Raw genomic sequence first — 57,671 nt, forward strand, 5'->3', positions numbered from 1 at the left:
AGGCGCCCAGCACCGGTGAGCCCTGGAACGCGCCCGCCGGAGGCAGCAAGTGAACGCGTCCCTGCCCGACGTCCCCGAAGTCCGCGTCGTCGGGCTTCCGCTGCTGACCTCGGGCTTCGATCTGGTCGAGCGGCTCGACCTCGCCATGCACCTGAAGGTGCACGGACCGCTCGAGCCCGTGGCGGGCGAGCAGCTGGCCGGACTCGCGGAGGCGATCGGGCTGCGCGGCCGCGGCGGCGCGGGCTTCCCGTTCGCCACCAAGCTGCGGGCCGTCGCCGAGTCCGCGATCCGCCGCGGCGTACGTCCCGTGGTCGTCGTCAACGGCAGCGAGGACGAGCCCGCCTGCCGCAAGGACACCGTCCTGATCAACCGCGCGCCGCACCTCATCCTGGACGGCGCCCTGCTCGCGGCCGAGGCCCTCGGCGCACGCACCCTGATCGTCGGTGTGACCCGTGACTCCACGGAGGCGTCGATGCGCGCCGCGCTCGGCGAGCGGGGCCTGAGCGACCGGCGCGGCTCGCGCCTTCGCGCGCGCGTGCAGCGCAACCCCGTGCGCATGGTGACCGGCGAGTCCTCCGCGCTCGTACGCTCCGCGGACGGCGGTCCCGCGCTGCCTCCGGGGCGCAAGGTCCGTACCGCGGACTCCGGGGTGGGCGGCGCGCCCACGCTCCTGTCGAACGCGGAGACCTTCGCGCAGCTCGCCGTCGCCGCCCGGACCGGCGCGGACCGCTACCGCCGCACCGGACTGCGCGACGAGCCCGGCACCGTCCTGCTGACCGTCTCCGGGGCCGTCGCACGCCCCATGGTGGTGGAGGTCCCAACGGGCGTCCCGCTGCGGTACGTTCTGCAGCTCGCGGGCGCTCCCCCGCTGCCGCAGGGCGTCCTGACGGGCGGCTACCACGGCAAGTGGCTGGACCCGGTCACCGCGCACGACGCCGTCGTCTCCCGTGCCGCCCTGGAGGCCTGCGGGGGCGCGCTGGGCGCGGGCGCCGTGCTGCCGATCGGCCCCGGCACCTGCCCGCTCGGCGAGTCCCTGCGCGTGGCCCACTGGCTGGCGGCCGAGAGCGCGGGCCAGTGCGGCCCCTGCTACCTGGGCCTGCCCGCCGCCGCGCGCGGGCTCGCGGACGTCCTGGACGGCGGCGGACCGACCGCCCTGGAGGCGCTGCGCGAGGTGACGCGGGCGGTGAAGCGGCGCGGCGCCTGCAAGCATCCCGACGGCTCGGCGGCCTTCCTGGAGTCCACGATCGCGGCCTTCACCGACGACCTGGCGGCACACGTCCTGGGGGACGGCTGCGGGCGCCCGGTGGAGGGCGTGCTGCCCCTCCAGGACGACGCGCCGCAGGGCGAGGCGCCCAGCGGCCGCAAGCTCGCCGTCGACTGGACGCTGTGCCAGGGCCACGGCCTGTGCGCCGACATCGTCCCGGAGCTGATCCAGCTGGGCCCCGACGGCTTCCCGTCGGTCGCGGAGGCGGCGGTGCCGCGCTACGCGGAAGCCCGCGCCCAGCGCGCCGTGCGACGCTGCCCCGCACTCGCCCTGCGCGTCGAGGAGGATCCGGCGGCGCCCGGCGCACCCCGGACCCTGCCGATGCTGTCGCGCGGGCGCGGACGTCGCGCCCTGGGCAGCGGACGGCCGTAGGACACGAGGAGGACACACGAGAGCGGGCCACCCGATCCGGGTGGCCCGCTCTTCATTCACTGTGGAGCTAAGGAGAATTGAACTCCTGACCTCTTGCATGCCATGCAAGCGCTCTACCAACTGAGCTATAGCCCCTTGCTGTGTTCCGCCCGGTTTCCCCGGCGGCTCCGCCAACATTACACGGTGGACCCCCCGCACCACCAAATCGTTTCCGTTCCGGACGCACAGCGGCGCTACCGTCCCGCGTCGTGACCGTGATCGTGTCCGTCGCCGCCCGCCGCCGCGTACCGCTCGCCGCCGGGGCCTGCCTGTTCTCCTTCGTGGCCTTCTGGGCAGCCCAGCGCGCTGCCGGCGTCTCGATGATCGACCTGATGGTCTACCGCGCGGAGGGCGCGACCGCGCGTGCGGGCGGCGACCTGTACGCGCTGCGCGCGACCGAGGCGCACCTCCCCATGACGTACCCGCCCTTCGCCGCGCTGCTCTTCACGCCGCTGACCGTGCCGGACGTCGCGGACCTACGGATGCTCGCGACGGCCGGGAACCTGCTCCTGCTGGTCGTCTTCGTCCGGCTGTGCCTGCGGCTGATCGACGGCCGGGGGCACGCGCCCGGAAGGGAGCGGCCCGGACACGCGCGCGTGGAGACCGCTCTGTGGGTGTCGGCGCTCGCCGTCTGGTCGGAGCCGGTGTGGACGACGCTGCGCTACGGGCAGATCAATCTCCTCCTCGCGGTCCTGGTGCTGTGGGACCTGACCCGGCGCCCGGACCACCGGTGGGCGGGAGTGGGCATCGGGGTGGCCGCGGCCATCAAGCTCACGCCCGCGCTGTTCGCGGTGTTCCTGCTGCTCGTCGGTGTCGTGGAGGCGGTACGGCGGGGCGGGTGGCCGCCCGCCCTGCGGCACGCGTGCGTGGCCACCGGGGCGTTCCTGACGACGACGGTGGCCGGTGCCGTCGTACTGCCGGACGACTCCCGGCGCTTCTGGACCCGCGTGGTCTTCGAGACGAGCCGGGCCGGACACACGGAGCAGACGGCGAACCAGTCGCTGCGCGGGGTGCTCGCCCGGCTGCTGCACACCGGGGAGCCCGGACCGTGGTGGACGGCGGGCGCCGTGCTGGTGTGCGCGGGCGGCCTCGGGGTCGCGGTGACCGCAGCCGCGCGCGGGGAGCGGGCCTGGGGCGCGGCCGCCTGCGCGGCGACGGCGCTGCTCGTCAGCCCCGTGTCGTGGTCACACCACTGGGTGTGGTGGGTGCCGATGGCGCTGCTCCTGTGGACGCGGGCCGCGCGCCGGGGCGGGCCGGTGCGCGGGGCCGCCGCGAGCGGGCTCGTCGTGGTGTTCTGCTCGTACGCCCTGTGGTGGGTTCCGCACCGTCCGGGGCGGCCCGAACTCGGCCAGAGCGTCGGTCAGATGGGTCTGTCGGCGGTGTACCCGCTGGCGGCCTTCGGCTTCCTCGCGGTGGCGGCGGCCGCTGTGCGGCGCGGGCCCCGCGGGCGCGCGGAGTGCCCGGGGAGGCCCCTCCGGGGCCGCGCTCAGGCGGTGGCGAAGGAGTAGAAGCGTTTGAGCGTGCAGTGCTCGTCGAGCAGACGGCCGTAGATCGGCTCGCCTTCGAGTTCCCGGTACGTCTCGATGGGGTCGCCTTTTATGATCAGCGCCCGCGCGCACTCCTCGCACCAGTACTGGTAGTCCGGGTTCACCGGCTCCATGTCGCGGACGATCGGCGTACCGCTGCCGCACCAGTCGCACTTACGCCTGTGTGCACCCATCGATCAGCTCCAGCTGTGGCCGCAGGCCGTGCACACGTAACTGACTCCGCCATTGTCACCGAGGACTTGGGCGACGTGGGACGAGCCGCAGGAAGGGCAGTTGAGGAGCGTGGCGTCACCGGACCGTATCTTCGCCACTTCGGGGAGGCCGCCGGCCTCCTCGAGGATGCTCGCAGGCATCACGCTCTCCCTCCCGTCGAGTCACCGTCGGCGCACTGGTGCAGTCCCCTTCCGGCCCCCCGAATTCTGCCACGACCACGGCGAGCCGGTCAGCGACGCATACGTACCAGTCCGGACACGGCCCCGAGGGCGGCCGCAGCGGCGAGCGCGTAGGAGCACACCAGGAGCGCGTCCGACGACGCATACGCTCCCGGAGCCCCCGGTGACTCAAGCCGGCCGAGGAAGAGGGCGCCGAAGACCGCGACACCCGTCACCTGGCCGAGCTGGGTGACGGTCGCGAGGAGGCCGCTGGCGTCCGCCGCGTCCTCGGGCCTGACCGTCGCCAACGCGCGCGTGAGGACCGGGCTGAAGCCGAGCGACATCCCGATGCCCACGGCGACGAACGCCACGTACAGCCAGCCGCCGACGTCGCGGCCGTCGCGCAGCAGCAGGCCCACGGCGAGGCTCGCCACCGCGGTGAGGGCGAATCCGCAGGGGACGAGCGCCGGTTGAACGGCCCGGGGCCACTTCCGCCAGGTCAGGCCGACCGCCCCGAAGAGCATGGCGGTCGGGGCGAACGTCAGCCCCGCGCGCAGCGCGCTGTAGTGGAGCCCACCCTGCAGGTGCAGCGTGAGCACGAACAGGAAGCCCGCGTTGACCGCCATGATGACGGCGAGGCGGAGGACGGCGACGCCCATGCCCGGGGTGCGCAGCAGCCTCGGCGAGATCAGCGGCGCCCCGCCGCGCTCGGCCAGGCGGGACTCGTAGCCGCAGAACAGGGCGAAGAACACCGCGCAGGCGGCCAGGGACAGCCAGGTCCACAGCGGCCAGCCCTTCTGTTCGCCGAGGACCAGGGGCACGGTGAAGAGCGAGACGGTGGCGCCGAGCAGGACGAGGCCCGGCAGGTCGAGGCCGCGGGCGCGCCCGGCAGTCGGCTTGCTGTCGGCGGGCAGGACGCGGGCGGCGAGCGCCAGCAGGACCACGCCGACGGGCACGTTCACGAGGAACACCGGGCGCCAGCCGGTGCCGAACAGATCGGCGCTGACCAGGACGCCGCCGACCACTTGCCCGGCCGCGGCCCCCGTGGCGAGCACCGCCGAGTAGGCGCCGAGGGCCCGCACCCGGGCCTCACCGGTGAAGGTGCGCTGGATGAGGCTCAGGACCTGCGGAATGAGCAGCGCGGAGCCCGCGCCCTGGACCAGGCGGAACGCGATCAGCTGGCCGGTGCTCTGGCTCAGGCCGCAGGCCAGCGACGCGGCGGTGAACAGGGCGAGCCCGGCCATGTAGACGCGCCGGTGCCCGAGCCGCTCGCCGAGCCGGGCACCGGTGATCAGCAGGACGGCGTACGTGATGGTGTAGCCCGCGATCACGAGTTGCAGCCCGGCGCCGGACGCGTGCAGGTCGGTACGGATCGTGGGCGCCGCGACGTTGACGATGAACACGTCGAGCAGCGCCATGAACTGGGCCGCGAGCACGGCCGCGAGCACGCGTCCCGGGCGATTGTCAGTGCCGGGGGCTTTACTGGATGCGGGAGTTGAGACCGGGCTCGGTGCCGATGGGCTTGTGGTCGTCATGCACATGAGAGTGCCGACGGCTCGGTACAGGTAGTGAGAGCCCGCGGATGCTGGTACTGACAGCACCTGGCACGGGGCGGCCCGGACGTTGACGATGGGGGACGTGACGATGGGGGACGTGACGACGATGGACACGACGAGCAGGGCGCCGGGCCCGTCGAACCCGCAGGCGCTCCCCGGCGTCCACGGTGCAGGGCGTCCGACCGGTGCCGCACGGGGGTCGGCCACTGGTCGGGCGCCCCGCACGGCCGACGCCGGGGCCGCCTCCGCGGCCGCCCGCACACCCGGCTCCGCGCCCGCCCGCACACCCGCGGCCTCCGCGACCCGGCGGCGCCCCGAGCTGGCCGCCTTCCTGCGCAGCCGCAGGGCCCGTGTGACCCCGGCCGACGTGGGCATGCCGCCGGGCCCGCGCCGCCGCACTCCGGGGCTCCGGCGCGAGGAGGTCGCCCAGCTCTCCGGCGTCGGCGTGACCTGGTACACGTGGCTGGAGCAGGGCCGCCCCATCAACGCCTCCGCGCAGGTCCTGGACGCCGTCGCCCGCACCCTGCGCCTGGACCGGGCGGAGCGCGAGCACCTGTACCACCTGGCCGAGGTGCCGTACGCCGTCCGGCACGAGGCGGTGGCCGAGACGGTCGGCCCCGAGATCCAGGGCATCATCGACGCCCTGGACCCGCACCCGGCCGTGGTCTACAACACGCGGTACGACATCCTCGCCACCAACCCCGCCTACCGGGACCTGTTCATGGTCCCCGAGATGGAGACCATAGGCGTGCCGAACGTCCTGTGGACCCTCTTCGTGGTCCCCCGGTGCGACTGCCCGCTGGTCTTCCGGGACGCGGAGCTGCCGGTGATGGTGGCTACGCTGCGCGGCGCGTACGGGCGGCACGTGGGCGAGCCCGCGTGGGAGGAGTTCGTCCGCGGACTGTCCCTGGCCAGCCCGGAGTTCGCGGAGCTCTGGGCGAGCGGGAACGTCATACCCCCCGGGCCGCGGGTGAAGACGTTCCGCCACGCGGCGGTCGGCGAGCTGCGGATGACGTCGGTCTCGCTGTCCATCAACGGCATGCCGGAGTGCCGGATCGTGGCCTACACCCCGGACGACGAGGAGACCCGCAGGGGAACGGCCCGGCTCCGGGAGCTGCGGCACGCGGAGACCGGCCGCTGAGCGACAGAACGCGGGCGCGGGAACGCCGGGCGCAAGAAACGCGGGACACCGAGAAACACGGGGCACCGAGAAACGCGGGACAAGAAGACCAGCGGACAACAGAAAGTCCCGCCCCCTGACGGGGACGGGACCGGGACTGTGGAGCTAAGGAGAATCGAACTCCTGACCTCTTGCATGCCATGCAAGCGCTCTACCAACTGAGCTATAGCCCCTTGCGTTCTTCCCGCTCTGCGGGGCGAACAAGAAGAACTTTAGCCTGCCACCTGCCCAAACGCGAAATCCGCGTCGGGACCGGCCACGAGGGGCGTGACCTGCGGGCTAGTCGTCGTCGCCGAGCACCGGCTCGGGCAGCGTGCCCGCGTTGTGCTCGAGGAGGCGCCAGCCGCGGGCGCCCCTGCCGAGGACGGACCAGCAGCAGTTGGAGAGCCCGCCCAGGCTTTCCCAGTGGTGCGACTCCAGGCCGAGGAGGCGGCCGATGGTCGTACGGATCGTGCCGCCGTGGCTGGCCACGACGAGCGTGCCGTCCTCCGGCAGCTTCTCCGCGTGCCGCAGCACGATGGGAGCGGCCCGGTCGGCGACCTCGGTCTCCAGCTCACCGCCGCCGCGCCGCACCGGCTCGCCGCGCTTCCAGGCGGCGTACTGCTCGCCGAAGCGGTCGATGATCTCCTCGTGGGTGAGGCCCTGCCACTCCCCCGCGTACGTCTCGCGCAGGCCCTCGTCGTGCGTGACGTCGAGGCCCGTGACGGCGGCGAGCTCGGCGGCTGTCGCGGCGGCACGCTTGAGGTCGGAGGCGATGATCGCGTCCGGCTTCAGCGAGGCGAGCAGCCGGGCGGCGCGGCGCGCCTGGGCGACGCCGGCCTCGGTCAGCTCGATGTCCGTGGAGCCCTGGAAGCGGCGCTCCAGGTTCCAGGACGTCTGGCCGTGCCGCCACAGGATGATGCGGCAGCCGCGGGCAGTCACCGCAGCTCACCACCGAGGTGGCGCATCTCCTCGGCCTCCTCGGCGGCCTGCTGGAGCTTGGCGTGCTCCGCGGCCTTGCCGCGCGTGGCCTTGGCGTCGGCGGGCAGCTCGATCTCGGGGCAGTCCTTCCACAGCCGCTCGAGGGCGTAGAACACGCGCTCCTCGCTGTGCTGGACGTGGACGACGATGTCGACGTAGTCGAGGAGGATCCAGCGGGCGTCGCGGTCGCCCTCGCGGCGCACCGGCTTGGCGCCGAGCTCCTTGTTCAGGCGCTCCTCGATCTCGTCGACGATCGACTTGACCTGGCGGTCGTTCGGCGCCGAGGCGAGCAGGAAGGCGTCCGTGATCGACAGCACGTCGCTGACGTCGTACGCGATGATGTCGTGCGCGAGCTTGTCGGCGGCCGCCTGGGCGGCGACGGTGATGAGCTCGGTGGAGCGGTCCGTGGCGGTCACTAGAGAGCTTTCCTTCAGATGGGCAATACCCGTCAAGGGTCTCACGGACTGCGGACGGCTCCCCAGACGATTATTCGATCACCGGGGAGCCGGACGGAACGGACGCCACCGCTCAGTCCCTCAAGGCGGCCCTGCCGACGGCCCCGGCGACCGGCGGGCCCGGCGGCTCGTGGCCCCGGCTGCTCGCAGGCCCGGCGGCTCGGCGGGCCCGGCGGCGTCAGCGGCTCTTGTAGTCCTGGCCGAGCACCACGGACACCTCCGCGTTCGACGCCGGGTCGCCCTTGCGGACGGCGCTCGCGGGCAGGCCCAGGGTCTTGGCGACCTCAGCCGCCTCCTTCTTCTTGTCCGCGTCACCGTAGGTGACCTGCGAGGACGTGGCGGGCGCGGAGCCGGTACCGCCGTCGACGAAGGTGTAGCCGCCGTTGACGAGGGCGATGCGGGCGTTCTCGGTGGCGGTCTTGGCGCCGGTGGCGTTGCGCACGCCGACGCGGACCGCCGCGCCCTGCTCCGGGCTCTTCACGACGCCGCCGAGGACGTCCTTGACCACACCGGCGGACGCCTTGTCCGTCAGCGTGCCGTCCTGCCGCACCGGAAGGAGCGCGGTCGCGTAGTCGCCGCCCTTGGCGCGGTCGGCGAGCTTGGCGAGGAAGGTGCCGAGGTCCTTCTCCTTCAGCGACGGGTCGAGGATCTGCGCGAGCGACTGCACGGTGACCGTGGCGGCCTGCGGGTCGGACGACAGCTTGCGCAGCACGCCCTGCATGACCTGGCCGAACCGCGTCAGCTGCGCGTTCTCGCCCTCGCCTGCCGCGCGGTAGGTGGCGTAGGCGACGGCCATCGGCCCGCTCAGGGTCTGCCGCTCGCCCTTCTTGACGAGCGGCGCCTGGCCCTTGCGCTTGGCCTTGGGGTCGGGCACGTCGGCGTTGGTGTCGATGTCGATGTTGCCGACGAGCTCGACGAGGTTGTTGAGGTAGGGGGTGTCGAGGCGCCAGGTGCCCTCGACCTTGGTGCCGAGCAGCGTGTCCAGCTCCTCGCGCGTACCGGTCGAGCCGTCGTCGTCGACGGACTTGCCGAGCGTGGTCGTGGTGCCGTCGTCGCCGGTCAGGGCGAGGGAGTTGGGCAGCAGGACGGCGGAGCCGCGCTTGGTGGTGGTGTTGTTCACCAGGAGCACGGTGGAGGTGCCGCCGCCCTTGGTGTTGTGCAGGTGCACGACGACGACGTCGCGCTTCTGCGGCCCGGCGGCGGCCGCGTCGCCGGACTTCTCCTCCGACTGGCCGGGCAGGTCGCCCGCGGCCCACAGATAGCCGACGCCGCCGACGAGGGCGAGCGCGAGGACGACGACCAGCGCGACGACCCGTGAGCGGCCCCGCCGCTTGGCCTCCTCGCGGCGCTCGGTACGGCTCTCCGTGAACTTCAGCCAGTCGATGACGTCTTCGGAGTCCTCGTCGGGCTCCTCGATGAACGAGAACTGCTCGGTGAGGTACTCGCGGGGCTCGTCGGTGTCCTGGACCCCGGCGCCGCCCTGCCCGCCGCGCCCGTCCGCAGCCGCCTCCGGCGCGGAGTAGGCCTGCTGCTGCCCCTGAGCCTGCTGCGGTACCTGGGCCTGCTGCTGCTCCTGTTGCTGCTGCTGCGGAATCCAGCCGGTCTGCTCCGCCGTGCCGTACGCGGTTCCGCCGTCGTGGGGAGTACCGCCGTCGTGGGGAGTACCGCCGCCGTGGGAAGTACCGGTGTCGTACGAAGTTCCGGTGGCGTACGCGTCGTACGCCTGCGGGTACCCGGACGCGGCGGGCTGCTGCCCCGGCCCCTGGGCGTACGGATCGTACCCGTACGCCTGCTGGGGCTGGGGCTGCTGCTGGGGCTGCGCGGCGTACGTGTCGTACGCGGGGGCCGCCGCCTGGCGGGGCACCAGTTGGTAGACCGGCCGCCCGTACTCGTCGTACCCGACGATCTCGTACTGAGCCGCCGCGTCACCCTCGTACTCGCCGCCGTACGGGTCGTACTGTCGGTCGTTCACCGGTGCCCCTCTCGGCTCAGTCGCCGCGGTACAGCTCGCGCTTGTCGATATAACGCACCACGCCGTCCGGCACCAGGTACCAGACGGGCTCCCCCTTGGCGACCCGGCAGCGGCAGTCCGTGGAGGAGATCGCGAGGGCCGGGACCTCCACGAGGGAGACGCCGCCCTCGGGCAGGCCGGGGTCGGCCAGGGTGTGGCCGGGGCGGGTGACGCCGATGAAGTGGGCCAGCGAGAACAGCTCTTCGGTGTCCCGCCAGGTGAGGATCTGACCGAGCGCGTCGGCGCCCGTGATGAAGAACAGGTCCGTGTCGGGGTTGAGGCGGCGCAGATCGCGCAGGGTGTCCGTGGTGTACGTGGGGCCGCCGCGGTCGATGTCGATGCGGCTGACCGAGAACTGCGGGTTCTCTGCGGTCGCGATGACCGTCATCAGATAGCGGTCCTCGGCGGGCGAGACCAGCTTGTGGCTCTTCTGCCACGGCTGCCCGGTCGGTACGAACACGACCTCGTCGAGGTGGAACTGGGCGGCGACCTCACTGGCCGCCACCAGGTGTCCGTGGTGGATCGGATCGAACGTTCCACCCATGACGCCCAGACGGCGCTTGGCGGCGCTCGCCGGGCCTGTGCCAGGTCCGCCCTGCGGGCCGGTCGGCATGTCCTGCTCTCCCATGCGTGCAGACACTACCGGCCCCGCCGGGCGACCCGGATTCCGGCCGCGGGGCCCCGGAGGGCGGGGCTCAGCGGTCGCGGTTGAAGCGCGTGGTGATCCACAGCAGCAGGAGCAGGACGACGAAGGCGCCGCCGCCGGTCACGTAGGGGCTCAGGCTCGCGTGCTCATCGACGTGCTCACCTTCGGAGGAGGCGAGGGTGACGAACTGGGCGGCGGTGGCGTGGAGGCTCATCGTCAGCAGGACCTATCCGGTGTGGGATCGGGGTAAAGACTTGGGCACATCGTATGCGGGGTGTGCCGGTGCGGCGACGGCGCCCTGCCGGGGCTCCCCGGGCCCGTCACTTCCGGTATCCCCGCAGCAACAGCCAGCCCACGAGGACGCAGCCGACGACCATCACGATCAGTACGACGCGGAGCAGGTTGCCCGGGCCCTGCTTGTCGGCCGCGTGGGCGGCCAGGGTGAGGGCGTCGGCGGAAGAGATGTACTCCATGGCGGATGGCTCCTTCTGTGCGCTGCCCCGTCACGGTATCTCCGCCTAGGCTGGGCCCCGTCTCGGGGGCACGATTGCGGACGCGACGGACGGACACCGACATGGGGGATGCGGCATGACCAACGGCAACCACGACGGCCAGGACAGCCACAACGGCCACGACGGCACAGGCAGCGGCAACGGCAACGGCAACGGCAACGGCAACGGGAGCGACGGCACGGGCACCGGCCAGGAGAGCGTGCCGAGCAGGCAGCGCAGGCGCTTCCCCGGCATCTCGTCCCGGGCGTACGAGCACCCGGCGGACCGCTCCGCCCTGGTGGCCCTGCGCAAGCTCAGCGGGTTCGACACGGTCCTCAAGACGCTCAGCGGACTGCTCCCCGAGCGCAGCCTCAGGCTGCTGTTCCTCTCGGACTCCGTGCGCGTGTCCGACGCCCAGTTCGCGCACCTCAACGTCATGCTGCGGGACGCCTGTTACATCCTGGACCTGGAGAAGGTCCCGCCGATGTACGTCACGCAGGACCCGAAGCCCAACGCGATGTGCATCGGCCTCGACGAGCCGATCATCGTGGTCACCACCGGCCTGGTCGAGCTGCTCGACGAGGAGGAGATGCGCGCGGTCGTCGGCCACGAGGTGGGCCACGCCCTGTCCGGCCACGCGGTCTACCGCACGATCCTGCTGTTCCTGACGAACCTCGCCCTGAAGGTGGCGTGGATCCCGCTCGGCAATGTGGCGATCATGGCGATCGTGACCGCGCTGCGGGAGTGGTTCCGCAAGTCGGAGCTGTCCGCGGACCGCGCGGGCCTGCTGGTCGGGCAGGACCTCCAGGCGTCCATGCGCGGCCTGATGAAGATCGCGGGCGGCAACCACCTGCACGAGATGAACGTGGACGCCTTCCTGGAGCAGGCCGAGGAGTACGAGGCGGGCGGCGACCTGCGCGACTCCGTCCTGAAGATCCTGAACGTGCTGCCGCGCTCCCACCCCTTCACCACCGTGCGCGCCGCCGAGCTGAAGAAGTGGGCCGCGACCCGCGACTACCAGCGCCTCATGGACGGCCACTACCCGCGCCGCCAGGAGGACAAGGACACCTCCGTCTCCGACTCGTTCCGGCAGTCGGCGTCGTCGTACGCGGACACCGTGCGCAACAGCAAGGACCCGCTGATGAAGCTGGTCACGGACATCGCGGGCGGCGCGGGCGACCTCGGCGGGAAGCTGCGCGGCCGGTTCACGGGCCAGGGCGGCGGCTCCTCCGAGCGCCCCGGCGGCGACGGGCCCGCGGAAGGACCCGGCGAGAAGTAGCCCCGGGCCGGTCGGCCACGGCCCTGGTCCGGTCGGCCACGGCCCCGGCTGGTCGGCCACGCCCCCGGCCGGCCGGGCACGCCCCGCCGGCCGCCCGCCCGCTACGTCCCGGCCCCGGCCGCCCCCGCCAGGGCCCCGCACAGCGCCGTCGCCCGGCCCGTCGCGTACGGGTCGGTGCCCGCGGGGCCGCCGGGGCCCGCCGCCTGGCCCGCGAGCAGCGGCCGCAGCAGCCGCGTGCTGTCGGCGGCGCAGCTCAGCGGCCCGGCCTGGACGTAGCTCACGAGCAGCTCGGCCTGGTGCATGCGCAGGTCGTCGCGGTCGAAGCGGAAGTGCAGTTCGCGGCGGACGGTGAACAGCGAGGCGCGCGCGTGGCCGGCCGCGCCCGCGGGCCGCAGCGCGTAGACGAAGGTGTGGTCGGAGGCCACTTCGAGGGTCTCCTTGTCGGTCTCGTCGGCGCGCAGCGTGCCGTGCACCCGCACCCCCGGGTCGGCGAGCGCCGTGCGCGCCGGGTCGAACCGCACCAGCCAGCCGGTGGGCGCGTGCCGCCCGTCGGCGGCGGGGCGGCTGAAGCTGCGGTCGAACTGGTCGAGCTGGGCGGGGTCGAGCAGCACCCGCGGGGAGCGCACGGTGCGGCCGGTGAGCACGTCCGGGTCGAGCGAGGACTCGACGAGGTAGTCCTTGGCGGTGGCGAGCGCGGCGACGACCTGGTCCTCGGTGAAGTGCGCGGTGCGGCGGGCGGCGGGCAGCGCGATGCCGCTGGCGCCGACGCCGAACTGCGCGGCCGGGCTCTTCGCGAACAGGTCCGCGGCCTTCCCGGCGCCGGGCACGCGGCCCTGCGGGGCGAGCGGGATGACGGTCATGCGCAGCGGCTCGGGGCGGCGGGCCACGGGGGTCTCGTAGGGGTGGCGCACGCCCATGTAGATGGCGGTGCCGAAGGCGACGGTGATCAGGACGACGAGGATCACCACCTGCCGGGAGAGCCTGCGGTGCGGGCTGGGCCTGCGGCGGACGGCGCGCGCGTGGTCGCCCATGCGCTCGCGCGCGGAGAACTCCTGTAATCGCGCAGCGCGTACGAACGACTCGTCGAAGACGACGGATCGGTACTCGTCCTCACCTCCGGGAGCGCCCTCGGGTGTCCCCGCAGGTGGTTCTCCTGGCCCGCCCATACCTTCAGGGTAGGTCTCCGGGACGCGCGATAAACGCCCTGGTACACGACAAGTTCTGACAACTCCTCACCTGCCGCGGCAGCACGTTCGCCGAGCTCGCGCGGGGGTTCGCGGGAGGGTGTCAGGGCGTGCGCGGCTCGGCCGGTACGGCGGGCTGGCCGAACTCCGCCGACGCGGAGGGGCCGCCGGTCTCGCCCGCGCCCCTGGTCTGTTCGACCTCGGTGGTCGCGGGCGGGGGTATGCGGTCCTGGCGGCCGGACGACGCCCCCCGGTACACCGCGGCGAAGGCGAAGGCCACCATGCCTATGCCCATCAGGAGGGCGAGCATCCAGGCGACGGGGCGGTGCCAGCGGACCTTGCCGCCGCGCCGGCCGTAGCGCCCGCGGCCGTCCTCCATGAACTCCGCGTCGTCGAGGTCGTCGAAGTCGTGGTCGGGGCCGAAGACTCCGTCGTCCGGGCCGTATCCGTCGTAGGCGTAGTCGTCGAAGTCGTCGTCCGCCGCGTCCCGGGCGTCGGAGCCGGAGCGGCGGGCGCGGCCGCGGCGGGCCTCGGCCTCGGCGCGGGCCTGGGCGGCGGCCAGGAGGCGCTCCACGGCGGTGGGTTCGTGGATTTCCGCGGCCCGCACGAAGTCCTCGTCGAAGACCACGGAGGCGAACTCGTCGTCCGCACCCCCGTGGTCGCGGTCGTCGTCGGGCTCCCCGCCGCCTGCGAACGGCGTGCCCCCCACGTCCTCCGGCACGCGTCCAGCGTAGACCTGGAGTGGTGGATTTGGGCAGACGGAAAGGGAATTCAGCGGTTGTGACCCCGAACGCCCCCGACCGTCGGGCGGGGGCGGTGAGGCCTCAGCGCACGTGTCCGTCGCCGGTCACGATGTACTTCGTCGAGGTCAGTTCCGGCAGGCCCATCGGCCCGCGCGCGTGCAGCTTCTGCGTGGAGATGCCGATCTCGGCGCCGAAGCCGAACTGGCCGCCGTCGGTGAACCGCGTGGAGGCGTTCACGGCGACCGTCGTGGAGTCCACGAGCTGGGTGAACCGGCGGGCGGCCTGCTGCGAGGTGGTGACGATGGCCTCGGTGTGCCCGGAGGTCCACAGCCGGATGTGCTCGACGGCCTGCTCCAGGCAGTCGACGACGGCGGCCGCGATGTCGTACGAGAGGTACTCGGTCTCCCAGTCCTCGGCGGTCGCCGGGACGACGGTGGCCTTCGAGGCGGGGGCGTACACCTGGACGCGCTCGTCGGCGTGCACGGTGACGCCCGCCTCGGCGAGGGCGTCCAGGGCGCGCGGCACGAAGGCGTCGGCGATGTCGGCGTGCACCAGGAGGGTCTCGGCGGCGTTGCAGACGCTGACGCGGTGCGCCTTGGAGTTGATGAGGATCTCGACGGCCATGTCGAGGTCGGCGTCCTTGTCGACGTACACGTGGCAGTTGCCGGTGCCGGTCTCGATGACGGGGACGGTGGACTCCTCGACGACCGTCTTGATCAGCGAGGCGCCGCCGCGCGGGATCAGGACGTCGACGAGCCCGCGGGCGCGCATCAGCTCGCGCACGGAGTCGCGGCTCTCGCCGGGCACGAGCTGGACGGCGTCGGCCGGGAGCCCGGCGCCGCCGACGGCGTCGCGCAGGACGCGCACCAGCGCCGTGTTGGAGGCGTACGCGGACGACGAACCGCGCAGCAGCACCGCGTTGCCGGACTTCAGGCACAGGGCCGCGGCGTCCACGGTGACGTTCGGCCGGGCCTCGTAGATGATGCCGACGACGCCGAGGGGGACGCGGACCTGGCGCAGGTCGATGCCGTTGGGCAGCGTGGAGCCGCGCACGACCTCGCCGACGGGGTCGGGCAGGGCGACGACGTCCCGCACGTCGGCGGCGATGGCGCGCACGCGCTCGGGCGTGAGCGTGAGCCGGTCGACGATCGCCTCGCTGGTCCCGGCGGCGCGGGCGCGCTCGACGTCCTCGGCGTTGGCCGCGACGATCTCCGCCGTGCGCACCTCCAGGGCGTCGGCGACGGCGAGCAGCGCGTCGTCCTTCGCGGCCCGCGGCAGCGGCGCGAGCCGCGCGGCGGCGGCGCGGGCACGGTAGGCGGCCTGGGCGACCGGGGTCATGTTGTCGTACGGAGAGAGCGGCGCGGTCATGGGGGCAGGGTAACCGCGTGCCCCGGGCAGTCCAGCCGGTTTCCCAGTCCGCGAGACATGGCCGGTAATGACCAGTGGTGCGTAACCCCGCCGGTGGAGGCGCCTTCGGGGTGGGCCGCACCGCGCTGTCGGGCGTCCGCGGGCGCTCGTGGCCGGGTCGCGCGGTTCCCCGCGCCCCTGAGGGGCGCTCCCCCGCTCAGAAGGGGTGGACGCCGACCGGGGTCGCAGGCAGCGGCCCGTACCCCTCCGCGATGCGCTGGTGATACGTGTCGCGGTCGATCACTTCGAGGCCGACGATCTCCCAGGGCGGCAGCTGCGCGGTCTGCCGGTGCTCGCCCCACAGGCGCAGCGCGACCGCCGCGGCGTCGTGCAGGTCGCGGGCCTCTTCCCAGTAGCGGATCTCCGCGTGGTCCTGGGCGTACCGGCTGGTCAGCAGAAAGGGGTGGTCGTGGGCGAGCTGTTCGAGGCCGCGCCTGACCTCCTGCAGCGGGGTCCTGGTGCCGGAGACGCTGAGTGTCACGTGCCACAGGCGCGGGGCCTCGGCGCGCTCGCCGCCCGTCTCCCGGGGGCTCTCGTCCGGCTGCCGCGCGCCTGTCTCCCGGTCGTGGTCACCGCCCGTGTCCCCGGTGTACGCCGCCCCCGCGGCGACGCTCGTCAGGGCGCGCTCAGCCGACCCGCGGGACGCCGCCCCTGGGCGCACTCGTCTCACGACGGCCTCCTTCAACCAGTCCTCTTGCGGATGCGCAACGGTCGTTACGCAACGGTCGTGCGGAACTGCCTTGCCACAAAGTTGAGCAGGACAAGCGGTCTCTCGGGGCGATTTTCCGGAGTTTCCCCTCGGGCGAGCCGGTCCGTGAACGGCGTTCGCGCCTGTTTTCGGCCGGATTTCCGCTGGTGTCGATGGGGTGGGCGGGGATACCGGGGCGGGCCGCACAGGGGTTCGCGGGAGCGCGCGTTCAGGGGCGCGGGCGGGGCGCGGCCCGGCGGCCGGGGCGCCTCAGGGGTGCAGGACCACCAGGCCGTCGCGGTGGACCACTTCGCGCTCGTACGCGGGACCGAGCTCCCGGGCGAGCTCGCGGGTGGAGCGGCCGAGGAGCCGGGGCAGCTCCTTGGCGTCGAAGTTGACCAGGCCGCGGGCGACGGCCCGCCCCGCGGGGTCCCGCAGCTCGACCGGGTCGCCCGCGACGAAGTCGCCCTCGACGGCCGCGATGCCCGCGGGCAGGAGCGACTTGCGGCCCTCCACGACCGCGCGGACGGCCCCGTCGTCGAGCGTGAGGGAACCCCGGGGCGCGGAGGCGTGCTGGAGCCACAGCAGCCGGTCCGCCGAGCGGCGCCCGGTGGCGTGGAAGTACGTGCCCGTGTCCCGGCCCGCGAGGGCGTCCGACGCGTGGCTCGCGGAGGTCAGGACGACGGGGATGCCCGCGGCCGCGGCGATCCGGGCGGCCTCGACCTTGGTGACCATGCCGCCGGTGCCGACGCCCGCCCTGCCCGCGCTGCCGATCTTGACGTGCGCGATGTCGGCGGGGCCGCGCACCTCGCCGATGCGCGCGGTGCCCGCGGCCGCGGGGTCGCCGTCGTACAGGCCGTCGACGTCCGAGAGCAGCACGAGCAGGTCGGCGCGGACGAGGTGGGCGACGAGGGCGGCGAGCCGGTCGTTGTCGCCGAAGCGGATCTCGTCGGTCGCGACGGTGTCGTTCTCGTTGACGACCGGCAGGGCGCCCATGGCGAGGAGCTCGTCGAGGGTCCGCGAGGCGTTGCGGTGGTGGGCGCGGCGGCTGGTGTCGTCGGTGGTGAGCAGGATCTGTCCGACGCGGAGGCCGTAGCGCGCGAAGGAGGCCGTGTAGCGGGCCATGAGCAGGCCCTGGCCGACGCTGGCCGCGGCCTGCTGGCGGGCCAGGTCCTTGGGGCGGCGGCGCAGGCCGAGCGGCGCGAGCCCGGCGGCGATGGCACCGGAGGACACCAGCACGATCTCGCGCTCGCCCCCGCCCGCCCGCCTCCCGCCACCACCCTCAACCGAGGCCCTTCGGGCCGCCCCCGGATTTCGGTGCTTGGCCAGCACGTCGACGAGCGCGTCAACGCGATCCGCGTCGAGGCCCCCCGAAGCGGTGGTCAGCGAGGACGACCCCACCTTGACGACGACCCGCTGCGCCTCTGCCACGCCCTGCCTAGTCACGCGCTTCCCCAAATGATCCCGATGCTGCTGGCCCTGCGAATCTACGCGAAGACCGGGGCCCGGCGCCCCGGCGTTTCGGCCGGTGGACCGCACGGGGGCGGCCAGGGGCCCACAGGGACGTCAAGCAGCCACACCGCGGGATTCCGGCCTCCGCATCCTGTGACCTTTGCCCCTATATGCGGTGATGAGCGTCACGGAAGATTGCTACGGAGGCACCCGGCGTCATACGGTCAGGGGTCTTCCTCTTATCCGGATGAGTGACGAGCCTCGTCTGAAGCGGGCCCCGTCCCCACGTCCGGACTCCAGTACCGCCCCCGCCCTGTCCGACCGCCCCCCGCCAGGAGCTCAAGCCCGTGCCCTCCGCCGGACTCGCCAACCGCCGCATCGTGCAGCTCACCGCGCTGCTGACGATGTTCGCACTCTTCGCGGCACAGCTCGCCACCGCGCTGATTCCGTACGTCCCGGTGTTCATCGCCGCCTCCGCGGCGAACCTCGCGCTCGACATCTACCTGCAGTACAAGCAGCCGGGGCTGCTCTCCCTGCTCGGCAAGGTCCGCTTCGACGTCATCGTCCGGCAGCTGCTGCGCGACATGCTGATCCTCGTCGGCCTGCTGCGCATCGACGGCATCGATCCGCTCGCCGAGCAGTCGCCGCTGACCGTCTCGCTGCTCGTCTTCTTCGCCCTGCACTTCACCTGCACGGCGACCGCCGTCATGGTCCGCCGCAGCCGCCAGCTGCCGGTGCTCACGCGGAACATCGACACGTCCGCGCTGCACCTCACCGCCGCGCCGCCGCGCCTGCTGGCCCGCCAGCACGCGCGCCGCCTGCTCCTGTTCTCGGTGCCGACGACCCTGGGCCTGCTGCTCACGGCGGCCACCACCGACGCGTACTGGGGCGGCATCGGCCTCGGCATCTCCCTGGCGCTCCTGGGCGGCAGCGTCGTCTACCTCATGACCTGGCTGCTCCCCAAGAAGCGCGCCAAGAACACCGAAGCGGTCATGGAGTGGCTCGACCAGTGGCTGGCCGACTACCGGCCGACCGTCGGCATGTACTTCTCCGGCGGCACCACCTCCGCGTACCAGGCCAACATGTGGCTCTCCACGCTCTCGCAGCTCGACGGCAACCCGCTGATCGTGCTCCGTGAGCGCTTCATGGTCCAGAAGATCGACTCCACGGACGTGCCGATCATCTGCTTCCCGAAGGTCGCCACGATGTTCTCCCTGGAGCAGTCGACGCTGAAGATGCTCCTGCACCCGGCGAACGCCGCGAAGACCTCGCAGGTGCTGCGCATCCCGTCGATCAAGCACGCCTTCATCAACCACGGCGAGAGCGACAAGCTGTCCTCCTGCAACCCGTACGCCAAGGCGTACGACGAGGTGTGGGTCGCGGGACCCGCCGCGCGCGAGCGCTACCAGCTCGCCGACATCGGCGTGGCCGACCAGGACGTCGTCGAGGTCGGCCGTCCGCAGCTGTCCCCGATCCGCCCGTACGCGGGCGCGCCCACCGGTGCGTACACGACCGTCCTGTACGCGCCCACCTGGGAGGGCTGGGACGGCAACCCCGGCAACACCTCGGTCATCCTCGCGGGCGAGAACATCGTCCGGAACCTGCTCGCCGACCCCGGTGTGCGCCTGATCTACAAGCCGCACCCGATGACCGGCTCCCAGATCCCGGCCGCGGGCGCCGCCAACGAGCGCATCAAGGCCATGATCCGCGAGGCCAACGTCCAGCGCTCCGGCGCCCGGCCCGGCCCCGAGGCCGAGGCCGAGCTGGCCCGGCGCACCGAGGAGCTGAACCTCCTCACGGCGAAGAAGTTCCGCAAGGGCGCGGACGAGCAGGAGCGCATGATGCTCCAGGGCAAGCCCGACGGCGACATCCGCGCCGCGATCATCGAGGCGACGCTCGCCTGGGAGACCGCCTACTGGGCGGCCCTGCCGGAGTGGGAGCACCAGATCATCACCGAGTCGCGACCGGCGATCTTCTCCTGCTTCAACCAGGCCGACGTGCTCATCAGCGACGTCTCCTCGGTCGTGTCCGACTGGCTGAGCAGCGAGAAGCCGTACGCGGTGGCCAACACCTCGGGTCTGAGCGAGGCGGACTTCCGCGCCGGCTTCCCGACGGTGCGGGCCGCGGCCATCCTGTCGCCCGAGGCGGAGGGCGTGCCCGAGCTCCTGGCCGCCGTGCGCGACCCCGGCCGCGACGTGTACGCCGAGGCGCGCGCCGAGCTCAAGGAGCACCTCCTCGGTCCTTCCGACCCGCCCTCCCTGGTCCGCTTCAACGCGGCGGCGATGGCGCTGTGCGCCAAGTCCGACGCGCGGCGCGTGCGCGCCGCCGCGCGGGTCGCCGCGGAGATTCCCGCGCAGCGGGAGGAGGCCGCGGAAGAGGCAGCCGCCGAGGCGGCCGAGGCCGCCGCGGAGGAGCTGGAGTCCGCGTAGCACGCCGATACGCCGAAGGGGCCCGGAGCGAGTGATTCGCTCCGGGCCCCTTCGGCGTGCGGGCCGCGGCGGCACGGCGGCCGCGTACGGCTAGAACGGGTTGAAGTCCTTGAACTCCTGCTCCGACTCGTCGCGCTCCGCGTCGCGGTCGCGGCGGCGCTGCGCGGCGGGGCGCGGCGCCTCGAAGCGGTGGTCCTCGCCGCGGCGGCCGAGCATCTCCGCGCCGGCGGACATCGACGGCTCCCAGTCGAAGACGACGGCGGCGTCCTCGGGGCCGATGGCGACGCCGTCGCCCGCGCGGGCACCCGCCTTCATCAGCTGGTCCTCGACGCCGAGGCGGTTGAGCCGGTCGGCGAGGTAGCCGACGGCCTCGTCGTTGTTGAAGTCGGTCTGGCGGACCCAGCGCTCCGGCTTCTCACCGCGGACGCGGTACAGGGGCGCCCCCTCGTCGTCCTCGCGCGTCACGGTGAAGCCCGCGTCGTCGACGGCCTTGGGCCGGATGACGATGCGCGTGGCCTCCTCCTGGGGCTTGGCGGCCCGCGCCCCCGCGACGAACTCGGCGAGCGCGAACGACAGCTCCTTGAGGCCCTTGTGGGCCACGGCGGAGACCTCGAAGACGCGGTAGCCGCGCGCCTCCAGGTCGGGCCGGACCATGTCGGCGAGGTCCTGGCCGTCGGGGATGTCGACCTTGTTGAGGACGACGAGCCGGGGCCGGTTCTCCAGGCCCGCGCCGTACTGCCGCAGCTCGGCCTCGATCACGTCGAGGTCCGAGACCGGGTCGCGGTCGGACTCCAGGGTCGCGGTGTCCAGGACGTGCACGAGCACGCTGCAGCGCTCGACGTGGCGCAGGAACTCCAGGCCGAGGCCCTTGCCCTGGCTGGCGCCCGGGATGAGGCCGGGCACGTCGGCGATGGTGTAGACGGTGGAGCCCGCGGTGACGACGCCGAGGTTCGGCACGAGCGTCGTGAAGGGGTAGTCGGCGATCTTCGGCTTGGCGGCGGACAGGACCGAGATCAGCGAGGACTTGCCCGCGCTCGGGTAGCCGACGAGCGCCACGTCCGCGACGGTCTTGAGCTCCAGGACCACGTCACCCGCGTCGCCGGGCACGCCGAGCAGCGCGAAGCCGGGGGCCTTGCGCCGGGCGGAGGCGAGCGCCGCGTTGCCGAGGCCGCCGCGGCCGCCCTGTGCGGCGACGTAGGAGGTGCCGTGGCCGACGAGGTCCGCGAGGACGTTGCCCTGCTTGTCCAGGACGACCGTGCCGTCCGGCACCGGCAGGACCAGGTCCTGGCCGTCCTTGCCGGAGCGGTTGCCGCCCTCGCCGGGCTTGCCGTTGGTGGCCTTGCGGTGCGGGCTGTGGTGGTAGTCGAGCAGGGTGGTGACCGACTGGTCGACGACCAGGATCACATCGCCGCCACGGCCGCCGTTGCCGCCGTCCGGGCCGCCGAGCGGCTTGAACTTCTCACGGTGGACGGAGGCACAGCCGTGGCCCCCGTTACCCGCGGCGACGTGCAGCTCGACGCGGTCCACGAAGGTGGTCATGGTTCAGTGCCTCCTGGAAGGGTCCCCCCGGCCGCGGGGCCGGGGGAGTACGAAATGGTCTAGCTGTGCTGTGTCTATTCAAAACACGCGAAAGGCGGACCCGCTTCCCGACAGGGAAGTGAGGTCCGCCTCGCGAAAGTTCCGGTCAGAGTGCCGTTCAGGCGACCGGGACGATGTTCACGACCTTGCGGCCGCGGTGGGTACCGAACTCCACCGCGCCGGCGTCCAGGGCGAACAGGGTGTCGTCCTTGCCGCGGCCGACGCCCGAGCCCGGGTGGAAGTGGGTGCCGCGCTGGCGGACCAGGATCTCACCGGCGTTGACGACCTGACCGCCGAAGCGCTTCACGCCGAGCCGCTGAGCATTGGAGTCGCGACCGTTCCGGGTGGACGATGCGCCCTTCTTGTGTGCCATCTTGTCTCAGTCCCTTACTTCGCAGCCGTGGGGATGCCGGTGACCTTGATCGCCGTGTACTGCTGACGGTGACCCTGGCGACGGCGGTAGCCGGTCTTGTTCTTGTAGCGCAGAATGTCGATCTTCTGGCCCTTGTGGTGGTCCACGACCTCGGCCGTGACCTTGATGCCGGCCAGGACCCACGGGTCGCTGGTCACGGACTCGCCGTCGACAACGAGCAGGGTCGAGAGCTCGACCGTGTCGCCAACCTTGGCGGTGGAAATCTTGTCAACCTCAACGATGTCGCCGACAGCAACCTTGTGCTGGCGACCACCGCTGCGCACGATGGCGTACACGCGGATCTCTCTCTCGCTCGGAACGGAATCCCCGCAGTCCAGCCGTCCGGCGCGACAGCGCGGTCGGCCTCTCCCGAAGATCCGTAGGAATTCCGGGAGGGAAGAAGGTTTACGAGGATGGGCGCACGTATGGACACGCCGACGGTCAAGATTACGGGGCCCACCCGTACGGGTCAAACCGGGCTCCGCCCCCTGTGACCCGCGTCCTAGTGCGTGGGCTTCTCACCGTCCGGCGGCAGCGGCTTCACTCCGCGGCACAGGTCCGTCTTGTCCTTGGTGCCGGGCCACGCCACCTTCTTCACGCGGTTGAAGTGCTTGAGGTACGTGTTGTGCACGGCGTCGTCGTCGACCTTGACGATCAGCTCGTCGTTCTCGCGCAGCGCGGGCGCGGTGTAGTTCTGCGAGCCGGTGAAGGACACCTTCTTGACCTTGCCGTCGTACTTGCCGTCGATCAGCACGTACTTGCTGTGGATGATGTACGGCGTGACGAGCTTCTGGCCGGGCCTGAGCGGGTCCCGGTCGTCGTTGAAGCAGCGCAGTGCCGGGCCGCCGGGCTTGTGCAGCCCCTCCCAGGTGCCGGGCCTGCCGTTCTGGCTCTTGGCGCTGTCCGTCTCGGCGTACACGAGGTCGACGGAGCAGCCGGCCTTCTGCAGGGCGACCAGCTTGTCGGCGATCTGCTTGCGCGTGATCTTGAAGATGGAGGCGCGGACCTTGGTGCTGCGCTTGACGCCGCGTGCGTCCTTGTAGGTGCACGAGACGTTGTTCAGGACCGAGTACATGGTGTCGGTCTCGTTGACCGTGCCGACGCGCGGGAAGAAGTACGCCTTGTAGCGGCCGCTGCTGGCCGTGCGGTAGTCCCAGGCCTCCCAGTTCCTGCCGACCATGTCGGTGAAGTACTCGGAGAACGCGTCGTACATGGCCGGGTTGTCCGGCAGCAGCAGCGCGTCGTTGAAGAACTTGGTGTGCGCCGACGGGGTCGAGTTCGACGTGGTCTGGACGACGACGTCCCGGGCCCCCTTGACCTCGGAGAACAGCCAGAACTTGTTGTGCATGATCGATTTGCCGTACTTCGGGTCGCCGAGACACGACTTGTTCGGCGGGCACAGCGTCACGAAGGAGGACTTGGTCCGGTTGGCGCCGAGCTCGTTGACGAGCGTGGCGTACGCGGTGTTGTCCGGACGGTCCGTCTTGCTGGTCGAGTCGAGCAGGATCTGTACGTTGACCCCGCGCTTGTGGGCGCCGACGAGCGCCTCGACTATGGGCGCCTCCCAGACGTGGTAGACGGCGACCTTGATGGTCGAGCCCTCCACGGCCGCGTCGGTCAGCTCGATGAGCCGGGTCTGGATCGCGTGCTGCTGGTCGACGGTGCCCAGCGGGTCGTTGAAGACGGGGCCCTCGGGCCAGGCGGGCGTCCCGGCGGGCGCGGCAGTGGCGGTGGCCGCGCCCGGCAGCGTGGCGGCCGACAGGACCGTGGCGAGCGCGGCGGCCTGGCGCCCTCCCCTGGCGGGCCGTACCGCCCGGTGGCGCCCCGTGCCCCTCAGGCGTATCCCGTGTGGACGTGCTCCCGCCATGTCCATCCCTCCCCTTGCTCAACGGACCCGGTGAGTCTTACAGGTATCCCGCCCCGGCACCAAGTACGGGCCGGAACCGGACATCCCCAACGGATAGGTGATGGTGGAGCGCGGGAACGCCGGAGCCCCCGCCCGGCGCGTACGCCGGACGGGGGCTCCGATCCGCTGACCTCCGCGGTCGCCGGACCCTCTCGGGTCAGCTCGCGTCGGCCGCGACAGCGGACGACGACTGCTCGGCCGCCGCGGCCTTCTTGGCGGTGGTCTTCTTCGCCGCCTTCTTGGCCGTCGTCTTCTTCGCGGTCGTCTTCTTGGCCGCGGTCTTCTTGGCCGCCGCCGTCTTGGCCACCGTCTTCTTGGCCGCCGTCTTCTTCGTGGCGGCCTTCTTGGCAGTGGCCTTCTTGACCGTCTTGCGGGCCGTCTTCTTGGCGGCCTTGGCCTCGGCCTCGGGGGCCTCCTCCGCAGACGCCTCGGCGGCGGTCGCGGACGGGGCCTCGGCGGCCTGCTCCGGCTCGGCGGCCTCGGCGACGGGGGCGGCCTGCTCGGCCTTGTCCGTCCGCTCCGCCGTGTCGGCCTGCTCCGCGGGCTTGTCCGCCGCGGGCAGGACCACCACGGCCGCGTCCTCCGACGCGGTCGGCGCGGTCGCCTTGCGGACGGCGCGGCGGCGCGGCCGGGCCGGGGCCTCGGCGACGGGCTCCGCGACGGCCGGTGCGACCGGCTCCGCGACGGGCTCGGCGGCAGCGGCCACCGGCTCCGGCTCGGCCGGGGCCGTCGGCTCCTGCTTGGCGGCCTCCGTGACGATCACCTCGGCGTCGCCCGCGGCCTTGGGCGAACCGGCCGGAGCCGACGCCTTACGGGTCGCGCGGCGGCGCGTACGCCCCTTGGGAGCGGCGTCGTCCTCGACGGCGGGCGCCGGGGCCTCGGCCACCGGGGCGGCCTCGACGGGCTCCGCCGTGTCGGCCTCGACCGTCACGGCCTCGACCGTCACGGGCTCGCTCCGCACGGGCTCGGCCTGCGCGGCCTCGGCCTTCGCGGACCGCGCCTTCGCCGTGCCGGACTTGGCCTTCTTGGCCTTCCTGCCGGACTCCGGCCGCTCGGCCTCGGGCGACTGCTCGGGCTGCTCCGCCGCGGCGGGAGCCTCGGCGGCCTGCTCCGCCTTGGGCGCGCCCGCCGGAGCCGACGCGCGGCGCGTGGCCCGGCGCCGCGAACGGCCCCGGGACGCCGCGGCCGCCTCGGCCTCCGCGGCGCTGCTGTACAGCTCCTCGTCCGCCGCGAAGTCCGGCTCGGGCAGGGCCACCGGCGCGGCGGTCTCCGCCTCGACCTCGGCGGCCGTCTCCGTCGCGGTGTCCTCGGCCTCGACGGCGGCGGGGGCCTCGTGCGTGTGCTCGGCACCGCCGCGGCCGCGCTTCTTGCGCTTGCCGCCGCCACCGGCCGACGTCGCCTGGTCCATGTGCACGATCACACCGCGGCCGTTGCAGTGGACGCAGGTCTCGGAGAAGGACTCCAGCAGGCCCTGGCCCACGCGCTTGCGGGTCATCTGGACGAGGCCCAGCGAGGTCACCTCGGCGACCTGGTGCTTCGTACGGTCCCGGCCCAGGCACTCCAGCATCCGCCTCAGGACGAGGTCGCGGTTGGACTCCAGGACCATGTCGATGAAGTCGACGACGACGATGCCGCCCAGGTCGCGCAGGCGCAGCTGGCGCACGATCTCCTCGGCCGCCTCCAGGTTGTTCCTGGTGACGGTCTCTTCGAGGTTGCCGCCCTGACCGGTGAACTTGCCGGTGTTGACGTCGATCACGACCATGGCTTCGGTCTTGTCGATCACCAGCGAACCGCCGCTCGGCAGCCAGACCTTGCGGTCGAGCGCCTTCGCGAGCTGCTCGTCGATCCGGTACGTCGCGAAGACGTCGACCTCGGAGGTCCAGCGCTGGAGCCGGTCCGCCAGGTCGGGCGCGACGTGCGAGACGTAGCCGTGGATGGTCTGCCAGGCGTCGTCACCGCTGATGATGACCTTGGAGAAGTCCTCGTTGAAGATGTCGCGGACCACGCGGACGGTCATGTCCGGCTCGCCGTACAGCAGGCTCGGCGAGCTGGTCGTGGTCATCTTCGACTTCTTGAGGATGTCCTCCCACTGCGCCTGGAGCCGCTCGACGTCGCGGCGCAGCTCGTCCTCGCTCGCGCCCTCGGCGGCGGTGCGCACGATCACGCCCGCGTCCTCGGGGACGATCTTCTTGAGGATGGTCTTCAGACGCGCCCGCTCGGTGTCGGGCAGCTTGCGGCTGATGCCGGTCATCGAGCCCTCGGGCACATAGACCAGGTAGCGGCCGGGCAGCGAGACCTGGCTGGTCAGGCGGGCGCCCTTGTGGCCGATCGGGTCCTTGGTGACCTGCACGAGCACGGACTGGCCGGACTTCAGGGCGGACTCGATGCGGCGCGGCCCGTTGGCCATGCCGAGCGCCTCGAAGTTGACCTCACCGGCGTACAGGACGGCGTTGCGGCCCTTGCCGATGTCGATGAAGGCGGCCTCCATCGACGGCAGGACGTTCTGCACCTTGCCCAGGTAGACGTTGCCGACGTAACTCGTCGACTGCTCCTTGTTGACGTAGTGCTCGACGAGCACGTTGTCCTCGAGGACGCCGATCTGGGTGCGGTCGCCGTTCTGGCGGACGATCATCTCGCGGTTGACCGCCTCGCGGCGGGCCAGGAACTCGGCCTCGGTGATGATCGGCACCCGGCGGCGGCCCTGCTCGCGGCCCTCGCGGCGGCGCTGCTTCTTCGCCTCCAGACGGGTCGAGCCCTTGATGGACTGCACCTCGTCGCTCGGGGTGCCGTCGTCCGCGGACTTCTTGCGCGGCTCGCGGACCTTCACGACCGTGCGCTCGGGGTCGCCCTCGCCCGGCTCGCTCTCGGCGGCGTCACCGGCGCGGCGACGGCGGCGGCGACGGCGACGGCTGCTGCTGGAGCCCGCCGGTCCCTCGGCGGCCTCGTCGGCCTCCTCGGCGTCCTCCGCGGCCTGCTCGGCGGTGTCCTCGGCGTCCTGCTCCGCCTGCTCGGCGGCGATGTCCTCGTCCGAGCCGTCGATGCCGTCGGCGTCGGCGGACTCACCGCGACGGCGGCGACGGCCACCACGACGGCGACGGCGGCCCTGGCGCTCGCCGGCCTCCTCGCCCTCGGCGGCGTCACCGGTCTCGGCCTCGGCGTCGGCGTCCTGCGGCTCCTCGGCCTCGGCGGGCTCCACGGCCTCGACGGGCTGCGGGGCCTCGGCGGGCTGCTCGTCGGCGGCGCGGCGGCGACGGCGACGGCGCGGGCCCGTCTCCTCCTCGGCGGCGGGCGCGGCGGGGGCCACGGGGGCGGGCGCGGGCGCGGTCTCCGCCTCGGCCGCCTCGGCGGCGGCAGCGGCGGCGGCCCGCTCCGGGGTCTGGAACATCGGTTCGGTGAACACCGGCGCCTGGAACATGGCGACGGCGGGGCGCGCGGGGCGCCGTCCGCCCTCGTCCTCGCCCCGGGTACGCGACTCGGCGGGCGGCGCGGTGAACCCGGCGGCGGCCTTGCGGGTGGCGCGGCGACGGCTCCGGGCGCGCGGCGCGGCGTCGGCCTCGTCGGCGGCCTGCGGCGCCTGCGGGGCCTCTGCGGTCTTCGGGGCCTGCGCGGCCTCCGCCTCGGCGGCGGGCGCGGCGGCGGCGCGCGTGGCACGGCGACGGGCGCGGCGGGGCGCCTCGGACTCGGCGGCGGCGGGGGCCTCGGCGGCCTCGGCGGCGGGGGTCTCCGGCACGTCGGGGGTCTCCTCGGCCTGCGGCTCGGCGGGCTCGGCGGCGGGGGCGGAGACGGCGCGCGTGGCACGGCGGCGCGAACGGCGCGGCGCGGCGTCGGCCTCCTCCGCGGCCTGCGGGGCCTGCGGCGCCTCGGCGGCGGGCTCCTCCGCGGCAGCGGGCTGCTCGGTCTGCGCGGCCTCGGCCTGCGGCTCGGCGGTGGGCGCGGTCACGCCACGGGTGGCACGGCGGCGCGAACGCCGCGGCGCGGCCTCGGCCTCGACGGCGACCGGCTCGGCGGCGGTCTCAGCGGCCACCGGCTCGGCGGCAGCGGGGGCCTCTGCGGCCTCCTGCGGGGCCTCCTCGGCGGCCTTGGGCGCACCGGCCGGAGCGGACGCCTTACGCGTCGCACGCCGACGCGTACGCGCCGCAGGAGCCGCCTCAACGGTCTCAGCGGCCTCGGCGACCGACGGCTCGGCGGCCTCGGCCTCCTGCGGGGCCTCCTCGGCGGCCTTGGGCGCACCGGCCGGGGCAGACGCCTTACGCGTCGCACGCCGACGCGTACGCGCCGCAGGAGCCGCCTCAACGGTCTCAGCGGCCTCGGCGACCGACGGCTCGGCGGCCTCGGCCTGCTCGGCGGCGAGGGCCTCGGCGGCCGTCCCGTCCGTCTCCTCGGCGTCCGGGTCCACGGTGGCGGGGGCGGCCGGTATGGCCGGCGCGGCGTCCGTGGCGGTGCCGGCGGGCGGTCCCGCGGGGCGCGACGCGGCGCGGCGCCGACGGCGCGGCGGCAGCGTGTCGCTGGGGGTGCTGCTGTTCTGCGAGCCCTCAGTGGGGTCGTTCGGCTCAAGCATGCGGGCGGTTCTCCCGTCACGCTCCCGGGCGCCGCGCCGTAAGCCGGACGTACCCGCGGCCCTCGCGTGTCGCGCGGGGCCGCCATCCGAGGGCGTGGGCGCCGCACGGGAGCTGTCTATGTCTTGTCTCGCCGGTTCCGTACGCTCCTGGCGGACGGCCTGGCGAAAGTCTTCTGGTCAGTGCGCCGCCCGGCCCAGGTGGCTCCCGAGTACCAAGGGCGGCGCTGCGGTGTGCTCGGCGAGCGCCCCTACGCGGGACCTTCCGGCACCGGCGCCTTCGCGGCGGCAGCTTCGGCGGCCCCCGCATCGGAGTGCCGATCGGCCGGGGCGGCCGTGACTGCCTCGCGGTCGGGCGCGAGCGGGTCGGTCACCGTGCCGGTCTCTTCATCGAAAAGCCCCTGCGCCAGCCTGGTCACCGCTGCGGGGACCGGCGGCGCCAGGTCGGCCACAGCTCGGAGACCGGACAGGACGTCGTCGGGTCGGACGGCAGGTGTCACGTGCCGTACAACCAGCCGCAGTATCGCACAGGGCTTGTCGGTCGGCCTATCAGCGACGGAGGCGAGCGCCTCCGGGGTGAGGGCGCCCAGGCTCACGACGGCGGCGCGGGCGTCGAACGTGCGCATCCCGTTCTTCGTACGCCGCTGGACCTCGACGGTCTCGGCGGCGCGGAAGGCGGCGGCGGCCCGCTCGGCGTCGGCGGTCTCCACGCCGTCGAGGCGCAGCTCCCAGACGGAGGCGGTGAGGCGGTCGGCGAGCCCGGAGGTACGGGCCTCCACGGCGTCCGTGATGTCGAGCCCGGCGGGCAGCGACTCGTTGAGCAGCTCCCGCAGCTCCTGCGGGTCGCGGGGCTCGGTGAGCGCGATCTCCAGGTACTCGGCCTCGCTGCCCGTGCCGGTGGGTGCGGCATTGGCGTACGACACCTTCGGGTGCGGGGTGAAGCCCGCCGAGTACGCCATGGGCACCTCGGCGCGGCGCAGCGCCCGCTCGAAGGCGCGCTGGAAGTCACGGTGGCTGGTGAACCGGAGGCGGCCGCGCTTGGTGTAACGCAGACGGATGCGCTGCGCCACGGGCGCGGGCGGCGGGCCTTCGGGCTGTCGCTTGCCCAGTGGTCTAGTCCTTCGTGAGTGGGGTCTTACCACTGCCTAGGGTACGTCCCCGGACAGTGTCCGGTTCCCGCCGGGCCTCGGCGGCGCCGGTGACGGGCACCTTCTCGCGGGACGTGCCGAACAGCATCCTGCGGAAGTCCGCCCGGGCCTCCCGCGCGCTCTCGCGCACGGAGCCGAGCGCCGCGCGGGCGACGTGGCCCACGGCCCGGGCCGCCCGGCCCGCCGGGCGCCACAGCGCGTCGCGCAGGACGTGCCCGACCGGCGTGAAGAGGTGCCGGTACACCCAGCGCACCGGCTCCACGCACAGCAGCTTGAACAGGTGGCGGAGGAAGCCCCACACGGCCCGCGAGACGTGCCCGGCGATCCGCCATGCGTGTCCGAACGCGTCCCCGATCTCCCCGGCGACGAAGGCGACGGCCCGGCCGACCGGAGCGAGCACCCACCGCCACAGGGCGACGGCGGGCACCACGAAGATCCACCGCAAGAGAGTGCCGACGACGACCCCGATGCCCCGCAGCACCCACCAGAACCCGAGGCCGATGCCCCGCACCACCCACCAGACGCCCCGCGCGAGCCATGCGAGACCGTGTCCGACCGGCGTCAGGAAGCGCGCGTACAGCCAGCGCGCGGGCACCACCACGAGCATCCGCCCCAGCCACACGAGCCCGTGCCCGACCGGGGTGAGCACCCGCCGGTACGCCCACACGGCGGGGACGACGACCAGGAGGCGGAGCAGCCAGAGGAGCCCGAGCCCGACCGGCTTGACCACATAGCGCCACAGGGCCGCCCAGGGCCAGACGAAGAGGACCTTGCCGACGAAGGCGAGGACGGCGGCGATCCCCCGCCAGACCCACCCGAGCGCCCGCCCGACCGGCCGCAGCGCCCGGTCGTACACGAACCGCGCGCACACCACCAGGGCGTCCCACACGATCCGCACCGGCACCACGAGCACCAGGACCACGATCCGCACCGGCAGCCGCAGCGCCACCACGAGACACCCCTCGGCCCGCTGGGCGGGCTCGGGGGCGCCCTTCGCCAGCGACACGGGCACGGTGGCCACCGGCTCGCCGGCCACCTCCGGCACCCGCTCGGGCCACGGCTTCCACTGCGGCTGCGGCTCCGGCTCCGACGGGAGCCGCTTCTCAAGGTCCATGCCTAGTGAGACGCCGTCACCGACGCCCCGTTCCCCCCGTTTCCGAACTGCGACGAGCGCGACCCGCTACTTGACGACCGTGAGCGGCAGCAGCTTCTTGCCGGTCGGGCCGATCTGGATCTGCGTGTCCATCTGCGGGCACACCCCGCAGTCGAAGCACGGGGTCCAGCGGCAGTCCTCGACCTCGGTCTCGTCGAGGGCGTCCTGCCAGTCCTCCCAGAGCCAGTCCTTGTCGAGGCCGGAGTCCAGGTGGTCCCAGGGCAGGACCTCCTCGTAGGTGCGCTCGCGGGTGGTGTACCAGTCGACGTCCACGCCGAACTGGGGCAGGGCCTTGTCGGCGCAGTCCATCCAGCGGTCGTAGGAGAAGTGCTCTCGCCAGCCGTCGAAGCGGCCGCCGTCCTCGTAGACGGCGCGGATGACGGCGCCGATGCGGCGGTCGCCGCGGGAGAGGAGGCCCTCGACGATGCCGGGCTTGCCGTCGTGGTAGCGGAAGCCGATGGAGCGGCCGTACTTCTTGTCGCCGCGGATCTTGTCGCGCAGCTTGGCGAGGCGCTCGTCCGTCTGCTCGGCGCTGAGCTGCGGCGCCCACTGGAACGGGGTGTGGGGCTTCGGCACGAAGCCGCCGATGGACACCGTGCAGCGGATGTCGTTCGAGCCGGAGACCTCGCGGCCCTTCTGGATGACGTTCATCGCCATGTCGGCGATCTGCAGGACGTCGTCGTCGGTCTCGGTGGGCAGGCCGCACATGAAGTACAGCTTCACCTGGCGCCAGCCGTTGCCGTACGCGGTGGCGACGGTCCGGATGAGGTCCTCTTCCGAGACCATCTTGTTGATGACCTTGCGCATGCGCTCGCTGCCGCCCTCGGGGGCGAACGTGAGGCCGGAGCGGCGGCCGTTGCGCGTCAGCTCGTTGGCCAGGTCGACGTTGAAGGCGTCCACGCGGGTGGAGGGGAGGGACAGGCCGATCTTGTCCTCGGTGTAGCGGTCCGCGAGGCCCTTGGCGATGTCGCCGATCTCGGAGTGGTCGGCGGACGAGAGGGAGAGCAGGCCCACCTCCTCGAAGCCCGTGGCCTTCAGACCTCGGTCGACCATCTCGCCGATGCCCGTGATCGAGCGCTCGCGCACCGGGCGCGTGATCATGCCCGCCTGGCAGAAGCGGCAGCCGCGCGTGCAGCCGCGGAAGATCTCCACGGACATGCGCTCGTGGACGGTCTCGGCGAGCGGGACCAGCGGCTGCTTCGGGTACGGCCACTCGTCGAGGTCCATGACGGTGTGCTTGGACACGCGCCACGGCACGCCGGACTTGTTCGGCACGACGCGGCCGATGCGGCCGTCCGGGAGGTACTCGACGTCGTAGAAGGCCGGGATGTAGACGCTGCCGGTCTTCGCGAGGCGGAAGAGGACCTCCTCGCGGCCGCCGGGGCGGCCCTCCGCCTTCCAGGCGCGGATGATCTCCGTCATGTCGAGTACGGCCTGCTCGCCGTCGCCGATGATCGCCGCGTCGATGAAGTCCGCGATCGGCTCGGGGTTGAAGGCCGCGTGGCCGCCCGCGAGGACGATCGGGTCGTCGAGGGTCCGGTCCTTGGACTCCAGCGGGATGCCCGCGAGGTCCAGGGCCGTCAGCATGTTCGTGTAGCCGAGCTCCGTGGAGAAGCTCAGGCCGAACACGTCGAAGGCCTTGACGGGGCGGTGGCTGTCCACCGTGAACTGCGGGACCTTGTGCTCCCGCATCAGCTCCTCAAGGTCCGGCCACACGCTGTACGTGCGCTCGGCGAGGACGCCCTCGCGCTCGTTCAGGACCTCGTAGAGGATCATGACGCCCTGGTTGGGCAGGCCGACCTCGTACGCGTCCGGGTACATGAGCGCCCAGCGGACGTCGCAGGCGTCCCACTCCTTGACCGTGGAGTTGAGCTCGCCGCCTACGTACTGGATCGGCTTCTGCACATGCGGGAGCAGGGCTTCGAGCTGCGGGAAAACCGACTCGACAGACATCGCTGGACCTTCGTGAGCTGACAGGGGTGACCCTCAAGCCTAACGTGGCCGGGGCCGCGCCCCGTACCTCGATCGGCCCACCCCGCCGCGGGCTCAGCCGCCGAGCGCGCCCCGCACCTTCGGTGCCGCCGCCCTGGCCCACACCCCGGGCAGCTCCCGCTCCCGGTCCGCCGCGGCCGCCTCCTCGCGGCCGTACAGCAGGCCCCAGGTGTACGCGGACTCGCCCGCCGCGTGCGCCTGGATCGCCAGGTTCCGCAGGGCCTCGCGGGCGACGACGCTGTCCTGGTGCTCACCGAGGACGCTCTGCACGGCCTTCATCCGCTTGGCGAAGCGCTTCGCGGGCTTGCCCAGGGCGGGTTTCGCGGCCTCGCCCGCGTACCGGGCGCGCTTGGCGGCCTTGCGGGCCTCGTGCATCGCCAGGTCGCGCTCCTCGCCGGGGGCCAGGGCGAGGGCCTGGTCCACGCGGGCCGCGAGCCGGTCGAAGTCCTTGAGCACCGCCTTGGGCAGGGCGTTCCCGGCGGGGGCCGCGGCGGCCTCGCGCAGCGGCGGGTCGGCGAGCAGCGCGTCGACGGCGTCGAGGAGGGCCAGATAGCGCGCCGAGTCGAGGACGGCGACCGTCTTGCGGCGCGATCCGGTGCGGCCCGCGATCGACCAGATCCGCAGGCGGGCGCGGACGGGGCCGAGGCGCAGCGTGCGGGGGACGTCCGCGAGGGCGGCCGTCAGGCGCTCGGTGAGGACCTCGCGGTCGCGGTCCACGCCCAGTTCGCCGGCCAGCCACTTCAGCTCCTCGCCGAGCGGATCGGTGACGTTCCGGTCCAGGATCTTGCGGTACGTCTTGAAGGCGCTGCGGAGGCGGCGGGTCGCCACGCGCATCTGGTGGACGGAGTCGGGCAGGTCCTGGCGGACGGCGGGGTCCATCGCCACGAGGGCCTCGCGCTGTGCGTGGAGGTACGCCAGGACGTGGGTGCCGGCCGAGTCGTCCGTGCCGGGCGCCGGGGGCCGCGCCGGACGCTCGCTCCCGGTGGGGTCCGCCGTCTCCGCCAGCGCCCTCGCCAGCTTCGACGTGGACTTCGCGCGGCTCACCCCGGCCTTGTTCAGCCTCTTCTCGACCTTGTCCAGGAGGGTCGGGGCCGTCCCTTCCGCCAGTTCGACCTCGAGCTCCGTCCAGGCGGCCGTGGCGGAGCCGTCGTGCAGGCGCTGTGCCCGTACGTCGTCGACGCTGACTTCCGCGAGGAGGGTGCCCGAGGCGTCGACGAGGTGGCGTACGGCGCGCGCCGAGCGGAGGCGCATGAGCGGCACCAGGGGGGTGTCGCGCACCCGGGCGCGGACGAGCCCCGTGAGCGCGGGCGGCACGTCGTCCGACAGGGGGGCCTGGACCTCGTCGCGCACGCCGTCCGCGAGGGAGACGGGGAGCTTCAGGTGCCAGCCCGCGTCGGAGCCTCCGGTGCGGCGGCGCAGGGTGATGGCGGCGGCGGCCAGGCGTTGGTCGGGGGTGTCGTAGTAGACCGCGTCGAGGTCGGCGACGCCTTTGTCGATGACGTCGGCCACTCCGGCGACGCCGCGTAGGTCGGGGAGGCCTTGTCCGGCCCCGGCGTCGTACTTCCGCTCGATCTCGCGCTTCGTCTCCGCCATGAGCCGAATCTAGACGCGATCCGGGGCGCCCGGCAGTCCCTGGGCGCCCCGGCGACGGGATCAGGCCGACAGCGGCCGCTGCACCTTGATCGACTGGAGGAGGCCGACGGCCACCCAGACGGCGAACATGGAGGTTCCGCCGTAGGAGACGAAGGGCAGCGGCAGGCCCGCCACGGGCATGATGCCGAGGGTCATGCCGATGTTCTCGAAGGCCTGGAAGGCGAACCAGGCGATGATCCCGGCGGCGACGATCGTGCCGTACAGCTCGGTCGTCTCGCGGGCGATGCGGCAGGCGCGCCACAGGACGACACCGAGGAGGAGCAGGATCGCGCCCGCGCCGACGAAGCCCAGTTCCTCGCCCGCGACGGTGAAGACGAAGTCGGTCTGCTGCTCGGGCACGAACTGGCCGGTGGTCTGGGAGCCGTGGGTGAGCCCGGTGCCGGTGAGGCCGCCGGAGCCGATGGCGATGCGGGCCTGGTTGGTGTTGTAGCCGACGCCCGCCGGGTCGAGCGCGGGGTTGGCGAAGGCGGCGAAGCGGGCGATCTGGTAGTCGTCGAGGACGCCGAGCTGCCATATGGCGACGCCGCCGAGCGCGCCCGCGCCGAGCAGTCCGAAGACCCACCGGTTGGAGGCGCCGGAGGCGAGCAGGACGCCGAGGACGATCATCACTATCACCATGACCGAGCCGAGGTCGGGCATCAGCATGATGATCATGATCGGTACGGCGGCGAGGCCGAGGGCCTGGACGACGGTGCGGTGGTCGGGGTGCTCCCGGTCGCCCGCGTCGACGCGGGCCGCGAGCATCATCGCCATGCCCAGGATGATGGTGATCTTGCAGAACTCGGAGGGCTGGAGCGACTGGCCGCCGATGACGATCCACGCGTGGGCGCCGTTGACGGTCGCGCCGAGCGGGGTCAGGACGAGCAGGATCAGGAAGACCGAGATGCCGTAGAGGATCGGCACGGCGGTGCGCAGCATGGTGTGGCCGAGCCAGATCGTGCCCGCCATCAGCGCGAGGCCGATGCCGATGTTGATCACGTGCTTGGTCACGAAGGCGTACGGGTCGTCGCCGACCAGCTCGGTGCGGTTGCGGGTCGCCGAGTAGACGAGCGCCGAGCCGATCACGGAGAGGGCGAGGGCGGCGAGCAGTATCCACCAGTCCAGCCTGCGCAGCAGCGAGTCGCGGGCGAACAGGCGGGCCATGGTGGAGCGCTCGGGGCCGTAGCCCGAGACGGAGAAACCGCTGGTGCCGGCCATCAGTCGCGCCTCCAGCCCGCGGGCGCGCCCGCGAGTTCCTGCTGGTCCTGGTCCTGTTGCTGCTGGTCCTGTTGCTGCTGGTCCTGGTCTTGGTCCTGTTGCTGATCCTGGTCCTGCTGCTGGTCGGTCAGCTCCTGCGGCGGCTTGGGCTTGCCGGGCTTGTACGGCTTGATCTTCGGGGCGTCGATGGAGCCGTCGGCCTCGATCTTCGGCAGGGACTTCTGCGGCTGGGGCAGCAGGGCCTTCTTGAGGTCCTGGTTGCCGCTGTCGTCCAGGCCGTACAGCGCGTTGTAGATCTGGCGCACGGCGGGCCCGGACGCGCCGGAGCCCGTACCGCCCTGGGAGATCGTCATCACGATCGAGTAGTCCTTGGTGTACGTCGCGAACCACGACGTCGTCTGCTTGCCGTAGACCTCGGCGGTGCCCGTCTTGGCGTGCATCGGGATCTTGTCCTGCGGCCAGCCGCCGAACCGCCAGGCGGCGGTTCCCTTGGTGGCGACGTCGGCGAGGGCACCGTCTATGTCCTTGCGCAGGGCCGCGTCCATGGGCAGCTTGCCGTGCGCCTTGGGCTTGATCTCCTCGACGTGCTTGCCGTCGGGGCTGATGATCGCCTTGCCGACGGTGGGGTTGTAGAGGGTGCCGCCGTTGGCGATGGCGGAATAGATCGTGGCCATCTGGATGGGCGTGACGAGGGTGTCGCCCTGGCCGATGGAGTAGTTGACGGAGTCACCGGCGCGCATCTTCATGCCTTCGAGGCAGTTCTCGTAGGCGATGCGCTCGGCGTAGTCGCCGCTCTTCTTGCCCTGCTTGCACCAGGCGTCCTTGTTGGCCTTCCAGTAGTCCTTCTTCCACTGGCGGTCGGGGACGCGGCCGCTGACCTCGTTCGGCAGGTCGACGCCGGTCTCCTTGCCGAGGCCGAACTGGTGGGCGGTCCGGTAGAACCAGTCCTTGGGGTCCTTCGCGGGCTTGTTGCCGCCGTCCTTGCGCCACTCGTCGTGCGACAGCTTGTAGTAGACGGTGTCGCAGGAGACCTCCAGGGCCTGGCCGAGCGTGATGCTGCCGTGGCCCTGGGACTCGAAGTTCTTGAAGACCTGACCGCCGATGGAGTACGAGCTGGGGCAGGGGTAGCGGCCGTTGAACTCGTAGCCCGCGTTGACCGCGGCGGTCGTCGGGATGACCTTGAAGATCGAGCCGGGGGCGGCCTGGCCCTGGATGGCGCGGTTCAGGAGCGGGTAGTTGGACTTCTTGCCGGTGAGCTCGGCGTAGTCCTTGCCGGAGATGCCGCCGACCCAGGCGTTCGGGTCGTACGTCGGGTTGGAGGCCATGGCGACGACGCGCCCGGTCTTATTCTCCATGACGACGACGGCGCCCGCGTCGGCCTTGTAGTTCTCGCCCGTGTTCTTGTCGAACTCGTCGCGGGCCTTCTTCATGGCGTTGTTCAGCCAGTACTCGGACACCGCCTGGACGCGGGCGTCGATGCTGGTCACGACGTTGGAGCCGGGCTCGGCCTTGTCGGACTTGGCCTTCCCTATGACCCGGCCGAGGTTGTCGACCTCGTAGCGGGTGACGCCCGCCTTGCCGCGCAGCTGCTTGTCGTACGTCCGCTCCAGGCCGGAGCGGCCCACCTGGTCGGAGCGCAGGAACGGCGAGTCGGTGTCCTTGGCCTTGTTGATCTCGTCGTCGGTGACCGGCGAGAGGTAGCCGAGGACCTGCGCGGTGTTGGACTTGCCGGGGGCGGCGTAGCGGCGCACGGCGGTGGGCTCGGCGGTGATGCCGGGGAAGTCCTCGGAGCGCTCGCGGATCTGCAGGGCCTGCTTGGGCGTGGCCTCGTCGGTGATGGGGATGGGCTGGTACGGCGAGCCGTTCCAGCAGGGCTGCGGGGTCTTGGAGTCGCAGAGCCTGACCTTGTCGGAGACGTCCTTGGCGCTCATGCCGAGGACGTCGGCGAGCTTGGCGAGGACGCCCTTGCCGTCGTCCTTCATCTTCATCAGCTCGGTGCGGGACGCGGAGACCACGAGGCGGGTCTGGTTGTCGGCGATGGGCACGCCGCGGGCGTCGAGGATCTCACCGCGCACGGCGGGCTGGACGACCTGCTGGACGTGGTTGCCGGACGCCTCCTCGGCGTACTCGGCGCCGTTGCGGACCTGGAGGTACCACAGGCGGCCGCCGAGGGTGAGGAGCAGCGAGACGACGAGGATCTGGATGACGACGAGGCGGATCTGGACGCGTGGCGTGCGGCCCGTCTCAGGAATGTTGGTCATGGGCGCGGCCCATTCTTCGCAAGGGCGGTGGCGGGCGACGGATGGGCGTGGGTCACTGCTGCGCTCCTCCCCCGGTTCCGTACGCCGACGGGTGCGCGGCCTCGCCGTAGGTCGACTGCGGTGCGCTCACAGGCGCTTGACCCCCTTGATGCGTCCGGCGCGGGCGGCGCGGACCTTGGCCGCCTTGGTGCGCAGGCCGCCGCCGCGCTGGCTGCCGATGCTCAGGCCGGTGCCGGAGGACAGGAAGCCCGAGGAGACGTCGGCGGCCTTGGCGCCCGAGGCGGTCTCGCCCAGCGGGTCGTTCTCGGCGCGGCGGGCGAGCGCGATGATCAGCGGAATGGTGAACGGCGCGAGCAGCAGGTCGTACAGGGCGGCCGTGAACAGGAGTCCGCCGAGGCCGACGTGGCGGGCCGCGTCGTCGCCGACGAGGGCGCCCACGCCCGCGTACAGGAGCGTCGAGCCGACGGCGGCGCCGACCACGACGAAGAGCGGGCCGCTGGCGGAGCGCAGCCGTCCGGTCTCGGGCTTGGCGAGGCCCGCGAGGTAGCCGATGACGCACAGCACGAGGGCGTAGCGCCCCGCGGCGTGGTCGGCGGGCGGTGCCAGGTCGGTGAGCAGGCCCGCGCCGAAGCCGATCAGGGCGCCGCCGACGTGGCCGTACACGAAGGCGAGGCCGAGGACGGTGAGCAGGACCAGATCGGGTACCGCGCCCGGGAGTTGGAGCCGGGCGAGCACGCTGACCTGGACGACGAGGGCGACCACGACGAGGGCGCCGGAGAGCAGGATCCGGTTGAAGCGCATGGTGTCAGTGCTCCTACTGCTCGTTCTGCGCGGTGCCGTCGGCCCCGTCGGCGGGAGCCTGCCCGGACGGCGTCGCGGTGACCGTGACGGTGGGGGCGGGCTTGGGCTTGGCGGGCTTGTCGGGCAGCACGGTGTCGCGGGGGTCCTTGCGGGGGGCCTCGACGACGACGCCGACGACGTCCAGCTTGGTGAAGCCGACGTACGGCCGGACGTATACGTTGCGGGTCAGGTCGCCGCCGGAGGGGTCGACGCGGACGACCTCGCCGACGGGGACGCCCGGCACGAACGGCTTGTCGGCCTGGGAGCCGAAGGTGACCAGACGGTCGCCCTTCTTGATCTTCGCCTTGCCGTTGAGCATCTGGACGCGCAGCGGGCGGTCGCCCTGGCCGGAGGCGAAGCCGAGCTCGTCGGTCTTCTCCATGCGGGTGCCGACGGTGAAGTCGGGGTCGTTGGCGAGCAGGACCGTCGCGGTGGACGGGCCGACGGTGGTGACGCGGCCGACCAGGCCGTCGCCGTTGAGGACCGTCATGTCGCGCTTGAGGCCGTCGTTCGCGCCCGCGTCGATGGTGACCGTCCAGGAGAAGCCCTGGGCCGCTCCTATGCCGATGACCTCCGCACCCTTGATGCCGTACTGGCCCGCGCCCGCGGTCTTGAGCAGGGAGTCGAGCTGTTTGACCCGGCTGCGGTTGCGGTCGTCGCTGCCGAGCTTGGCCTTGAGCGCGGCGTTCTCCCGCTCCAGCTGGGCGATGCGGTCGTGGCGGCCGCCGGAGTCGCGGACCGCGCCGATGGCGTTGCCGATCGGGTCCACTGCGCCCGCCATGCCGTCCTCGACCGGCCCGAAGACCGTGGCGGCGGCCTGTCGGGCACCGTCGACCGGTGAATCCTCGCCACCGCGGATGTCCACCGTGATCAGTGCGAACGCGATGGCGATCAGCAGCACCAGGAGCAGCCGGCTCTCTCGTGTGTCCCTCACGTGCGGCGGCCGTGCCTTCCTCAAGTAGGAATCTGCGGAATGTGAGCCCGCGGGGTCCCCGGAGCCCCGAAGTCCGCGGAATTCTTATGCCTTGCCTATATATCAACGATCCGCCGCACGAGGCGGCAGGCACTCGTACGGCGGACCTTTTCACGTCAGGTCGTGTGCGGGTCGTGACGTCCGGTCAGCGGACGCGGCCGCCCGGCCACTGTAGTGACCGGGCGCCTGGTGTCACACGGCGGGACGCCGCCTTCCCGGCGCGTCCCGCAGGGGTCAGCGACGCGGCTGGGCGTCGAGCACCTGCTGCAGCGCCTCGAACTCCTCGACGCACTTGCCGGAGCCGAGCGCCACGCTGTCCAGCGGGTCCTCGGCGATGTGGATCGGCATGCCCGTCTCGCGGCGCAGCCGCTCGTCGAGGCCGCGCAGGAGCGCGCCGCCGCCGGTCAGGACGATGCCGCGGTCCATGACGTCGCCGGAGAGCTCGGGCGGGCACTTGTCGAGCGTGGTCTTGACCGCGTCGACGATGGCGTTGACGGGCTCCTCGATCGCCTTGCGGACCTCGGCCGCGGAGATCACCACGGTCTTGGGCAGGCCGGAGACCAGGTCGCGGCCGCGGATCTCGGTGTGCTCGTCGGCGTCCATGTCGTACGCGGAGCCGATGGTGATCTTGATCTGTTCGGCCGTGCGCTCACCGAGGAGGAGGGAGTACTCCTTCTTGATGTGCTGGATGATCGCGTTGTCCAGCTCGTCGCCCGCGACGCGGATGGACTGTGCCGTGACGATTCCGCCGAGGGAGATGACGGCGACCTCGGTGGTGCCGCCGCCGATGTCCACCACCATGTTGCCGGTGGCCTCGTGGACCGGGAGGCCGGAGCCGATGGCCGCGGCCATGGGCTCCTCGATGATGTGCACCTGACGGGCACCCGCCTGCGAGGAGGCCTCGATGACGGCGCGGCGCTCGACCCCGGTGATACCGGAGGGCACACAGACGACGACGCGCGGGCGGGCCAGATAGCGACGCTTGTGGATCTTCAGAATGAAGTAGCGGAGCATCCGCTCGGTGATCTCGAAGTCGGCGATGACGCCGTCCTTCAGCGGACGCACCGCGACGATGTTGCCGGGCGTGCGCCCGATCATCTTCTTCGCTTCTGCGCCGACCGCGAGGATGCCGCCGGTGTTGGTGTTGATCGCGACGACGGACGGCTCGTTGAGTACGATCCCCCGACCCCTGACGTACACCAGCGTGTTGGCGGTCCCGAGGTCGACAGCCATGTCACGGCCGATGAACGACATGTTGTTCCCCATGAGGATGCGTCTGGCCTTCCCTAGTGGAGCGTGTGATGGCTTGTTAGGTAGGCGAGGTGGGTGCTGTGTGGCGTGGAGGCTTCCATCGTAGTCTCGCCCGCACGCGCACGGCGCGAGGGTCTCCGCCATTGTCAGCAGATGATGTGGCGCCCCGCTCTTGGAGACGTGCCATCCGAGGCACGGGTTCCCCCAATCGGGGCGCATATGCCAAAAGACGGCCGAATTTCTTCGGCCGTCCCTGGTCGGTGGAGCGATCGCACTGACTACATGTCAGAACCCGGAGCCTCAGACGAGAGCCGGAAAGAAGATCTTGAGCTCGCGCTCGGCGGACTCCTCGGAGTCGGAGGCGTGCACGAGGTTCTCCCGGACGATGCTGCCGAAGTCGCCGCGGATGGAGCCGGGGGCGGCGGCGATCGGGTCGGTCGGGCCCGCGAGCTGGCGCATTCCCTCGATCACGCGCTCACCCTCGATGACGAGGGCGACCACCGGGCCGGAGGCCATGAACGCGACCAGCGGCTCGTAGAACGGCTTGCCCTTGTGCTCGCCGTAGTGCGCCTCCAGCGTGTCCTGGTCCAGGGTGCGCAGCTCCAGCGCGGAGATGGCCCAGCCCGCCTTGCGCTCGATACGGCCGATGATCTCCCCGATCAGTCCCCGGCGGACGGTGTCGGGCTTGAGAAGAACGAGCGTGCGCTGGCTCATGGTGTGCGGCTCCAAGAGGTGTTTTCACGATCACATGGGATGGATTCCGCACGATACCGGGGGCACTACGGAGGGTGGCCATCGGGTGAGCGCGATATCGGGCCACTCCGGCAGTTCGGGGAAATAGCCCGTCCGGCGTTTGAGGACGAGGCCGGAGGCCGGAGAAAGCCCGTCCGGCGTTTGAGGACGAGCGCGCAGCGCGACGCACGGCCCCGGGGCCCGGGGGGAGGCAGGCTCAGCCCCCGGAGGCCTCCCCCCGCTCGGCCAGCGCAGCGAACCGCGCCTTCGCCTCGTCGATCTTCTGGCCGAAGTGCACCGAAGCCCACCACAGCGCGGCGAACATCGCCCCCATGAAGAACATGATCGGCACCACGAAGCCGCTCGCGATCAGCGCGACCTGGAGGGCCCAGCCGAGCTGGACCCCACCCGGCCGGGTGACCATGCCGCAGAGCAGGACGGACAGGGCCATCGCGACGCCGCACACCGTCCAGACCGTGCTCGTCTCCAGGTCCGGGTCCTTCATGGCGACCAGCCCGGCGAAGCCGATGACGAGGAACTCACCGATGAGGGTCGAAGAACAGAGCGTACGCACAGCGGTCAGCCCCTCCCCAGGAGCAGTCGGGCCTCGCCCACGGTGATGACGGAGCCGGTGACCAGGACGCCGCCGCCCGCGAACTCGCCCTCCTCCTCGGCGAGGGTGATCGCCGCCTCCAGGGCGTCGTCCAGGCGCGGCTCGACCTGGACCCGGTCGTCGCCGAAGACCTCGACGGCGATGGCCGCGAGCTCGTCGGCGCCGAGCGCGCGGTCGCTGGAGTTCCGCGTGACGACGACCTCGGCGAAGATCGGCTCGAAGGCCTCCAGCATGCCGCGCGCGTTCTTCCCGTCGCTCACGCCGAGGACGCCGATCAGCCGGCTGAAGTCGAAGACCTCGCTGATGGACGCGGCGGCGGCGCGGGCCCCCGCCGGGTTGTGCGCGGCGTCCAGGACGACCGTGGGCGAGCGGCGGACGACTTCGAGGCGGCCCGGGGACGCCACCGCGGCGAAGGCCTTGCGGACCGTCTCGATGTCCAGGGGCTCCACGCGCTGGGCGCCGACGCCGAAGAACGCCTCGACGGCGGCGAGCGCCACCGCCGCGTTGTGCGCCTGGTGCTCGCCGTGCAGCGGCAGGAACACCTCCTCGTACTCGCCGCCGAGGCCGCGCAGCGTGAGCAGCTGGCCGCCGACGGCGACCTGGCGGCCGATGAGCCCGAACTCCAGGCCCTCGCGGGCGACCGTGGCGTCCACCTCGACGGCCTTCTTCAGGAGCACCTGCGCGGCGTCCACCGGCTGCTGGGCCAGGATGACCGTCGCGTCCTGCTTGACGATCCCGGACTTCTCCACGGCGATCTCGGCGGGCGTGCTGCCGAGGCGGTCGGTGTGGTCCAGGTCGATGGGGGTGACGACGGCGACCGCGCCGTCGATCACGTTCGTCGCGTCCCAGGTGCCGCCCATGCCGACCTCGACGACGGCGACGTCGACCGGGGCGTCCGCGAAGGCGGCGTACGCCATGCCCGTGAGCACCTCGAAGAAGGAGAGGCGGTGCTCCTCCTTGGCGTCGACGAGGTCCACGTACGGCTTGATGTCCTGATACGCCTCGATGAAGCGCTCGGGGTCGATGGGGGCGCCGTCCAGGCTGATGCGCTCCGTGATCGACTGGACGTGCGGGGACGTGTACCGCCCGGTGCGCAGCTCGAAGGCGCCGAGGAGGGCCTCGATCATGCGGGCCGTGGACGTCTTGCCGTTCGTCCCCGTGATGTGGATCGACGGGTACGCGCGCTGGGGCTCGCCCAGGACGTCCATCAGCAGGGCGATGCGCCGCAGCGACGGGTCCAGCTTGGTCTCGGGCCAGCGGGCCACGAGCTCCCCCTCGACCTCGCGCAGCGCCCTGTCCACCTCGGGGTCGGCGGGGCGGGCCGGGACGTCGCCCTGCGGCGGGCCGCCCTGGGTGCGCAGGGTGCGGCTGCCCGCCTCGATCACGGCGAGGTCCGGGTCGCGTTCGGTCTCGGCGGCGACGATGTCGTCGAACTGGTCGAAGGAGTCGGCCGGGCCGGTCTCGTCGTCGCGCGGGCTGTCGTTCGGAGGGAGGTCACTCACGTACGCCAGTCTACGGAGACCCACCGACAGCGGCCGGGCGGGCGTGGCCCCGCCTGCCCCGGACCCCGCTCCCCCGTGCCCGATCGGCCCCCGGCGGCTGCCCGCGGAGGCCGCGCGGGCCGCCTCCGCCCCGGGTCGGGACTTTAGGCCTGTCCGATTCAGGACTTTGGTCCCTCCGTCACCCGAACGGACCCGGCAAACTTGGCGATCATGGACATAGGGATCGACCTCGGCACCGCCAACACGCTTCTGTACGTCCGCGGTCAGGGCATCGTGCTCAACGAACCGTCCGTGGTCGCCGTCAAGGAAGGCGCGCGCACCGCGCTCGCCGTCGGGACGGAGGCCAAGGAGACCATCGGCCGCACGCCCGGCTCCATCACGGCCATCCGCCCCCTCAAGGACGGCGTGATCAGCGACTTCGAAGCGGCCGAGGAGATGATCCGGCACTTCGTGCGCAAGGCCGTCCCGGGGCGCCGCCCGCGCACCCGCATGGTGGTGTGCGTCCCCAGCGGCGTCACGCCCGTCGAGCGGCGCGCCATCGTGCACGCCGCGCAGCGGGCCGGGGCGCGGGCCGTGCACCTCGTCGAGGAGCCGATGGCGGCGGCGATCGGCGCGGGGCTCCCCGTGGCGGAGCCGCGCGGCTCCATGGTCGTCGACATCGGCGGCGGCACCACCGAGGTCGCCGTGATCTCCCTGGGCGGCATCGTCACGGCCCAGTCCCTGCGCGTCGGCGGCGACCGCCTCGACGTCGCGATCACCGACTACGTCCGCAAGGAGCACGCCCTCCTCATCGGCGAGCGCACCGCCGAGGACATCAAGGTCGGGATCGGCTCGGCGTGGCCGGTGCCCGGCGAGGACTCCTTCGAGGACCGCACCTTCACCGTGCGGGGCCGCGAGAAGGTGGGCGGCCTGCCGAAGACGGTGGAGCTGACCGTGCGGGAGGTGCGGGCCGCTCTCGACGAGCCCGTGGAGGCGATCATCGCGGCGGTGCGGGCCACCCTGGAGGAGTGCCCGCCGGAGCTGTCCGGGGACGTCATGGAGCACGGCATCGTCCTCACCGGGGGCGGGGCGCTGCTGCCCGGGCTCGATCTGCGGCTCGCCTCCGCCACCGGGATCCCCGTCTTCGTGGCCGACGATCCGCTGGACAGCGTGGCGCTGGGGTGCGGCAAGTGCGTGGAGGACTTCGACGGGTTGGAGCGGGTCATGTCGGCGGCGTGAGCCCTCGCGGGCAGCGCCCCAGACCCGCCCCTTCCCGCTCCGGGGGCTGCCGCCCCCGTGCCCCTGCTCCTTTCGGCGCTCCGCGCCTCGTCCTCAAACGCCGGACGGGCTTGAAGGGTCAGGCCGGTTCGTCGGTGGGCAGGTCGGCCTCGACCTCGTACGAGCCGTCGCGCGGGCCCGCGAAGAACGTGCCGCCCAGGGTCCGGACGCGCTCGCCCATCCCGGCCGTCCCGGTCCCCGCGGACACGGGCGCCGCGGGCCCGTCGGGCTCCCCGGCGGCCCCCGGGGCGGGCAGCGGATTGCTGACGCGGACGCGCAGGCGGCCCTCCCGGACGGTGACGCGGACCGTGATGACCTCCCCGGGCGCGTACTTCGCCGCGTTCGTGAGGCACTCCTGCACCACCCGGTGCACGGCCGCCTGGCGCAGGGGCGACAGGCGGTGGGCCGCGGCGTCGACGTGGAGGTCGACGGGGCTGCCCGCGAGGGCGCTGCGCCGGACCAGCTCGGGGAGGGCCTCGACACCGGGCGTGGGGCGGCCGTCGACGCCGCGCTGGACGATGATCTCGTTCAGCATGCGGTGCGCGGAGCGCGCGGTCTCGGAGAGCTCCTCGAAGCCGTCGGCGTGCGGGCCGCCCGCCGCGCGCCGCGCGAGCACCTGGGAGCGGACGCTGAGCAGCGTGAGCTCACGGCCGACGAAGTCGTGCACGTCGCGCGCGATGCGCGCCCGCTCCCGCTGCACCGCCTGCAGCGTCTCCGTCTCGGCCCGCTGGGCCTGGAGCTCGCGGACGAGGTCCTGCCGGTTGGCGGCGACGCCGACGCCCGCGGCGAGCGCCCCGATCGGCACGACGAGGCTGAGGAACTCGCTGAGCGTGTCACCCCGGTGCACCGGCCAGCCGGGCAGATTGAACATCACGTACGCGAAGGACACATAGCCGATCACGCCCACGGCCCCGGCCAGGCGGCCGCGGTAGCGGGCCAGCGAGTACAGGGCGAACTGCGCGAGCGTCAGCTCGTGCAGCCAGCCGAGCAGCACCAGCGCCACCAGGTACGGCACCCACGGCGCGACCCTCCGCAGCAGCAGCGTCCCCGCGCCCGCCGTGAGGACGAGCGCGGCCGTGACCCCGGTCAGCGAATTGTCGGCCGCGGCCAGGCCCGGCACGTCGAGGGCCATCAGGGCGAGGCAGGAACCCGCCGTGAGGAGATCCAGTACACGAGGTTCCCGCGTGCAACGCCGAGCGAGGCGACGGCCCGCGGCCGCCGCCTGGCTGAGCGCCGTGACAGCGGCGGGCCACTCGTGCATGTCCCCTCCATCATCGCTGAGGCCTTCGACCCGACACATCGGACTTTCGGCCCGCGCGCCCGCCCGACGGCGTGACGTGCCGCACCGCGGGGCGTGACGTGCCGCACCGCGGGGGCCGGGGCCGGGCGCCGTCCTCGTACGACAACGGGTGTACTCCCCGGCGCGGCGGCCCCGTCCCCGCGCGGCCCGGCGTTCCAATCGGACCATGTGGTATGCCCAGAATCCGGGTCGCAGGGCCCGTCAGCTCGCCGGGGACGCGGCCGTCCTGGCGTGGACCGCGCTGTGGACCGCCGCCGCCCTCGTCGCCTACCGGCTCGCCGTGCTGCTCGGCCACCCCGGCCCCGACTCGGGCGTCGCCTCGTCGCGGTCCCCCGCCGCGCGCCTGCCCCTGGTCGGCGACGACGTGGGCGCCGCGCTGCGCTCGGTGGCCGGCTTCGTCGACGACGTGGACCCGGTGACGCTGCGCGCCGCGCTCGCCGTGGCCGCGGCGGGCCTGTTCCTGCTGCCCGTCGGCCTCGTCCTCGCGCTCTGGCTGCCGCGCCGGGTGCGCTGGGTGCGGCAGGCCGCCGCCGCCCGGGAGCTGGGCGCCTTCGCCAACGGGCGCGAGCTGCTCGCCCTGCGCGCGCTGCTCCGCCCCCTCGACGAGGTGGCCGAGACCGCCGCCGCCCTGCCGGGCGCGACCCCCGGCAGCCTCGCCGAGGGCTGGCGCACCGCCGACCCGCGCACCCTGGACGCGCTCGCGGACGCCGAACTGGAGCGGCTCGGCCTCGCCCCGGCGCCGGGCCCCGAACCGCTGGGCCCGCCCGCGGCCGAGCCCGCCGGTTAGGCCCGGCGCATGACGACGGAGCCCCGGGGCCTGCACGCCCCGTTCTCCGCGGCCGTGCTGCGGGCCATCCCGATGGGGGCGCTGCTCGTCGGCGACGACGGCCGGGTCGTGGCGGCCAACCCCCAGTTCACGGAGGTCTGCGGCCTGCACGGCGTCGACACCTCGACGGGCGCCCCCGCCGACCCCATCGCCGACGCCGTGACGCGGCTGCTCCCGGAGCGCGACGCCGCCGCGCTGCGCTCGCTGCGCGGCCAGTTCGTCCGCAAGGCCGAGCTCCGCCTGCGCGACGGGCGCACGCTGCGCCGCAGCCGCCAGCCCATCGACGCGGGCGAGCGGCACCTGGGCGTCCTGTGGCTCGTCGAGGACGTCACCGAGCAGCGCCGCTACGAGGCCGACCTGCACCGGCACATCGACACGCTCGGCGACCTCGCCCGCGACCGCGCCGAGTTCGCCGCCCGCACCTCGCACGAGCTGCGCACCCCGCTGGCCACGGTGCTCACCTTCTGCGAACTCCTCAGCGACCCCGCGGGCGGTGCCCTCGACGAGGCCCAGCGCGCGTACCTGGACACGATCCGGCGGGCCGCCACCCGCATGCAGGACATGGCCGACGGGCTCCTGCACCGGTACGCGGAGGCCGCGAGCGGCGCCCCGCCGTCCTTCGCCCCGCTCGACCCGGGCCGCCTGCTGACCCGCCTGGTGCACGACATCACCCCGTGGGCCACCCGCGACGGCGTCTTCGTGGCCCTCGACCTGCCCGGCGGCGGGCCGCCCCCGCTGACCGGCGACGCCGACCAGCTGGAGCGGGCGCTGACCTCGCTGCTCGACAACGCCGTGAAGTTCACCCCCGCCGGCGGCACCGTCACCGTCACCGCCCGGCCGTGCGACGGCCCCGGTGCCGACGAGGCGCCCGCGCCGCCCGGCTGGCGGATCACCATCGCCGACAGCGGCATCGGCATCCCCAAGGAGTTCCAGGAGGAGGTCTTCACCGAGTTCGTCCGCGCCCCGAACGCCCGGCGCGGCGGCTATCCGGGCACCGGCCTCGGACTGAGCGTCGTCCGCGACGCCGTGCGGCTGCACTCCGGCACCGTCGCCGTCCACAGCGACGAGGGGCACGGCACCAGCGTGGAGGTGTGGCTGCCGCTCGGCGGCCCGCCGGGGACCGGCCCGGCATGACCCGGCTGCTGCTCGTCGAGGACGACCCCGACCTGGGACTCGCCCTGCGGGTCCTGTTCACCCGCGCCGGGTACGACGTCGTCACCGCCGACGACGGGCAGGCCGCGCTCAAGCTCCTCTTCGCCCGGCGGCCCGCGCTCATGGTGCTCGACCTGGTCCTGCCCGGCCTCGACGGCTGGGAGGTCCTCGACCGCACCCGCGACCTCACCGATCTGCCCGTCCTCATCCTGTCCGGCCGCACGAGCCCCGCCGAGCGCGTCCGCGGCCTCCGCTCCGGCGCCGACGACTACCTGTGCAAGCCCTTCGACCACGTCGAGCTGCTCGCCCGCGTGGAGGCGCTCCTGCGGCGCTCCAACCCCGAGCAGTGGCGGGGCGACTACGTCGAGGCGGGCCTGCGGCTCGTGCCCGAGCGGCGGTCGGCGGTGTGGCAGGGCCACGAGACGCGGCTGAGCGCCATCGAGTACCGGCTCCTGGAGGTCCTCGTCCGCAACCGGGGGCGGGTCGTCACCATCGAGCAGCTCCTCGACCTCGTCTGGGACGATCCCGGCGGGTCCGGGCGGGAGCGGGTGAAGTTCGCGGTGCTCCGGCTGCGGCGCAAGCTCGCGGTCGGTGAGGGGGACGACCCCTTGGAGTCGGTGCGGGGCCTCGGCTACCGCTACCGGGGCGAGGGCTGAGGCCTGCTGCCCTCGCGGGGCGCCCCAGACCCGCCCCTTCCCGATCCGGGGGCTGCCGCCCCCGTGCCCCCGCTTTTCGGCGCTGCGCGCCTCGTCCTCAAACGCCGGACGGGCTGGAAGATCCAGCCCCTCCGGCGTTTGAGGAGCGGGGGTCTGGGGGCGGAGCCCCCAGGAAGCGGGAAGGGGCGCCCGCGCGCGGAGCGCGCTAATGGACACAGTGGGGCGCCCCGCGAGGGACCTAAGTCCCGGCCCGGCAGGACCAGTGGGCCAGGGCCTTGGACCCGAACAAGCGCGGCCGCAGGCTCCGCAACCGTTGGGCAACCGAAGGCGAGCCACCCCCGCAACCCACGCCCCACAAGCTCCTGCGTATCCCCAAGCCCCACCCGCCAGGAGCCCCGTTGCACGCCCCCGCCCTCCCGCCCCGCTCGGTCGCGATCGTCATCGGCACCCGCCCCGAACTCGTGAAGGTCGCCCACCTGGTCCGCGTCCTCGGCCCGGCCGCACACCTCGTGCACACCGGCCAGCACTACGACGCCGCGCTCTCCGGCCGGTTCCTCACCGAGCTGGGCCTGCCCGAGCCCACCCTGCTCGACGGCATCGGCGGCAAGCCCCGCGCCGTGCAGATCTCCGCGGCCCTGGCCCAGCTCGACGCCCTCTTCGCCGAGGAGCCACCGCTGGCCGTGGTGGTGCAGGGCGACACCAACGCCGCCCTGGCCGGAGCGCTCGCCGCGAACGCCCGCTCGCTGCCGCTCGTCCACGTCGAGGCGGGCCTGCGCAGCCACGACCGGGCGATGCCCGAGGAGCACAACCGCGTCGTCATCGACCAGCTCGCGGACGTGCTCTGCGCGGCCACGGACGACAACCGCGACCTGCTGCGCGCCGAGGGGGTCCCGGCCGGGCGGATCACCGTCACCGGCAACACCGTCGTCGAGGCCGTCCAGGAGCACCTGCCCGCCGCCGCCGAGCGCGCCGCGCTGCTCGCCGCGCACGGCGTGAGCGCCGACCGCTACGTCCTCGCCACCGCGCACCGCCCGGAGAACACCGACGACCCCGCCGCGCTCGCCGCCATCCTGCGCGAGCTCGCCTCCCTCGCCGGGGAACTGCCGGTCCTGTTCGCCGTCCACCCGCGCACCCGCGCCCGGATCGAGGCGGCCGGGCTCACGCACCTGCTCGAACCGCTCACCGAGCTGGCGCCGCTCGGCTACGGCGAGTTCCTCGGCCTCGCCCGGCACGCCGCCGTCATCGTGTCCGACTCGGGCGGCATCCAGGAGGAGACCACCGTCCTGGGCCGGCCCCTGGTCGTCGTACGCCGGTCCACGGAGCGGCCCGAGGCCATGGACGCCGGGTTCGCCGAGCTCGTCCCGCCGGGCCGGGAGATCGGCCGCGCGGCGCGCCGCCGCCTCGCGGAGGGCCCAGACGGCCTGCGGCACCTCGCCGGGCTGCCGTCCCCGTTCGGCGACGGGCTCGCCTCGCAGCGGATCGCCGTCCTCCTCGGCGCCCTCGCCGCGGGCCGCACCGAACGCGAGCTCCCCGCCGCCGCCTGACCGGCTCCTCCCCCGTCCCCCACCGCACGAGGACCCCATGCTCACCCCCCACGTCCTGCTCTACGCCCTGCCGTTCCTGCTGCTCGCCTGCTTCCTGCTGTACTGGGCCGGGTCCCGCCACGCCTACGTGCGCCGACCCGAGGCAGCGGAAGGCGACTCCGCGCCCTTCACCTGGCACTTCTTCGTGCCGTGCCGCGACGAGGAGACCGTCATCGGCACGACCGTCGCCCAGCTGCGGGCCGACTTCCCGGCCGCGCACGTCTGGGTCGTCGACGACGACAGCGAGGACACCACCGCGGCCGTCGTCACCGCCCTCGCGGCGGACGACGCCCGGGTGCACCTGGTCTCGCGGCGCCGCCCCGACGCCCGCATCGGCAAGGGCGCGGCCCTCAACTCCGCGTACGCGGCGCTGAACGCCTTCCTGCCCGCGGACACCGACCGGTCCCTGGTCGTGGTGTGCGTCGTGGACGCCGACGGGCGGCTCGCCCCGGACGCCCTCGCCCGGGTCAGCGGGCAGGGCGGGTTCGCCGACCCCGAGGTGGGCGGCGTCCAGGTCAGCGTGCGGATGCGCAACGTCGACGAGGAGCGGCCGCCGCTGCCCGAGCGCGGGCGCCTCGCCAACGCCGTCGCGCGGCTCCTGGTGCGCATGCAGGATATGGAGTTCGCCGTGTCCAACGCGGGCATGCAGCTGCTGCGCGGCCGCACCGGCTCCGTGGGCCTGGGCGGCAACGGCCAGTTCACCCGGCTCACCGCCCTGGACCACATCGCCGCCACCGAGCGCCGCCCCTGGCAGCGCGACGCGCTCCTGGAGGACTACGAGCTGGGCCTGCACATGATCCTGGGCGGCTACCGGATCGCGCACATCGCCGACACCTACGTCTCGCAGGAGGGCCTGCCGCGCCTGCGCCGCTTCCTCACCCAGCGCACCCGCTGGGCGCAGGGCAACCTCCAGTGCGTGCGGTACGCGCCGCGCATCGTCGCCTCGCGCCACTACTCGGGCCGCGGCGTCCTGGAGACCCTGTACACGTTCATGCAGCCCCTCGCGCACGTCGCGACGCTCGTCCTGAGCGTGCTGCTGCTCGGCAGCGTCGTCGTGGGCGGCTCGATGCGCGACGCGTTCCTCGGCGCGTGGCCGCTGATCCTTGGCCTGTGCGCCCTGTCGGTGCTGCCGTTCGTGGCCTGGGGCCCGCTCTACCGCCGCGACTACGCGCCCGACCGCTCCCGGCTCACGGGCCTGCTGTGGGGTCTCGCCCTGTGGGTGTACGCGTACCACGTGTTCATCGTGGCGGCGCGCGGCTTCCTGCGCCTGCTGCGCGGCCGCAACGGCTGGGCCAAGACGCGCCGCAACGCGGAGGCCGTGGGGACGGGGCCGGTCGCCACCGAGGCGTAAGGGACGACGCGGGGACACGACGAAGGCGCCCGGAACTCCTGAGAGTTCCGGGCGCCTTCGCATGCCCGCGGGCGAACTGCCTTACGCCGCCGAGAGGTTGTCCAGCTGGGCCTGGAGACGCGCGATGTCCTCGTCGGCCTTGGCGAGGCGGCCGCGGATCTTGTCGACCACCTGGTCGGGGGCCTTCGCCAGGAACGCCTCGTTGCCGAGCTTGGCGGTGGCCTGGGCCTTCTCCTTCTCGGCGGCGGACAGGTCCTTGGCGAGCCGCTTGCGCTCCGCCGCCACGTCGATCGTGCCGGACAGGTCGAGCGCGACCGTGGCACCCGCGACCGGCAGGGTCGCCGTGGCCGCGAAGGCCTCGCCCTCCGGCTGGAGGCGCAGGAGCTGGCGGACGGCGGCCTCGTGCGCGGCGAACGGCGTGCCGTCGAGCGTGAGGCGGGCCGGGACCTTCTGGCCGGGCTGGAGACCCTGGTCGGCGCGGAACCTGCGGACCTCGGTGACCAGGTCCTGGACGGAGGCGATCTCCTTCTCGGCGCCCGCGTCCCGGAAGCCACTGTCCTTGGGCCAGGCGGCGATGACCACGGACTCGCCGCCGGTCAGCGTGGTCCACAGGGTCTCCGTCACGAACGGCACGACCGGGTGGAGCAGGCGCAGCGTGACGTCGAGGACCTCGCCGAGGACGCGCTTGCTGACCTCGGCGGCCGGGCCGCCCGCCATGAACGTGGTCTTGGACAGCTCCACGTACCAGTCGAAGACCTCGTCCCAGGCGAAGTGGAAGAGGGCGTCGGAGAGCTTCGCGAACTGGTAGTCCTCGTAGTACGCGTCGACCTCGGCGACCACGGTGTTGAGGCGCGAGAGGATCCAGCGGTCGGTGGCCGACATCTCGGCGGCGTCCGGCAGCGGGCCCTCGACCGTGGCGCCGTTCATCAGCGCGAAGCGGGTCGCGTTCCAGATCTTGTTGGCGAAGTTGCGGGAGCCCTGGACCCAGTCCTCGCCGATCGGCACGTCGACGCCGGGGTTGGCGCCGCGCGCGAGGGTGAAGCGCAGGGCGTCGGAGCCGTACTTGTCCATCCAGTCGAGCGGGTTGACCGCGTTCCCGAAGGACTTCGACATCTTCTTGCCGAACTGGTCGCGGACCATGCCGTGCAGGGCGACGGTGTGGAACGGCGGGGTGCCGTCCATCGCGTACAGGCCGAACATCATCATCCGGGCGACCCAGAAGAAGAGGATGTCGTAGCCGGTGACCAGGACGGAGTTCGGGTAGAACTTCGCGAGGCTCTCCGTCCGCTCCGGCCAGCCGAGCGTGGAGAACGGCCACAGGCCGGAGGAAAACCAGGTGTCGAGGACGTCGGTGTCCTGCGTCCAGCCCTCGCCGGTGGGCGCCTGCTCGTCGGGGCCGACGCAGACGATCTCGCCGTTCGGGCCGTACCAGACCGGGATGCGGTGGCCCCACCACAGCTGGCGCGAGATGCACCAGTCGTGGAGGTTGTCGACCCAGTCGAAGTAGCGCTTCTCCATCTCCTGCGGGTGGATCTTGACCTTGCCGTCGCGGACCGCGTCACCGGCGGCCTTGGCGAGCGGGCCGACCTTGACCCACCACTGCATGGAGAGCCGCGGCTCGATGGTGGTCTTGCAGCGCGAGCAGTGGCCCACGGAGTGGGAGTACGGGCGCTTCTCGGCGACGATGCGGCCCTCGGCGCGCAGCGCGCCGACGATGGCGGAGCGGGCCTCCAGGCGGTCCAGGCCCTGGAAGGGGCCGGGGACCGTGATGACCGCGTGCTCGTCCATGACCGTGATGTTCGGCAGGTCGTGGCGCTGGCCGATCTCGAAGTCGTTCGGGTCGTGCGCCGGGGTCACCTTGACGGCGCCGGTGCCGAACTCCGGGTCGACGTGCGTGTCGGCGACGACGGGGATGGAGCGGTCGGTCAGCGGCAGCTTGATCCGCTTGCCGACCAGGTGCTTGTACCGCTCGTCGTCGGGGTGCACGGCGACGGCGGTGTCACCCAGCATGGTCTCGGCGCGGGTGGTGGCGACGACGATCGTCTCGTCGCCCTCGCCGTACGTCATGGAGACGAGCTCGCCGTCGTCGTCCTGGTACTCCACCTCGATGTCGGAGATGGCGGTCAGACAGCGGGGGCACCAGTTGATGATGCGCTCGGCGCGGTAGATCAGCTCGTCGTCGTAGAGCCGCTTGAAGATCGTCTGGACGGCCTGGGAGAGGCCCTCGTCCATGGTGAAGCGCTCGCGGGACCAGGCGACGCCGTCGCCGAGGCGGCGCATCTGGCCGGAGATCTGGCCGCCGGACTCGCCCTTCCACTGCCAGACGCGCTCGACGAAGGCCTCGCGGCCCAGGTCGTGGCGGGACTTGCCCTCCTTGCCGAGCTCGCGCTCCACCACGTTCTGCGTGGCGATGCCGGCGTGGTCCATGCCGGGCTGCCACAGCACCTCGTAGCCCTGCATGCGCTTGCGGCGGGTGAGGGCGTCGATGAGGGTGTGCTCGAAGGCGTGGCCCAGGTGCAGGCTGCCGGTGACGTTCGGCGGGGGGATGACGACGGTGAAGGGCTCCTTGTCGCTCTTCGCGTCCGCGTCGAAGTAACCGCGCTCTACCCAGCGCTCGTACAGCGTCCCCTCTACCTCGGCCGGTGCGTACTGCGTCGGGAGCTCGGGAGTGGTCGCTGGGGGCTGCTGCTGAGCGTTCTCGGTCACGGGCCCAGTTTAGGGGTGTCACAGTGTGGTCCCGAAACCGGAATCTTCAGTAACGGTTGACTCCCCGGGCCCCACGGTGCTCCAGGCGTCGGTCAGGATGTCGGGAACACATAAACGTGTGGGAGAACGTAGGCGCACACACGCGTTCGAGGGGGAGCTTCATCATGAGCTACAACCAGCCGGGCCCGTACGGCGGCCAGCAGCCGCAGCAGCCTGGGCCGTACGGCGGCGGTCAGCCCCAGCAGCCCGGTCCGTACGGCGGCGGTCAGCCCCAGCAGCCCGGTCCGTACGGCGGCCAGCCCCAGCAGCCCCCGTACGGCCAGCCGCCGCAGACCCCGCCGCCCGGCTACGGCTACCCCCAGCAGCCCCCGCAGGCGCCCCCGTACGGCCAGCCGCAGGCCCCGTACGGGCAGCCGCCCCAGGGCCCTTACGGGCAGCCGCCGCAGGCTCCCTACGGGCAGGTCCCGCCGCCCCCGCCGCCGAGCGGAGGCGGCGGCAAGAAGACGGGCCTGATCATCGGCGCGGTCGCGGTGGTCGCGGCGATCGGTGTCGGCGCGTACTTCGTCGTCGGGAGCGACGACGGCGGCTCCGGCTCGGTCAGCGACGACGGGCCGCACAAGCTGGTGTCCCCGGCCTCGGTCGGCGAGTACCAGAAGGACGCCTCGTCGGACTCCTCCGGCGGCCCGCTGGGCGACGCCGGCAAGGAGGACGCCGCCGCGATCGGGATCAAGAACGCCGTGCAGGAGAAGGCGGACTACAAGTCCGGCTCCGGGCTCAAGACGAAGGGCCTGAACGTCGTCGGCATGTCAGGTGAGATCAGCGACCCGGAGAAGACCATCGACAAGGCGTTCGAGAAGATACACGAGCAGACGGAGAAGGACAGCGACGGCGGCAAGGAAGAGGTCACCTGGCAGGGCAGCCCGGAGTCGGTCTCGCCGGACGCCCTGGACAACGCGCTGATGAAGTGCCAGCGGGCCAAGGTCTCCGAGGGCGGCAAGAGCCTGGAGATCCCGATCTGCGCCTGGTCCGACCGGAGCACCGCCGGCATCGTGACCGCCACCGACGCCGCCGCCTTCATCTCCGGCGGGGACGGCATGGCGACGGACGACGTCGCCGACCTCGCCGCCAAGTACCGCGACGCGGCCCGCGTGAAGAAGTGACGCGCGCACGCGCTCGCAGCAGCAGTTAACGGAGGGAACCCCAGCAATGAGCTTCAACCAGCCGGGCCCGTACGGCGGCCAGCAGCCTGGTCCGTACGGGGGCCAGCAGCCCGGTCCGTACGGCGGCGGCCAGCCGCAGCAGCCGGGCCCCTACGGGCAGCCGCCCCAGGCCCCGCCGCCCGGCTACGGCTACCCGCCCCAGGCCCCGCAGCAGCCCGGCTACGGCTATCCGCAGCAGGCACCCCAGGGCGTCCCGCCGCAGCAGGCCCCCTACGGCCAGCCCCAGGCGCCCTACGGCCAGCCGCCGCAGGCTCCCTACGGGCAGGTCCCGCCGCCCCCGCCGCCGAGCGGAGGCGGCAGCAAGAAGGCGGGCGCCGTCATCGGCGCGGTCGCGGTGGTCGTGGCGGTCGCGGTCGGCGGCTACTTCTTGTTCGCGGGCGACGACAACGGTGGCAGCGGCTCGGTCAAGGACGACGGCCCCCACAAGCTGACGGCGCCCACGACCGTACTCGGCGACTACACGAAGAAGGAGTCCAAGGAGGACTCCATGACGTCCGAGAGCCGCGCGAAGGCCGAGAAGAACGGCGTGAAGAACGCCAAGGACCTGACCGTGCAGTACCAGTCGGGCAGCGACGACAACCCGCTGGCACGGAAACTGCTCCAGCTCAACGGCCTCTACGGAGACATCGAGAACCCGGAGAAGGTCGTCGACTACATGTTCACCAGGGCGCAGGACGGCTTCTCCGATGAGTCGGACTCGTCCTCCGGCGCCGGATCGAGCGGCAAGGAACTCACCCCGATCGGCGAGCCCAAGTCGTACAACCCCTCCGAGCTCGACGGCGCGATCATGAAGTGCCAGGAGATGAAGGTGGACCTCGGGTCCGGCTCCTCCTCGTCGGCCGGGTCCCAGGCCCCGAAGGAGATGAAGATGCCCGTGTGCATCTGGGGCGACAACAGCACGATCGGCGTCGTCATCACCACGGACGTGGCGGGCGCGCTCGGGGGCAAGAGCCCCGACCTGGGAGAGGCCGCCACCACCGCGGCCAAGTTCCGCAAGGAAGTCCGCGTCAAGCTCTAGAGCAACTGCCCGCTTGGAGGGGGCTGGACCAACGTCCGAACACCCCCCCAAGCGGGCACAACAAGGGCTAAACGCCCCGCCTTGCGAGGATGCACGCCTCCGTACCGTGCGCGCTCTTGACGCCGGCCACGGTGAGTATGAGCGCGCACTGGCCGTGGTGAACCGGATTACTCGAAGCCCCGGTGGTGCATGCCGACCTCACCTTGGTTCCAACCTTGTAGCCCTTGTGGTCGAGGTACGACATGCAGTCCCAGGCCTTCGCCGACGCGGGCGCGGCAGCCACCAAGGGCACAATGCTCACAGCAGCCGTCACACCGGCAGCCGCCAACGCGTACTTGATCTTCATAGTTCTCATGATTCCTGCCCCCTGCGTTACTCAAGGCACCCGACTGGTCACGGAGAACAAGATCACGACATTCGCGTACTCGTCCAATCACTCCCCTTAAGGCCAACTGAGCAGCAGCGGCTCCAGGGCCGCCTAGGGCGACGAGGCGCACAAGTTGATCACGCTTGAGGCCCGCTCGGCGGGCACAAGATGAGCAGTGGCTTCTTGCCGGGCGGCTTTCGATGACCTTGAGGCTTCCGAGTGAGCGGCGCATGCGACAGGGGCGCCCGGCGAGGTCGAATCGCCGGGCGCCCCTGGTGGTTGAGCGGGTCGGTGCTAGGCCGACTTCTGCTCGCCCGCGCCCGGGCCCCGCACCTCGCGCGGGACCAGCGTCGGATTCACGTTGGAGTGGACGACGTCCGCCGTGATGACGACGC

The 57,671-nt window shown here is 72.7% G+C and carries 49 protein-coding genes and 2 tRNA genes (2 of these 51 cut by a window edge); 14 read left to right on the forward strand and 37 right to left on the reverse strand.

Going from position 1 to position 57,671, the window contains the following annotated elements; translation table 11 throughout:
* Both C9F11_RS14475 and C9F11_RS14480 read left to right on the forward strand, forming a co-directional pair.
* A protein-coding gene (locus tag C9F11_RS14475) for a cytochrome b/b6 domain-containing protein (RefSeq protein WP_249401733.1) crosses the window boundary here: on the forward strand, positions 1–53 show its final stretch. 1,198 nt of this gene lie to the left of the window's left edge; the window shows 53 of its 1,251 coding nt (coding positions 1,199–1,251); the start codon falls outside the window, past its left edge; its stop codon occupies positions 51–53.
* On the forward strand, positions 50–1,636 hold the full coding sequence (locus C9F11_RS14480; RefSeq protein WP_138959689.1) for an NADH-quinone oxidoreductase subunit NuoF family protein: 1,587 nt from the start codon (positions 50–52) through the stop codon (positions 1,634–1,636). The genes C9F11_RS14475 and C9F11_RS14480 overlap by 4 nt, the downstream gene beginning before the upstream one ends.
* Before the next feature lie 62 nt (positions 1,637–1,698).
* Here C9F11_RS14480 and C9F11_RS14485 read toward each other — a convergent pair.
* Positions 1,699–1,771, reverse strand: a tRNA-Ala gene (locus C9F11_RS14485).
* Between the two features lie 113 nt (positions 1,772–1,884).
* On the opposite strand from C9F11_RS14485, the gene C9F11_RS14490 reads away from it, so the two are divergent.
* Positions 1,885–3,183, forward strand: a complete 1,299-nt coding sequence (locus C9F11_RS14490) for a glycosyltransferase 87 family protein (RefSeq protein ID WP_249401734.1) — start codon at positions 1,885–1,887, stop codon at positions 3,181–3,183.
* Here the strand turns inward: C9F11_RS14490 and C9F11_RS14495 are convergent.
* From C9F11_RS14495 to C9F11_RS14500, 3 genes are all read right to left on the reverse strand, one after another.
* Positions 3,162–3,395: a hypothetical protein gene (locus tag C9F11_RS14495; protein ID WP_016643127.1), complete on the reverse strand. Its 234-nt coding sequence runs from the start codon at positions 3,393–3,395 to the stop codon at positions 3,162–3,164. The two genes, C9F11_RS14490 and C9F11_RS14495, sit on opposite strands and share 22 nt — an antisense overlap.
* Before the next feature lie 3 nt (positions 3,396–3,398).
* Complete coding sequence (locus C9F11_RS47370) at positions 3,399–3,575, reverse strand: hypothetical protein (protein WP_171075738.1); 177 nt, start codon at positions 3,573–3,575, stop codon at positions 3,399–3,401.
* Between the two features lie 89 nt (positions 3,576–3,664).
* Entirely contained in the window at positions 3,665–5,029 is a 1,365-nt protein-coding gene (locus tag C9F11_RS14500; RefSeq protein ID WP_275940280.1) for an MFS transporter, read from the reverse strand.
* A 202-nt stretch (positions 5,030–5,231) separates the two neighbouring features.
* Between C9F11_RS14500 and C9F11_RS14505 the strand changes: the two genes are divergently transcribed.
* Entirely contained in the window at positions 5,232–6,290 is a 1,059-nt protein-coding gene (locus tag C9F11_RS14505; RefSeq protein WP_249401735.1) for a helix-turn-helix transcriptional regulator, read from the forward strand.
* Positions 6,291–6,429: 139 nt separating this feature from the next.
* Here the strand turns inward: C9F11_RS14505 and C9F11_RS14510 are convergent.
* From C9F11_RS14510 to C9F11_RS47375, 7 genes are all read right to left on the reverse strand, one after another.
* A tRNA-Ala gene (locus C9F11_RS14510) sits at positions 6,430–6,502 on the reverse strand.
* A gap of 106 nt (positions 6,503–6,608) precedes the next feature.
* Positions 6,609–7,250, reverse strand: coding sequence for a histidine phosphatase family protein (locus tag C9F11_RS14515; protein WP_138959691.1), 642 nt, complete (start codon positions 7,248–7,250; stop codon positions 6,609–6,611).
* Positions 7,247–7,705, reverse strand: a complete 459-nt coding sequence (gene rsfS / locus C9F11_RS14520) for a ribosome silencing factor (RefSeq protein WP_138959692.1) — start codon at positions 7,703–7,705, stop codon at positions 7,247–7,249. Before rsfS ends, C9F11_RS14515 begins: the two co-directional genes overlap by 4 nt.
* Before the next feature lie 217 nt (positions 7,706–7,922).
* Positions 7,923–9,716: an LCP family protein gene (locus C9F11_RS14525; protein WP_138959693.1), complete on the reverse strand. Its 1,794-nt coding sequence runs from the start codon at positions 9,714–9,716 to the stop codon at positions 7,923–7,925.
* Between the two features lie 16 nt (positions 9,717–9,732).
* On the reverse strand, positions 9,733–10,383 hold the full coding sequence (gene nadD / locus C9F11_RS14530) for a nicotinate-nucleotide adenylyltransferase (protein ID WP_138959694.1): 651 nt from the start codon (positions 10,381–10,383) through the stop codon (positions 9,733–9,735).
* A 67-nt stretch (positions 10,384–10,450) separates the two neighbouring features.
* Positions 10,451–10,615, reverse strand: coding sequence for a hypothetical protein (locus C9F11_RS14535; protein WP_138959695.1), 165 nt, complete (start codon positions 10,613–10,615; stop codon positions 10,451–10,453).
* Between the two features lie 106 nt (positions 10,616–10,721).
* On the reverse strand, positions 10,722–10,874 hold the full coding sequence (locus C9F11_RS47375; protein ID WP_171075740.1) for a hypothetical protein: 153 nt from the start codon (positions 10,872–10,874) through the stop codon (positions 10,722–10,724).
* 115 nt (positions 10,875–10,989) lie between these two features.
* On the opposite strand from C9F11_RS47375, the gene C9F11_RS14545 reads away from it, so the two are divergent.
* Positions 10,990–12,171 (forward strand): M48 family metallopeptidase, encoded by a 1,182-nt coding sequence (locus C9F11_RS14545; protein ID WP_249401736.1) that lies wholly within the window; start codon positions 10,990–10,992, stop codon positions 12,169–12,171.
* Positions 12,172–12,272: 101 nt separating this feature from the next.
* Here C9F11_RS14545 and C9F11_RS14550 read toward each other — a convergent pair whose 3' ends face one another.
* The 5 genes from C9F11_RS14550 to proB form a co-directional block, all read right to left on the reverse strand.
* Positions 12,273–13,337 (reverse strand): hypothetical protein, encoded by a 1,065-nt coding sequence (locus C9F11_RS14550; protein ID WP_138959698.1) that lies wholly within the window; start codon positions 13,335–13,337, stop codon positions 12,273–12,275.
* A gap of 121 nt (positions 13,338–13,458) precedes the next feature.
* Entirely contained in the window at positions 13,459–14,076 is a 618-nt protein-coding gene (locus C9F11_RS14555) for a hypothetical protein (protein ID WP_138959699.1), read from the reverse strand.
* Positions 14,077–14,179: 103 nt separating this feature from the next.
* The gene (locus tag C9F11_RS14560) at positions 14,180–15,466 is read right to left on the reverse strand and encodes a glutamate-5-semialdehyde dehydrogenase (protein ID WP_138959700.1); all 1,287 of its coding nucleotides are present in this window, start codon (positions 15,464–15,466) and stop codon (positions 14,180–14,182) included.
* 196 nt (positions 15,467–15,662) lie between these two features.
* Positions 15,663–16,175 (reverse strand): hypothetical protein, encoded by a 513-nt coding sequence (locus tag C9F11_RS14565; RefSeq protein ID WP_138959701.1) that lies wholly within the window; start codon positions 16,173–16,175, stop codon positions 15,663–15,665.
* A 288-nt stretch (positions 16,176–16,463) separates the two neighbouring features.
* A complete protein-coding gene (proB, locus tag C9F11_RS14570; protein WP_138959702.1) occupies positions 16,464–17,624 on the reverse strand; it encodes a glutamate 5-kinase in 1,161 nt (386 codons plus the stop codon).
* Between the two features lie 368 nt (positions 17,625–17,992).
* On the opposite strand from proB, the gene C9F11_RS14575 reads away from it, so the two are divergent.
* Entirely contained in the window at positions 17,993–20,074 is a 2,082-nt protein-coding gene (locus C9F11_RS14575) for a hypothetical protein (protein WP_138959703.1), read from the forward strand.
* A gap of 90 nt (positions 20,075–20,164) precedes the next feature.
* Here the strand turns inward: C9F11_RS14575 and obgE are convergent, their stop codons facing one another.
* From obgE to C9F11_RS14660, 17 genes are all read right to left on the reverse strand, one after another.
* Positions 20,165–21,613, reverse strand: a complete 1,449-nt coding sequence (gene obgE / locus C9F11_RS14580) for a GTPase ObgE (RefSeq protein ID WP_138959704.1) — start codon at positions 21,611–21,613, stop codon at positions 20,165–20,167.
* 157 nt (positions 21,614–21,770) lie between these two features.
* Positions 21,771–22,025 carry a 50S ribosomal protein L27 gene (rpmA, locus tag C9F11_RS14585; protein ID WP_010986870.1) on the reverse strand — a complete coding sequence of 85 codons (255 nt, stop codon included), beginning with the start codon at positions 22,023–22,025 and terminating at the stop codon, positions 21,771–21,773.
* A 14-nt stretch (positions 22,026–22,039) separates the two neighbouring features.
* Entirely contained in the window at positions 22,040–22,360 is a 321-nt protein-coding gene (gene rplU, locus C9F11_RS14590) for a 50S ribosomal protein L21 (protein ID WP_030673925.1), read from the reverse strand.
* A gap of 206 nt (positions 22,361–22,566) precedes the next feature.
* A complete protein-coding gene (locus C9F11_RS14595) occupies positions 22,567–23,931 on the reverse strand; it encodes a phospholipase D-like domain-containing protein (RefSeq protein WP_138959705.1) in 1,365 nt (454 codons plus the stop codon).
* A gap of 196 nt (positions 23,932–24,127) precedes the next feature.
* A complete protein-coding gene (locus C9F11_RS14600; RefSeq protein ID WP_138959706.1) occupies positions 24,128–28,528 on the reverse strand; it encodes an Rne/Rng family ribonuclease in 4,401 nt (1,466 codons plus the stop codon).
* A gap of 248 nt (positions 28,529–28,776) precedes the next feature.
* Positions 28,777–29,595 (reverse strand): TIGR03936 family radical SAM-associated protein, encoded by an 819-nt coding sequence (locus C9F11_RS14605; RefSeq protein ID WP_249401737.1) that lies wholly within the window; start codon positions 29,593–29,595, stop codon positions 28,777–28,779.
* A gap of 43 nt (positions 29,596–29,638) precedes the next feature.
* Positions 29,639–30,787, reverse strand: a complete 1,149-nt coding sequence (locus C9F11_RS14610) for a hypothetical protein (RefSeq protein ID WP_249401738.1) — start codon at positions 30,785–30,787, stop codon at positions 29,639–29,641.
* 66 nt (positions 30,788–30,853) lie between these two features.
* Positions 30,854–32,779 (reverse strand): TIGR03960 family B12-binding radical SAM protein, encoded by a 1,926-nt coding sequence (locus C9F11_RS14615; RefSeq protein ID WP_138959707.1) that lies wholly within the window; start codon positions 32,777–32,779, stop codon positions 30,854–30,856.
* A gap of 93 nt (positions 32,780–32,872) precedes the next feature.
* Positions 32,873–34,411 (reverse strand): CYTH and CHAD domain-containing protein, encoded by a 1,539-nt coding sequence (locus tag C9F11_RS14620; protein WP_138959708.1) that lies wholly within the window; start codon positions 34,409–34,411, stop codon positions 32,873–32,875.
* Positions 34,412–34,471: 60 nt separating this feature from the next.
* Positions 34,472–35,668, reverse strand: coding sequence for a rod shape-determining protein RodA (rodA, locus tag C9F11_RS14625; protein ID WP_138959709.1), 1,197 nt, complete (start codon positions 35,666–35,668; stop codon positions 34,472–34,474).
* Positions 35,668–37,929 carry a penicillin-binding protein 2 gene (mrdA, locus tag C9F11_RS14630; RefSeq protein ID WP_138959710.1) on the reverse strand — a complete coding sequence of 754 codons (2,262 nt, stop codon included), beginning with the start codon at positions 37,927–37,929 and terminating at the stop codon, positions 35,668–35,670. Before mrdA ends, rodA begins: the two co-directional genes overlap by 1 nt.
* Before the next feature lie 126 nt (positions 37,930–38,055).
* Positions 38,056–38,730: a rod shape-determining protein MreD gene (gene mreD / locus C9F11_RS14635; RefSeq protein WP_138959711.1), complete on the reverse strand. Its 675-nt coding sequence runs from the start codon at positions 38,728–38,730 to the stop codon at positions 38,056–38,058.
* A 13-nt stretch (positions 38,731–38,743) separates the two neighbouring features.
* On the reverse strand, positions 38,744–39,703 hold the full coding sequence (gene mreC, locus C9F11_RS14640; RefSeq protein WP_138959712.1) for a rod shape-determining protein MreC: 960 nt from the start codon (positions 39,701–39,703) through the stop codon (positions 38,744–38,746).
* Positions 39,704–39,976: 273 nt separating this feature from the next.
* A complete protein-coding gene (locus C9F11_RS14645) occupies positions 39,977–40,996 on the reverse strand; it encodes a rod shape-determining protein (RefSeq protein WP_030362602.1) in 1,020 nt (339 codons plus the stop codon).
* 297 nt (positions 40,997–41,293) lie between these two features.
* Complete coding sequence (gene ndk / locus C9F11_RS14650; protein ID WP_138959713.1) at positions 41,294–41,707, reverse strand: nucleoside-diphosphate kinase; 414 nt, start codon at positions 41,705–41,707, stop codon at positions 41,294–41,296.
* Between the two features lie 235 nt (positions 41,708–41,942).
* Positions 41,943–42,299, reverse strand: coding sequence for a DUF4233 domain-containing protein (locus C9F11_RS14655; RefSeq protein ID WP_138959714.1), 357 nt, complete (start codon positions 42,297–42,299; stop codon positions 41,943–41,945).
* 5 nt (positions 42,300–42,304) lie between these two features.
* A complete protein-coding gene (locus C9F11_RS14660; protein WP_138959715.1) occupies positions 42,305–43,840 on the reverse strand; it encodes a folylpolyglutamate synthase/dihydrofolate synthase family protein in 1,536 nt (511 codons plus the stop codon).
* Between the two features lie 210 nt (positions 43,841–44,050).
* Here C9F11_RS14660 and C9F11_RS14665 point away from each other — a divergent pair, with 210 nt between their 5' ends.
* Entirely contained in the window at positions 44,051–45,058 is a 1,008-nt protein-coding gene (locus C9F11_RS14665; RefSeq protein ID WP_171075741.1) for a rod shape-determining protein, read from the forward strand.
* Positions 45,059–45,176: 118 nt separating this feature from the next.
* Here the strand turns inward: C9F11_RS14665 and C9F11_RS14670 are convergent, their stop codons facing one another.
* Positions 45,177–46,358 carry a histidine kinase gene (locus C9F11_RS14670; RefSeq protein ID WP_138959717.1) on the reverse strand — a complete coding sequence of 394 codons (1,182 nt, stop codon included), beginning with the start codon at positions 46,356–46,358 and terminating at the stop codon, positions 45,177–45,179.
* Between the two features lie 205 nt (positions 46,359–46,563).
* On the opposite strand from C9F11_RS14670, the gene C9F11_RS14675 reads away from it, so the two are divergent.
* From C9F11_RS14675 to C9F11_RS14695, 5 genes are all read left to right on the forward strand, one after another.
* Complete coding sequence (locus tag C9F11_RS14675; protein ID WP_138959718.1) at positions 46,564–47,184, forward strand: hypothetical protein; 621 nt, start codon at positions 46,564–46,566, stop codon at positions 47,182–47,184.
* A gap of 9 nt (positions 47,185–47,193) precedes the next feature.
* Positions 47,194–48,357 carry a PAS domain-containing sensor histidine kinase gene (locus C9F11_RS14680; protein WP_138959719.1) on the forward strand — a complete coding sequence of 388 codons (1,164 nt, stop codon included), beginning with the start codon at positions 47,194–47,196 and terminating at the stop codon, positions 48,355–48,357.
* Entirely contained in the window at positions 48,315–49,031 is a 717-nt protein-coding gene (locus C9F11_RS14685) for a response regulator transcription factor (protein WP_309248739.1), read from the forward strand. The genes C9F11_RS14680 and C9F11_RS14685 overlap by 43 nt, the downstream gene beginning before the upstream one ends.
* A gap of 398 nt (positions 49,032–49,429) precedes the next feature.
* Positions 49,430–50,575 (forward strand): UDP-N-acetylglucosamine 2-epimerase (non-hydrolyzing), encoded by a 1,146-nt coding sequence (wecB, locus tag C9F11_RS14690; protein ID WP_138959720.1) that lies wholly within the window; start codon positions 49,430–49,432, stop codon positions 50,573–50,575.
* A gap of 37 nt (positions 50,576–50,612) precedes the next feature.
* Positions 50,613–51,965: a glycosyltransferase gene (locus C9F11_RS14695; RefSeq protein WP_138959721.1), complete on the forward strand. Its 1,353-nt coding sequence runs from the start codon at positions 50,613–50,615 to the stop codon at positions 51,963–51,965.
* Positions 51,966–52,046: 81 nt separating this feature from the next.
* On the opposite strand, the gene C9F11_RS14700 is transcribed toward C9F11_RS14695, so the two are convergent.
* Positions 52,047–54,671, reverse strand: coding sequence for a valine--tRNA ligase (locus C9F11_RS14700; RefSeq protein ID WP_138959722.1), 2,625 nt, complete (start codon positions 54,669–54,671; stop codon positions 52,047–52,049).
* Positions 54,672–54,835: 164 nt separating this feature from the next.
* Between C9F11_RS14700 and C9F11_RS14705 the strand changes: the two genes are divergently transcribed.
* Together C9F11_RS14705 and C9F11_RS14710 are read left to right on the forward strand one after the other, a co-directional pair.
* On the forward strand, positions 54,836–55,831 hold the full coding sequence (locus C9F11_RS14705) for a hypothetical protein (RefSeq protein ID WP_138959723.1): 996 nt from the start codon (positions 54,836–54,838) through the stop codon (positions 55,829–55,831).
* A gap of 46 nt (positions 55,832–55,877) precedes the next feature.
* A complete protein-coding gene (locus C9F11_RS14710) occupies positions 55,878–56,909 on the forward strand; it encodes a sulfur globule family protein (protein WP_138959724.1) in 1,032 nt (343 codons plus the stop codon).
* Positions 56,910–56,976: 67 nt separating this feature from the next.
* On the opposite strand, the gene C9F11_RS14715 is transcribed toward C9F11_RS14710, so the two are convergent.
* Both C9F11_RS14715 and clpX read right to left on the reverse strand, forming a co-directional pair.
* Entirely contained in the window at positions 56,977–57,255 is a 279-nt protein-coding gene (locus C9F11_RS14715; RefSeq protein WP_138959725.1) for a hypothetical protein, read from the reverse strand.
* A gap of 315 nt (positions 57,256–57,570) precedes the next feature.
* Positions 57,571–57,671, reverse strand: partial view of an ATP-dependent Clp protease ATP-binding subunit ClpX gene (clpX, locus tag C9F11_RS14720; RefSeq protein WP_030673850.1) — the 3' portion only. It continues 1,186 nt past the right edge of the window; only the last 101 of its 1,287 coding nucleotides appear in the window; the start codon falls outside the window, past its right edge; its stop codon occupies positions 57,571–57,573.

It is taken from the genome of Streptomyces sp. YIM 121038 (assembly GCF_006088715.1).
Taxonomy (GTDB): Bacteria; Actinomycetota; Actinomycetes; order Streptomycetales; family Streptomycetaceae; genus Streptomyces.

Excerpts from the sequence above, each read along its gene's own strand:
- nadD (WP_138959694.1), bottom strand. The coding sequence starts at position 10,383 with ATGGGAGAGCAGGACATGCCGACCGGCCCGCAGGGCGGACCTGGCACA.
- obgE (WP_138959704.1), bottom strand. The coding sequence starts at position 21,613 with ATGACCACCTTCGTGGACCGCGTCGAGCTGCACGTCGCCGCGGGTAAC.
- C9F11_RS14595 (WP_138959705.1), bottom strand. The coding sequence starts at position 23,931 with ATGGCGGGAGCACGTCCACACGGGATACGCCTGAGGGGCACGGGGCGC.
- C9F11_RS14715 (WP_138959725.1), bottom strand. The coding sequence starts at position 57,255 with ATGAAGATCAAGTACGCGTTGGCGGCTGCCGGTGTGACGGCTGCTGTG.
- mreD (WP_138959711.1), bottom strand. The coding sequence starts at position 38,730 with ATGCGCTTCAACCGGATCCTGCTCTCCGGCGCCCTCGTCGTGGTCGCC.
- C9F11_RS14535 (WP_138959695.1), bottom strand. The coding sequence starts at position 10,615 with ATGAGCCTCCACGCCACCGCCGCCCAGTTCGTCACCCTCGCCTCCTCC.
- C9F11_RS14600 (WP_138959706.1), bottom strand. The coding sequence starts at position 28,528 with ATGCTTGAGCCGAACGACCCCACTGAGGGCTCGCAGAACAGCAGCACC.
- C9F11_RS14550 (WP_138959698.1), bottom strand. The coding sequence starts at position 13,337 with ATGGGCGGGCCAGGAGAACCACCTGCGGGGACACCCGAGGGCGCTCCC.
- ndk (WP_138959713.1), bottom strand. The coding sequence starts at position 41,707 with ATGAGCCAGCGCACGCTCGTTCTTCTCAAGCCCGACACCGTCCGCCGG.
- rodA (WP_138959709.1), bottom strand. The coding sequence starts at position 35,668 with ATGGCCGGCACCAGCGGTTTCTCCGTCTCGGGCTACGGCCCCGAGCGC.
- C9F11_RS14620 (WP_138959708.1), bottom strand. The coding sequence starts at position 34,411 with ATGGCGGAGACGAAGCGCGAGATCGAGCGGAAGTACGACGCCGGGGCC.
- C9F11_RS14495 (WP_016643127.1), bottom strand. The coding sequence starts at position 3,395 with ATGGGTGCACACAGGCGTAAGTGCGACTGGTGCGGCAGCGGTACGCCG.
- C9F11_RS14680 (WP_138959719.1), top strand. The coding sequence starts at position 47,194 with ATGACGACGGAGCCCCGGGGCCTGCACGCCCCGTTCTCCGCGGCCGTG.
- C9F11_RS47375 (WP_171075740.1), bottom strand. The coding sequence starts at position 10,874 with ATGGAGTACATCTCTTCCGCCGACGCCCTCACCCTGGCCGCCCACGCG.
- C9F11_RS14615 (WP_138959707.1), bottom strand. The coding sequence starts at position 32,779 with ATGTCTGTCGAGTCGGTTTTCCCGCAGCTCGAAGCCCTGCTCCCGCAT.
- C9F11_RS14645 (WP_030362602.1), bottom strand. The coding sequence starts at position 40,996 with ATGTCGTTCATCGGCCGTGACATGGCTGTCGACCTCGGGACCGCCAAC.
- C9F11_RS14665 (WP_171075741.1), top strand. The coding sequence starts at position 44,051 with ATGGACATAGGGATCGACCTCGGCACCGCCAACACGCTTCTGTACGTC.
- rpmA (WP_010986870.1), bottom strand. The coding sequence starts at position 22,025 with ATGGCACACAAGAAGGGCGCATCGTCCACCCGGAACGGTCGCGACTCC.
- C9F11_RS14695 (WP_138959721.1), top strand. The coding sequence starts at position 50,613 with ATGCTCACCCCCCACGTCCTGCTCTACGCCCTGCCGTTCCTGCTGCTC.
- C9F11_RS14545 (WP_249401736.1), top strand. The coding sequence starts at position 10,990 with ATGACCAACGGCAACCACGACGGCCAGGACAGCCACAACGGCCACGAC.
- C9F11_RS14705 (WP_138959723.1), top strand. The coding sequence starts at position 54,836 with ATGAGCTACAACCAGCCGGGCCCGTACGGCGGCCAGCAGCCGCAGCAG.
- C9F11_RS14670 (WP_138959717.1), bottom strand. The coding sequence starts at position 46,358 with ATGCACGAGTGGCCCGCCGCTGTCACGGCGCTCAGCCAGGCGGCGGCC.
- C9F11_RS14710 (WP_138959724.1), top strand. The coding sequence starts at position 55,878 with ATGAGCTTCAACCAGCCGGGCCCGTACGGCGGCCAGCAGCCTGGTCCG.
- C9F11_RS14560 (WP_138959700.1), bottom strand. The coding sequence starts at position 15,466 with ATGACCGCGCCGCTCTCTCCGTACGACAACATGACCCCGGTCGCCCAG.
- mrdA (WP_138959710.1), bottom strand. The coding sequence starts at position 37,929 with ATGACCAACATTCCTGAGACGGGCCGCACGCCACGCGTCCAGATCCGC.
- C9F11_RS47370 (WP_171075738.1), bottom strand. The coding sequence starts at position 3,575 with ATGCCTGCGAGCATCCTCGAGGAGGCCGGCGGCCTCCCCGAAGTGGCG.
- C9F11_RS14675 (WP_138959718.1), top strand. The coding sequence starts at position 46,564 with ATGTGGTATGCCCAGAATCCGGGTCGCAGGGCCCGTCAGCTCGCCGGG.
- C9F11_RS14610 (WP_249401738.1), bottom strand. The coding sequence starts at position 30,787 with ATGGACCTTGAGAAGCGGCTCCCGTCGGAGCCGGAGCCGCAGCCGCAG.